The 54,070-nt window shown below is 68.2% G+C and carries 58 protein-coding genes and 5 pseudogenes; 20 read left to right on the plus strand and 43 right to left on the minus strand.

Annotation, left to right across the window (positions count from 1 at the left end; all coding sequences use genetic code 11):
• Positions 1-616: 616 nt before the first annotated feature.
• Positions 617-1,075, plus strand: coding sequence for a hypothetical protein (locus tag AC0KTA_RS25940; protein WP_481050620.1), 459 nt, complete (start codon positions 617-619; stop codon positions 1,073-1,075).
• A 29-nt stretch (positions 1,076-1,104) separates the two neighbouring features.
• On the opposite strand, the gene AC0KTA_RS25945 is transcribed toward AC0KTA_RS25940, so the two are convergent.
• From AC0KTA_RS25945 to AC0KTA_RS25995, 11 genes are all read right to left on the minus strand, one after another.
• Positions 1,105-1,353, minus strand: a complete 249-nt coding sequence (locus AC0KTA_RS25945) for an NUDIX hydrolase (protein ID WP_481050621.1) — start codon at positions 1,351-1,353, stop codon at positions 1,105-1,107.
• Complete coding sequence (locus AC0KTA_RS25950; protein WP_481050622.1) at positions 1,350-1,598, minus strand: hypothetical protein; 249 nt, start codon at positions 1,596-1,598, stop codon at positions 1,350-1,352. The genes AC0KTA_RS25945 and AC0KTA_RS25950 overlap by 4 nt, the downstream gene beginning before the upstream one ends.
• Positions 1,595-2,197 carry a 3'-5' exonuclease gene (locus tag AC0KTA_RS25955; RefSeq protein ID WP_481050623.1) on the minus strand — a complete coding sequence of 201 codons (603 nt, stop codon included), beginning with the start codon at positions 2,195-2,197 and terminating at the stop codon, positions 1,595-1,597. The genes AC0KTA_RS25950 and AC0KTA_RS25955 overlap by 4 nt, the downstream gene beginning before the upstream one ends.
• A complete protein-coding gene (locus tag AC0KTA_RS25960) occupies positions 2,194-3,372 on the minus strand; it encodes a radical SAM protein (protein ID WP_481050624.1) in 1,179 nt (392 codons plus the stop codon). Before AC0KTA_RS25960 ends, AC0KTA_RS25955 begins: the two co-directional genes overlap by 4 nt.
• Positions 3,373-3,402: 30 nt before the next feature.
• Positions 3,403-4,437, minus strand: a complete 1,035-nt coding sequence (locus tag AC0KTA_RS25965) for a nucleoside-diphosphate kinase (RefSeq protein WP_481050625.1) — start codon at positions 4,435-4,437, stop codon at positions 3,403-3,405.
• A complete protein-coding gene (locus tag AC0KTA_RS25970) occupies positions 4,434-5,450 on the minus strand; it encodes a thymidylate synthase (protein WP_481050626.1) in 1,017 nt (338 codons plus the stop codon). The genes AC0KTA_RS25965 and AC0KTA_RS25970 overlap by 4 nt, the downstream gene beginning before the upstream one ends.
• Before the next feature lie 300 nt (positions 5,451-5,750).
• Positions 5,751-6,635: a zinc-dependent metalloprotease gene (locus tag AC0KTA_RS25975; RefSeq protein ID WP_481050627.1), complete on the minus strand. Its 885-nt coding sequence runs from the start codon at positions 6,633-6,635 to the stop codon at positions 5,751-5,753.
• Positions 6,636-6,921: 286 nt separating this feature from the next.
• Positions 6,922-7,317, minus strand: coding sequence for a hypothetical protein (locus AC0KTA_RS25980; RefSeq protein ID WP_481050628.1), 396 nt, complete (start codon positions 7,315-7,317; stop codon positions 6,922-6,924).
• A complete protein-coding gene (locus AC0KTA_RS25985) occupies positions 7,301-7,648 on the minus strand; it encodes a hypothetical protein (protein WP_481050629.1) in 348 nt (115 codons plus the stop codon). Before AC0KTA_RS25985 ends, AC0KTA_RS25980 begins: the two co-directional genes overlap by 17 nt.
• Positions 7,649-7,659: 11 nt before the next feature.
• Positions 7,660-8,226 carry a hypothetical protein gene (locus tag AC0KTA_RS25990; RefSeq protein ID WP_481050630.1) on the minus strand — a complete coding sequence of 189 codons (567 nt, stop codon included), beginning with the start codon at positions 8,224-8,226 and terminating at the stop codon, positions 7,660-7,662.
• On the minus strand, positions 8,223-8,777 hold the full coding sequence (locus tag AC0KTA_RS25995) for an ATP-binding protein (protein WP_481050631.1): 555 nt from the start codon (positions 8,775-8,777) through the stop codon (positions 8,223-8,225). Before AC0KTA_RS25995 ends, AC0KTA_RS25990 begins: the two co-directional genes overlap by 4 nt.
• Positions 8,778-9,039: 262 nt before the next feature.
• Between AC0KTA_RS25995 and AC0KTA_RS26000 the strand changes: the two genes are divergently transcribed.
• The 3 genes from AC0KTA_RS26000 to AC0KTA_RS26010 all read left to right on the plus strand — a co-directional run bounded on the left by AC0KTA_RS26000 (position 9,040) and on the right by AC0KTA_RS26010 (position 12,462).
• Complete coding sequence (locus AC0KTA_RS26000) at positions 9,040-10,392, plus strand: NsdA family TPR-like regulatory protein (RefSeq protein ID WP_481050632.1); 1,353 nt, start codon at positions 9,040-9,042, stop codon at positions 10,390-10,392.
• Positions 10,393-10,828: 436 nt separating this feature from the next.
• Entirely contained in the window at positions 10,829-11,986 is a 1,158-nt protein-coding gene (locus AC0KTA_RS26005) for an amidase domain-containing protein (protein WP_481050633.1), read from the plus strand.
• A 44-nt stretch (positions 11,987-12,030) separates the two neighbouring features.
• A complete protein-coding gene (locus AC0KTA_RS26010) occupies positions 12,031-12,462 on the plus strand; it encodes a DUF4878 domain-containing protein (protein WP_481050634.1) in 432 nt (143 codons plus the stop codon).
• Positions 12,463-12,615: 153 nt separating this feature from the next.
• On the opposite strand, the gene AC0KTA_RS26015 is transcribed toward AC0KTA_RS26010, so the two are convergent.
• The 13 genes from AC0KTA_RS26015 to AC0KTA_RS26075 all read right to left on the minus strand — a co-directional run bounded on the left by AC0KTA_RS26015 (position 12,616) and on the right by AC0KTA_RS26075 (position 25,563).
• Complete coding sequence (locus AC0KTA_RS26015; RefSeq protein WP_481050635.1) at positions 12,616-13,077, minus strand: hypothetical protein; 462 nt, start codon at positions 13,075-13,077, stop codon at positions 12,616-12,618.
• The gene (locus AC0KTA_RS26020) at positions 13,074-14,519 is read right to left on the minus strand and encodes a type IV secretory system conjugative DNA transfer family protein (protein ID WP_481050636.1); all 1,446 of its coding nucleotides are present in this window, start codon (positions 14,517-14,519) and stop codon (positions 13,074-13,076) included. Before AC0KTA_RS26020 ends, AC0KTA_RS26015 begins: the two co-directional genes overlap by 4 nt.
• A gap of 40 nt (positions 14,520-14,559) precedes the next feature.
• Positions 14,560-14,826: a hypothetical protein gene (locus AC0KTA_RS26025; protein ID WP_481050637.1), complete on the minus strand. Its 267-nt coding sequence runs from the start codon at positions 14,824-14,826 to the stop codon at positions 14,560-14,562.
• Positions 14,826-15,167, minus strand: a complete 342-nt coding sequence (locus AC0KTA_RS26030; protein WP_481050638.1) for a DUF6238 family protein — start codon at positions 15,165-15,167, stop codon at positions 14,826-14,828. The genes AC0KTA_RS26025 and AC0KTA_RS26030 overlap by 1 nt, the downstream gene beginning before the upstream one ends.
• A 44-nt stretch (positions 15,168-15,211) precedes the next feature.
• Complete coding sequence (locus AC0KTA_RS26035) at positions 15,212-16,642, minus strand: ATP/GTP-binding protein (protein ID WP_481050639.1); 1,431 nt, start codon at positions 16,640-16,642, stop codon at positions 15,212-15,214.
• A complete protein-coding gene (locus AC0KTA_RS26040) occupies positions 16,639-18,168 on the minus strand; it encodes an SCO6880 family protein (RefSeq protein ID WP_481050640.1) in 1,530 nt (509 codons plus the stop codon). The genes AC0KTA_RS26035 and AC0KTA_RS26040 overlap by 4 nt, the downstream gene beginning before the upstream one ends.
• 3 nt (positions 18,169-18,171) lie before the next feature.
• Positions 18,172-19,896, minus strand: a complete 1,725-nt coding sequence (locus tag AC0KTA_RS26045) for a hypothetical protein (RefSeq protein ID WP_481050641.1) — start codon at positions 19,894-19,896, stop codon at positions 18,172-18,174.
• A complete protein-coding gene (locus AC0KTA_RS26050) occupies positions 19,877-21,064 on the minus strand; it encodes a hypothetical protein (protein ID WP_481050642.1) in 1,188 nt (395 codons plus the stop codon). Before AC0KTA_RS26050 ends, AC0KTA_RS26045 begins: the two co-directional genes overlap by 20 nt.
• Positions 21,065-21,192: 128 nt before the next feature.
• Positions 21,193-21,402: a hypothetical protein gene (locus AC0KTA_RS26055; RefSeq protein ID WP_481050643.1), complete on the minus strand. Its 210-nt coding sequence runs from the start codon at positions 21,400-21,402 to the stop codon at positions 21,193-21,195.
• 180 nt (positions 21,403-21,582) lie between these two features.
• Positions 21,583-22,560 carry a bifunctional lytic transglycosylase/C40 family peptidase gene (locus AC0KTA_RS26060; protein WP_481050644.1) on the minus strand — a complete coding sequence of 326 codons (978 nt, stop codon included), beginning with the start codon at positions 22,558-22,560 and terminating at the stop codon, positions 21,583-21,585.
• Positions 22,561-22,569: 9 nt separating this feature from the next.
• Entirely contained in the window at positions 22,570-23,139 is a 570-nt protein-coding gene (locus tag AC0KTA_RS26065; protein ID WP_481050645.1) for a hypothetical protein, read from the minus strand.
• 995 nt (positions 23,140-24,134) lie between these two features.
• Positions 24,135-24,943, minus strand: a protein-coding gene (locus AC0KTA_RS26070) for an IS5 family transposase (RefSeq protein ID WP_481050646.1) whose coding sequence is annotated in 2 segments (ribosomal slippage) — positions 24,135-24,623 and positions 24,626-24,943 — 807 coding nt in all. Because the reading frame shifts where the segments join, the coding sequence is not laid out codon by codon here.
• Between the two features lie 185 nt (positions 24,944-25,128).
• Positions 25,129-25,563: an Rrf2 family transcriptional regulator gene (locus AC0KTA_RS26075; protein ID WP_121785998.1), complete on the minus strand. Its 435-nt coding sequence runs from the start codon at positions 25,561-25,563 to the stop codon at positions 25,129-25,131.
• 123 nt (positions 25,564-25,686) lie between these two features.
• Between AC0KTA_RS26075 and AC0KTA_RS26080 the strand changes: the two genes are divergently transcribed.
• The gene (locus AC0KTA_RS26080; RefSeq protein WP_481050647.1) at positions 25,687-26,442 is read left to right on the plus strand and encodes an SDR family NAD(P)-dependent oxidoreductase; all 756 of its coding nucleotides are present in this window, start codon (positions 25,687-25,689) and stop codon (positions 26,440-26,442) included.
• 117 nt (positions 26,443-26,559) lie between these two features.
• On the opposite strand, the gene AC0KTA_RS26085 is transcribed toward AC0KTA_RS26080, so the two are convergent.
• From AC0KTA_RS26085 to AC0KTA_RS26120, 8 genes and pseudogenes are all read right to left on the minus strand, one after another.
• The gene (locus tag AC0KTA_RS26085) at positions 26,560-26,952 is read right to left on the minus strand and encodes a nuclear transport factor 2 family protein (RefSeq protein WP_481050648.1); all 393 of its coding nucleotides are present in this window, start codon (positions 26,950-26,952) and stop codon (positions 26,560-26,562) included.
• Between the two features lie 261 nt (positions 26,953-27,213).
• Positions 27,214-27,681, minus strand: a complete 468-nt coding sequence (locus AC0KTA_RS26090) for a Pepco domain-containing protein (protein WP_481050649.1) — start codon at positions 27,679-27,681, stop codon at positions 27,214-27,216.
• Entirely contained in the window at positions 27,659-28,927 is a 1,269-nt protein-coding gene (locus tag AC0KTA_RS26095; protein WP_481050650.1) for a CHAT domain-containing protein, read from the minus strand. Before AC0KTA_RS26095 ends, AC0KTA_RS26090 begins: the two co-directional genes overlap by 23 nt.
• Positions 28,924-30,606: a hypothetical protein gene (locus AC0KTA_RS26100; protein ID WP_481050651.1), complete on the minus strand. Its 1,683-nt coding sequence runs from the start codon at positions 30,604-30,606 to the stop codon at positions 28,924-28,926. Before AC0KTA_RS26100 ends, AC0KTA_RS26095 begins: the two co-directional genes overlap by 4 nt.
• A gap of 115 nt (positions 30,607-30,721) precedes the next feature.
• On the minus strand, positions 30,722-31,018 hold the full coding sequence (locus AC0KTA_RS26105) for a hypothetical protein (RefSeq protein ID WP_481050652.1): 297 nt from the start codon (positions 31,016-31,018) through the stop codon (positions 30,722-30,724).
• Between the two features lie 322 nt (positions 31,019-31,340).
• Positions 31,341-31,616, minus strand: a pseudogene (locus AC0KTA_RS26110) (bifunctional serine/threonine-protein kinase/ABC transporter substrate-binding protein); the annotation flags it as partial.
• Complete coding sequence (locus tag AC0KTA_RS26115; protein ID WP_481050653.1) at positions 31,613-32,167, minus strand: hypothetical protein; 555 nt, start codon at positions 32,165-32,167, stop codon at positions 31,613-31,615. The pseudogene AC0KTA_RS26110 and the gene AC0KTA_RS26115, both read right to left, overlap by 4 nt.
• A 521-nt stretch (positions 32,168-32,688) precedes the next feature.
• Entirely contained in the window at positions 32,689-32,889 is a 201-nt protein-coding gene (locus AC0KTA_RS26120; protein WP_481050654.1) for a hypothetical protein, read from the minus strand.
• A gap of 118 nt (positions 32,890-33,007) precedes the next feature.
• Here AC0KTA_RS26120 and AC0KTA_RS26125 point away from each other — a divergent pair, with 118 nt between their 5' ends.
• The 4 genes from AC0KTA_RS26125 (at position 33,008) to AC0KTA_RS26140 (ending at position 37,839) form a co-directional block, all read left to right on the plus strand.
• The gene (locus AC0KTA_RS26125; RefSeq protein ID WP_481050655.1) at positions 33,008-35,455 is read left to right on the plus strand and encodes a tetratricopeptide repeat protein; all 2,448 of its coding nucleotides are present in this window, start codon (positions 33,008-33,010) and stop codon (positions 35,453-35,455) included.
• Between the two features lie 172 nt (positions 35,456-35,627).
• Positions 35,628-35,771 (plus strand): hypothetical protein, encoded by a 144-nt coding sequence (locus AC0KTA_RS26130; protein WP_481050656.1) that lies wholly within the window; start codon positions 35,628-35,630, stop codon positions 35,769-35,771.
• 465 nt (positions 35,772-36,236) lie between these two features.
• Positions 36,237-36,869, plus strand: coding sequence for an RNA polymerase sigma factor (locus AC0KTA_RS26135; RefSeq protein ID WP_481050657.1), 633 nt, complete (start codon positions 36,237-36,239; stop codon positions 36,867-36,869).
• Positions 36,862-37,839, plus strand: a complete 978-nt coding sequence (locus tag AC0KTA_RS26140) for a CU044_5270 family protein (protein ID WP_481050658.1) — start codon at positions 36,862-36,864, stop codon at positions 37,837-37,839. The genes AC0KTA_RS26135 and AC0KTA_RS26140 overlap by 8 nt, the downstream gene beginning before the upstream one ends.
• On the opposite strand, the pseudogene AC0KTA_RS26145 reads toward AC0KTA_RS26140, so the two are convergent.
• Positions 37,823-37,998 (minus strand): annotated as a pseudogene (locus tag AC0KTA_RS26145) (endonuclease/exonuclease/phosphatase family protein); the annotation flags it as partial. The gene AC0KTA_RS26140 and the pseudogene AC0KTA_RS26145 overlap by 17 nt on opposite strands.
• 321 nt (positions 37,999-38,319) lie before the next feature.
• Between AC0KTA_RS26145 and AC0KTA_RS26150 the strand changes: the two are divergent.
• Positions 38,320-38,457 (plus strand): hypothetical protein, encoded by a 138-nt coding sequence (locus tag AC0KTA_RS26150; protein WP_481050659.1) that lies wholly within the window; start codon positions 38,320-38,322, stop codon positions 38,455-38,457.
• A 52-nt stretch (positions 38,458-38,509) separates the two neighbouring features.
• On the opposite strand, the gene AC0KTA_RS26155 is transcribed toward AC0KTA_RS26150, so the two are convergent.
• From AC0KTA_RS26155 to AC0KTA_RS26165, 3 genes are read right to left on the minus strand one after another with little or no spacing between them, the layout of a single operon-like run.
• Positions 38,510-39,112, minus strand: a complete 603-nt coding sequence (locus tag AC0KTA_RS26155) for a DJ-1/PfpI family protein (protein WP_481050660.1) — start codon at positions 39,110-39,112, stop codon at positions 38,510-38,512.
• A gap of 14 nt (positions 39,113-39,126) precedes the next feature.
• Positions 39,127-39,279, minus strand: coding sequence for a hypothetical protein (locus AC0KTA_RS26160; protein WP_481056738.1), 153 nt, complete (start codon positions 39,277-39,279; stop codon positions 39,127-39,129).
• A complete protein-coding gene (locus AC0KTA_RS26165; protein WP_481050661.1) occupies positions 39,276-39,908 on the minus strand; it encodes an HD domain-containing protein in 633 nt (210 codons plus the stop codon). Before AC0KTA_RS26165 ends, AC0KTA_RS26160 begins: the two co-directional genes overlap by 4 nt.
• A 70-nt stretch (positions 39,909-39,978) precedes the next feature.
• Between AC0KTA_RS26165 and AC0KTA_RS26170 the strand changes: the two genes are divergently transcribed.
• The gene (locus AC0KTA_RS26170) at positions 39,979-40,950 is read left to right on the plus strand and encodes a GlxA family transcriptional regulator (protein WP_481050662.1); all 972 of its coding nucleotides are present in this window, start codon (positions 39,979-39,981) and stop codon (positions 40,948-40,950) included.
• Positions 40,951-40,955: 5 nt separating this feature from the next.
• Here AC0KTA_RS26170 and AC0KTA_RS26175 read toward each other — a convergent pair.
• Positions 40,956-41,198: pseudogene (locus AC0KTA_RS26175) on the minus strand (tetratricopeptide repeat protein); the annotation flags it as partial.
• A 479-nt stretch (positions 41,199-41,677) separates the two neighbouring features.
• Here AC0KTA_RS26175 and AC0KTA_RS26180 point away from each other — a divergent pair.
• The 7 genes from AC0KTA_RS26180 to AC0KTA_RS26210 all read left to right on the plus strand — a co-directional run bounded on the left by AC0KTA_RS26180 (position 41,678) and on the right by AC0KTA_RS26210 (position 49,397).
• Entirely contained in the window at positions 41,678-42,169 is a 492-nt protein-coding gene (locus AC0KTA_RS26180) for an N-acetyltransferase family protein (protein WP_481050663.1), read from the plus strand.
• A gap of 53 nt (positions 42,170-42,222) precedes the next feature.
• Complete coding sequence (locus AC0KTA_RS26185) at positions 42,223-43,422, plus strand: IS701 family transposase (protein ID WP_481050664.1); 1,200 nt, start codon at positions 42,223-42,225, stop codon at positions 43,420-43,422.
• Positions 43,423-43,989: 567 nt separating this feature from the next.
• Entirely contained in the window at positions 43,990-44,559 is a 570-nt protein-coding gene (locus tag AC0KTA_RS26190) for a hypothetical protein (protein WP_481050665.1), read from the plus strand.
• A gap of 65 nt (positions 44,560-44,624) precedes the next feature.
• Positions 44,625-45,677 carry a terpene synthase family protein gene (locus AC0KTA_RS26195; RefSeq protein ID WP_481050666.1) on the plus strand — a complete coding sequence of 351 codons (1,053 nt, stop codon included), beginning with the start codon at positions 44,625-44,627 and terminating at the stop codon, positions 45,675-45,677.
• Between the two features lie 402 nt (positions 45,678-46,079).
• On the plus strand, positions 46,080-47,168 hold the full coding sequence (locus AC0KTA_RS26200) for a polyprenyl synthetase family protein (RefSeq protein ID WP_481050667.1): 1,089 nt from the start codon (positions 46,080-46,082) through the stop codon (positions 47,166-47,168).
• A gap of 34 nt (positions 47,169-47,202) precedes the next feature.
• The gene (locus AC0KTA_RS26205) at positions 47,203-48,267 is read left to right on the plus strand and encodes a terpene synthase family protein (RefSeq protein ID WP_481050668.1); all 1,065 of its coding nucleotides are present in this window, start codon (positions 47,203-47,205) and stop codon (positions 48,265-48,267) included.
• A gap of 89 nt (positions 48,268-48,356) precedes the next feature.
• A complete protein-coding gene (locus AC0KTA_RS26210; protein WP_481050669.1) occupies positions 48,357-49,397 on the plus strand; it encodes a terpene synthase family protein in 1,041 nt (346 codons plus the stop codon).
• Here AC0KTA_RS26210 and AC0KTA_RS26215 read toward each other — a convergent pair.
• From AC0KTA_RS26215 to AC0KTA_RS26230, 4 genes and pseudogenes are all read right to left on the minus strand, one after another.
• Positions 49,397-49,489 (minus strand): annotated as a pseudogene (locus tag AC0KTA_RS26215) (IS5/IS1182 family transposase); the annotation flags it as partial. The gene AC0KTA_RS26210 and the pseudogene AC0KTA_RS26215 overlap by 1 nt on opposite strands.
• A gap of 666 nt (positions 49,490-50,155) precedes the next feature.
• The gene (locus AC0KTA_RS26220) at positions 50,156-50,299 is read right to left on the minus strand and encodes a hypothetical protein (RefSeq protein WP_481050670.1); all 144 of its coding nucleotides are present in this window, start codon (positions 50,297-50,299) and stop codon (positions 50,156-50,158) included.
• A 70-nt stretch (positions 50,300-50,369) separates the two neighbouring features.
• Positions 50,370-50,777 (minus strand): chaplin family protein, encoded by a 408-nt coding sequence (locus AC0KTA_RS26225; RefSeq protein WP_481050671.1) that lies wholly within the window; start codon positions 50,775-50,777, stop codon positions 50,370-50,372.
• A gap of 219 nt (positions 50,778-50,996) precedes the next feature.
• Complete coding sequence (locus AC0KTA_RS26230; RefSeq protein ID WP_481050672.1) at positions 50,997-51,473, minus strand: transposase; 477 nt, start codon at positions 51,471-51,473, stop codon at positions 50,997-50,999.
• Between AC0KTA_RS26230 and AC0KTA_RS26235 the strand changes: the two genes are divergently transcribed.
• On the plus strand, positions 51,450-51,908 hold the full coding sequence (locus tag AC0KTA_RS26235; RefSeq protein WP_481050673.1) for a GNAT family N-acetyltransferase: 459 nt from the start codon (positions 51,450-51,452) through the stop codon (positions 51,906-51,908). The genes AC0KTA_RS26230 and AC0KTA_RS26235 overlap by 24 nt on opposite strands.
• Before the next feature lie 12 nt (positions 51,909-51,920).
• Here the strand turns inward: AC0KTA_RS26235 and AC0KTA_RS26240 are convergent.
• Positions 51,921-52,675: pseudogene (locus AC0KTA_RS26240) on the minus strand (IS5 family transposase).
• On the opposite strand from AC0KTA_RS26240, the gene AC0KTA_RS26245 reads away from it, so the two are divergent.
• Positions 52,556-52,885, plus strand: a complete 330-nt coding sequence (locus tag AC0KTA_RS26245; RefSeq protein ID WP_481050674.1) for a TfoX/Sxy family protein — start codon at positions 52,556-52,558, stop codon at positions 52,883-52,885. The pseudogene AC0KTA_RS26240 and the gene AC0KTA_RS26245 overlap by 120 nt on opposite strands.
• Positions 52,886-52,920: 35 nt before the next feature.
• Here the strand turns inward: AC0KTA_RS26245 and AC0KTA_RS26250 are convergent, their stop codons facing one another.
• On the minus strand, positions 52,921-53,952 hold the full coding sequence (locus AC0KTA_RS26250; RefSeq protein WP_481050675.1) for a helix-turn-helix transcriptional regulator: 1,032 nt from the start codon (positions 53,950-53,952) through the stop codon (positions 52,921-52,923).
• Positions 53,953-54,070: the final 118 nt, after the last annotated feature.

Raw genomic sequence — 54,070 nt, forward strand, 5'->3', positions numbered from 1 at the left:
ACGCATCTCGTCAACCAGACCAGGGAGCACCATGAACATTCGACGCATACTCACGGGTGCCGCCGTGACCGCAGTGCTCGTAGCCGGCCTGCCCACGGCCACCGCGCAGGCCATCCACGTGGCAGGCTCCAAGGCCTCTCCCTGCAACTACGGCACACCGACGAATGACGAATTCTGGTTTGACGAGACAAAGGACAGCACCCCTGTCCGCTCGGGTCCGTACGAAGTCTGCGACAAGGTGTCGGCCAACCTTCCCGCCGGAGCCCACCCTCGACTGGCGTGCTTCGTCGTTAACGCTCACGGGAACACCTGGTCCTACTCGACCGGTACCCGAGGATGGATCTACGACGGGCATTTCGAGAATGGTGGGGCCCAAACACGCTGCAGCTTCTAGGCCCACTCTGGCGTAAGACTTCTTCATGGCAGCTTGCTTGGCCCTGCAACACGCTTTAGGTGGCGGCGAATCCCCCTGACGCCATGGCCAGCAGCCAGCACGCGAAACTTCACTGCTTGGCGGCCTCAACTCACCGATTTGCACTCAGCGGAAACAGTCGCAGGCTGAGGGGATGGCCGATCCACTCCCCAGAAGAAGCTCCACCACTCCAGGAGAATTGACATGCTTCGATCAAGCAAGGCGGCCATAGCCATCAGTGCCCTCAGTTCCGGTGTCGCCCTGGCCCTGCTCCCGTCGTCGGCTTCTGCTGTAGTAGCCGCGTCACAACTCTCGGGATCGTCCTACAAGAACTGCTGGATAGCCAGAGGCTGGTACGAGTATCAGCAGGATGGAAACGGCGGTGCCTACCCGAAGTACGACACCGCAGGCGATGCCTTTATTGCAACGGAAGCCGACTGCGACAGCTGGATTGACGACGGTATCCTGCAGTACTCAGGCTTGAAATACCGGTCAGGGTCCTGGCAGCAGATCCCGTGGACGAGTCTCCCCGAGGACGATGGCCCGCACCACTACGGTTACGACCTCGAATTCAATGACGTGCGTGACATCCGCCTGCGTGTCTGCAACATCCAAGACCGCAGTCAGCCCTCGAAGGTGTCCGGCTGCGGATCGGTGAGCTGACGATTCTTAGCTTGACTCGCCCGGGATGCCTATTCACACTCCCTGGTCGCTCTCCGGCCGCCGCCCCGCAGTGCCCGCTGGGCGGCGGTCTCAGGGGATTCCCCGGCCTCAACGGAGCCGGTCGGAAGGGTGATGTCACCGTGGCCGGTGGCGTCGGCGACGAGCAGGGCATCGGCGCCGACGGGCACGAGGAGTATCACCCCGACGACCGGGGGCCGCCAGTTCTCGTACGGGGCCCGCGGGCGGACAGTGCCGCGGGCGGGCGCGGCCGCGGTCACGAGCGTCCACCTTCACCGGCGGCGTTGACGATGTCCGCGAGGTGCCGGTGGTTGCTGGTGCTGGGCATGTGCTGGTGCATCTTCGACAGCGGAACGAGCGCGGTGCGGCGGTCCCCGAGCCTGTCGGTTCGGGCCACAAAGGCGCCGTGGGCGCGCAGTTGGCTCTCGATGACCTTGAGGAGATGGGTCTCGCCGGTGGAGTGCGTGCCCATCACGCCGATGCGTAGGGCCTGAGTCGAGGTCACCACAGCATGGGGTCCGTTTCTGGTTCGGGGACTCCCGGCAGGCCGGGCGGCACGGCCGCGGCGACGAGCCGGTCCCAGGTGTCGTAGTGGTCGGCCATGGCGATCAGGAGCTGCGCCGCGGCGTAGGCGTCGAACGTGGCGCGGTGGCGCTGGGCGGGAGCTGCGCTCAGGTCCGGCTGGACGTGCGTGATCAGGGCGTCGAGGGAGTACTTGGCGAGGCCCGGGTAGGTGGCCTTGGCCAGCCGGAGTGTGTCGAGCACTCCGGCCGGTTGCCACTGCGGCAGGTGCGCGGTGAGCACCTTGTAGTCCACGTGCGCGTTGTGGGCGCAGATCCACGCGGTGCCCAGGAAGGCGTGGACCTTTTCGGCGATCTCCTCCCAGCCCGGCTCCTGCTCCAGCCGCTCGTTGGTCAGGCCGTGGACGCCCGCGGCGAAGGATGTGACCGGGCGGTGCGGCCGGGTGAGCCACCAGCCCGCCGTGCTCGTGTCCGGGTGTCCGCCGTGTACGGGGAGGGCGGCGGCCTCGACCAGGTCGGGCGGATTGCATCCGTTGCCCTCGATGTCGACGACGAGCAGCGGGGGCCAGGAGGAGAAGTTCATGCGGCGGTGGTTCCGTTCCCCGCCTTCCAGCCGATCGGGGCGCGGCCGTGCTGGCGGTAGCGGTGGGGCTTGTCGCGGTCGTGGCACTGGTATCCGAAGCCGTGTTGGAGGTAGTACCGCGGCGGCTCGTCCAGTCCCTCGACGACGATGGCACGGTCGGTGATCTCGATCGGGCCGGTCGCGCCCAGACCACGTGCTTCTTGGGTGACGGCCGTCAGGTCGGGCTTGACCCACGCGGCCTGGCACTTGGCGAGCTGCTGGGGCGGGCAGATGTCGCACAGTTCCCGGATGCCGTAGTGCCCGTTGTAGTCGGCCTCCTGGTGGGCGTAGGCCACGCCGCAGGAGGTCTTGCGGAACAAGGCGTCCCAGGAGCCGTCCTGTTCGAAGGCGTCGAGTATGCGCTGCTCGGTGGCCTCCGGCCGGATCTTCCGTCGGGCGGTTTCCTCGTAGGGCATCGGAAGGCCATGAGCCTGGTAGTACGCGGCGATCTCCTCGCGGAAGAACAAACCGGTGAACACCGTGGCGTGCGCGTGCTGCGACAGCTCCCGGGCCCGCGCGATGTCGGCGTCGGCGTCATTCAGACCGGGCACGATCGGCCGCCAGTACAGGATGGTGCGGTACCGCTCGGCGTGCTCGTACAGGGTGCGCAGACTCGTCGCGGCGATGCGGGAGTCCACGGGCTCGATGGCCGGATCGGCGATGTGGGAGTGCGTGACCAGGACGGTCAGGCGCAGGTGCTGGAAGCTGTTGAGGACGGCGCAGTCCTCGGGGGTCACCCTCCAGCGGGTGATGATCAGAACGTGGTTGGTCAGGCCCCGCTCGTCCAACTGCCGCAGCACGTTGAACAGGTGCGGCTTCACGGTGGGCAGCATCGGGTCGGTGGCACGGTTCAGGAGCTGGAGGGGCGTTTTGTGGGCCCGGAAGTACGGGTTCCCCAGGAGCCGGATGACTGCCTCCTCATCGCTCATGAGTCGGCGGGGAACCTTCATCTCGAAGTTGTCGAAGAGGTGCCGGACGCAGTACCCGCACTCCAGCGGGCAGCCGACAATCCAGTTCAGCGACAGCCCCGACTTGCGGTACTCGATCACGTCGGCGAGCGCCGGCTGGAGGCCACCGACCGCTTCGGGGGACAGGATCGGCAGGGCACGGCGGGGCGCTGTGACGGGGACGGTCATGGAGTCCTCCACAGAGACGGGTGAGGGGAGTTACGCGTCGGCGGGCAGGGGCGGGAGCGGGACGGGAGGCGTCAGGAGTTCGCTGTGCCGGGCCCCGAACCACGTTCCGAAGTCGCGGCGCGTGGCGGCCGGATCGTCCGAGGTGTGCACCAGGTTCCATACGAGGCGCTTCTGGGCGAGGGCCGCCTCGAGGCTGTCGTCGCCCAGGTCGCGGCGGATCGTGCCGGGCGCGGCGTGGAGGGGGTCGAAGTGCCCGAGGAGCTGCCGCAGGCGGTCGTGGAAACCGGGCTCGCCGTGCGCGAGCGCCACCGCAACAGGCCGGTCGGCGAAGACCGCGTCGAGGCAGGCGGGGATGTCCCGGTCGGGGAAATGGTCGGCGTCCACGAGCAGGTCCCAGTAGTGGACGTGGGCCTGCCATGCCTCGGCGGTGATGGCGCGGCGGTCGGTGACGGTGAAGCCCGCGGCGATGATCCGTTCCAGGACGGCGTCCACCAGGCCGCGCTCGACAGCGTCGGGCTTGCACAGGATGACGGAGCACCGCTCGAAGTCGGGGGTCGGCGGGAGCACGGCGCCGAACCAGGTGCCGAAGTCGCGGCGCGCGGCGTCCGGGTCGTCTGAGGTGTGCGCCAAGTTCCGCACCAGTCGGCCCTCCGCGCGCGCGGCAGCCAGGCTGTCGTCACCGAGGTCGCGGCGGATCGTGCCGGGGACGGCGCGGGTGGGATCGGTGTGGCCGAGGAGCTGCCGCAGGCGTGCGTGGATCCCCGGCTTGCCGTGTGCGAGCGCCACTACGACAAGCCGGTCGGCGAACGCAGCATCCAGGTGCGGGGCACGCATCTGTGGGGTGCCGCCGGTGCCCGCGAGGAGATCCCGGTAGGCGACATGGGCCTGCCACGGCTGCGCGATCAGATCGCGGCGGTCGGTGACGGTGAAGCCCGCGGCGGTGATCCGTCGAAGGATGGCGTCCACCAGGCCGCGCTCGACTGCGTCGGGCTTGCACAGGACGACCGCCCGGCGGGCGAAGTCGACCCCGTCCACGACGGCCCCGCTGCGCGGTTTCCCGCTCACTGTTCGGCTCCGGGAATTGCGCAGGTCGGCCAGCGGTGTCCGAGGAGCCAGCGTAGGCCCGGGTCCAGCGCCTCCAGCACGTCCCGGCGGGCGGCTCTGCTCTTGTCGTGCACGATCTGCCGGTAGGCCTCGAAGAGCAGCAGGACTTGCTGCCAGTACGCGTCGATGTCGAGCTCGGCGATGTCCGCTGCGCTGTACTGCACCTTGTTCGTGCGGAGCAGTTCTTCGTGGTCGAGGACCCGCGTGATGGAGGCGTGAGTGGTCCTCGTCGGCATCGCGGGGAACGGGAAGTACTTCGGGCCGGGACGCAGGTCCGCTTCGCGAAGAACCTTCTTGACGCGTGCGGCATTTCGATCGTTGACGTGCGCGGAGCCGATGAAGTGGGTGTACGTCCCCAGCTCCACGCCGAGCTGCACGGCCGCGTACTCCTGGATCATCGTGAAGCTGAAGACGTCGGACAGCAGGCCGCAGTCGAGGTCGTTGGCGCGCATGTGGCACACCATGTGCAGGCGCCCGTCGCGCGCGAGCAGGTGCAGTCCGGACAGGCACGCCATGTCGGGGTTGTCCTTGATGGCGAGCTCGGCGGTGGAGGAGACCTGGAGGTAACCGCGCTTACTGTCCTTCTCGGTGCGCAGCAGCTCCAGGACCCGGTCGAACGGGGACCGGTGGTCGCCTGCGGCCGGCTTGAACAGCGTGTGACCGTAGGCGGATCCGCCGAGGTTGACGCCGTCGGGGGAGTTGAAGCGCATGGACGGCGCGTAGTAGCCGATCATCTCCAGGTCGCGGCGGCCGGCCAGGTACCAGAGTGCCTCGGCGAACTGAAAGACCGGGTTGGCCTTGCGACACGCCAGATAGGGGAGCCTCTGGCGGGGGTCGGCCAGTCGGAAGCCGATGCCGATCACCTCGCGGGCTTTGTTGCCGCGCGCTTCAATGTGGTGCCCGGCGTCGAAGACCAGGTGCAGCAGGGCTAAGTAGGCCTCTTCCACGCTGCGGTACGACGGTGCAGTGAGCATGGCTCTCTCCGATCGGCGAAGCCGCTGTTGCGGCTGGAGAACAGGGACTTGGTGCTCTGCCCGATCCCGGCGCGGCCTTGGCCGCGCCGGGAGGGCACTGTGCTGGCGGTGACTGATCCTGGGCGCCGCGCCTACGAGGGGAAGCGCGGCACCCAGGGGGCGCTCCTGAGCCCTGGCCTCAGGTGCGCGACCGTGCGCTCGCTCTGACCCCCCAGCGGCGAGTGCTCGGCGGGCCCGTTCTGGTGAAGTGCCCCCTGACCAGAACGGGAGGCCTGAGGTGTAGCCCCAAGAACCACCAGGTCACGTGTTCTCCCCGGACATGCTCAGAGCGCGGGCATCATGAGCGAGGCGCCGGATCCACCCGTCGGGGTCCTTGATCTCCCGGTGGGTCGGCCCGAGCCGGGTGTGGCCCCAGACGCGGTTGAAGCTCTCGACGCCCAGCCGGTCGATGACCGCCGTGACCCAGCGCAGGCCCTCCTCGCAGACGTCGACCGAGGGGGCGGGGTGCGCGGGCGCGGTCTCGGAGTCCCGCATGCGCTCGGCGAACTCCCGCCTCATAGCCAGGTATTCGGGCGTCTCCCGGCCGGTGGGACGACCCAGCTCGACTTCGTAGCCGAGCAACACCCGGGTGACCTGCCGGTCGGCCCACTCGGCGTGCCCGTGCAACAGATGACCCACCGCAAGATCACTGAAACCCCGCAGATCGGGACGGCCCGTGTTGTAGGCGATGACGACCTGACCGCCGCTCGCTCGGTGCTGCGCGACATGAGCGAACTCCTGCGCGAGTCCCTTGATGAGCACCTCGGGCCCGAACCCGGCGTGGTGGAAACTCTCCGGCGCGACGAGAACCTGCGGTTCGCCCGCGGCGTCGGTGACGGTGGCGACGCCAGCACCCATCCAGGACCGGCGCAGCTCCTCATCCTCGGTCTCCAGGCGGTCGTGGAGTGCGCGGGTGGCCCCGATGGTCAGGGCGAAGTCTTTCGCGTCGCGGGCGTAGACGCGCCGCCGCTCCTCCATCGTGCCGGTGATGAATTCCTCGTGATCGACGATGCGGATGAGCAGGCGGCCGAGCGGGAGCCCGGTCACCTCCTGCAGGGCCGGAGCCACCTTTTCGGCTATGGGCCCGACCTGCTCGGCGAGTTCCGGATGCAGGTCGGTCTCCTGGCGGATGTCGCAGCTGGTCACGTGGTCGTGTCCTTCGGATAGTTGGGATCTGCGTAGATCGCGATCGGCGGCACCAGGGCCGCGGGCGCGACGAAGGAGGAGTTGCTGACAGGACTGTGCGTCGCCGGTGCAAGGGGGCGCGCACGGCCCCCGTGGCGCCGGCGCACAGTCCGTAGGCGTCGGGCACCGCCCGCTCTCTGTCGGATGTGGAGCGAGAGATCAGCGGCCGGTTCTCAAGGTGGCGGCCGGGGCGGCAGCGCCGGTCAGAACGGTGATGACCACCCGACGCGGACGACCGCGCAGTGGATCACCGGCCTGTGTAGACGAGGACTGTGACGGCTCTGGTGTCCCGGGCGAGCTGCTGGAGGTAGGCGTGGGCCTGCTCGGCGTTCGGGGCGAACGGCCGCCGCACGATGAGCGCGTGGCCGTCCTGGATCATCCGGAGCACCATCTGCTTCGGCTCGGGCTCCCACACCTCGACGACGGCCTGGCAGGCAGTCAGCAGCGGAGGAAGCCCGGCGAGGAGCCTCTTCGTCTGGTCCGCCACGCTGGGCCCGGGACAGTCGCCTTCGCTGAAGAGGATGTCGTTCCGGGGCGGTGGCGGCGTCGCGAGTGCGCGTTCTACCTCGCGCCAGGTCGCGGCAAGGTCGATGGCATCGTCGGCCTGGTGCGGCGTCGCGTGCTGCTCAGTGTTGGGAGTCATGGGGTGCTGCTTCCTGCTGGGCCACGTCGAGCAGGTCCTGGACGGCGTGGGCGAGGATGAGGGAGTACTGCCACAGCTCGTAGTGATTCGTCTGCGCGCACGGTCGGGCTCGGGGCAGGACGAGGCCCTGGGCGCACTGATACGCGGGGTGATCTCGCGAGACCGCGGGCAGCAGCGTCTTCACGTCGGCGGTGAGCGCGGTGACGTGCATGGCGAGCGTGGCTCGCGGCGGCATCGCCACCCCGGGCCGGGTCGCCTCGGTGATCGTCCGCTCGATCGAAGCGACGTTCCCACGGTCGGCCAGGAGCGGGGCCTCATCGGAAATGGTCACGACCGCTCGCGTCACGATGCCCTCAGTTCGGCCGGGAGGAGCGCCTCGTGCGGCACCGGCGAGGGCTGGAAGGAGTCGAGGAATTCCCGCAGCGGCGCCAGGGGCACCAGGCGGTCGCTCTTGAACGGCCTGAGCCAGTACGCGCCGGGCGGCTCTGTCCGGTCGATCGGTGGCAGGCCGATCTGGTACGGCCGACCGAGGCAGGTGCCGTACTGATGCGGTGCCCACCGCGTGCTGGAGCCAGGTGGCACGAGCCAGTACAGCCATGACCTCACGGGATCCTCGATGACGGGCCCGCAGCCGTCGATCTGCACCTCGTCCATGAGCTGGACGATGGCCCGAGCGGCTTCGCCACCCGCGGTGGCCACGACGTCGAACAGGTTCCCGCCCAACGGGAGGTGGGCTGACCGACCGCCCTGGAGCTCCATCAAGTTCCGGACGCGGGTAGCGAGGTCGCCCATGTCGGAAGCGACGTCCTCGCGGCTGATGTTCACAGGGAGAGGACTGAAGACGGCTTCGCCAGCAGGCGGGATCTGTCGGGCCGGGTCGACCACACGTTGGGGCAGTGCGGCGGTCATGACGACACCTCCGTCGGTGTCAGCACGGCCTGCACCGTCTTTCTGGTGCCGTCCCGGTTCGCCACGTGCGCGAGCACCGCGCCGAAGTGGCGGGCCTGCCACAGGCCGGGTCTACGGCGCTCGAGCTCGGCCGGCTCCCACGTCAAGGCGTCGAGGAATCCCGGGAACTCCGGTCGGCAGTCGGTGACTTCGATGAGGAGCTCGCCCGTACCGATCAGCGCGAGACGCATCGGAACCCGCACGGCGCCGCCGTGGCGGACCGCGTTGTCGACGAGCACGGCGGCCACCCGGGCGGCCCTTTCCACGTCCCCGGGCCAGTGGACCACGGTGAGGCGCGATCGGCTGTACACCCGGGCGCTTCCGGCAGCTATCCCGGCGAGCTGGCTGGTGGTCCATCCCTCCGGGTCGGCCATCCCCACGGTCGTGGCCGACTCCCATGTCGGGGCGTCGGTCACGGGGAGGCGCACAGCGGCGTGCAGGGTGGCGGTCGCGCCATTTGACTGCATTCCGGGCCCAAGGCTTTTGACGTTGCCGCCGGGGGAGGAGTTCATGTGGGTGCTCCCGCTCGTCGTGTGCTGGCATACAAGAGCGAACCGCGGAGCCGGGGTGATGGGCTGGGGCCAAGGGCTGCGGGATGGTCAAGGTGGTCAAAGATCACCCGCAGGCGCCCAATCCGACGAGGGCACCCCGCCCGATCACTTCCGGCTGGTTCTGCCACATACGTAATCGCCCGGTGACGGTGCGCGGGTACCGTGATGAGCAGGCGGTCGCGTAAACGCCGTAAAAGCTGTCGGAGCTGTCGGGAGATACGCCATGTCGTCCAGCTCGCGTGCACCAAATAGCAAGCTCGCCACGCTTCTTGACCAGGCAGAATGCCAGAGGCAGGAACTCGCGCGAGGCGTGAACCGTATGGGGAAGCTCGCTGGGGTCCCGCTCAACTACTCGGGCAACACCGTCTCCATGTGGCTCCGCGGTCATCAGCCAAAAGCCCAGGTCAGGCCCCTTGTTCTGGCCGCGCTCTCAGAGAAGTGCGGGCGCCCCATCACGCACGAGGAGGCCGGCCTGGTCCCGCCGTTGTCCGCCGACGGGGAGCAACTCTTCGACACTGTCGAGGAGTTGCTCAATCTCGGAAGGGCAGACATGGATCCATCCCGACGCGGTGTCCTCGCCGCAGGAGCGTTCTCCGCGGCGCTTGCGGTGCCGGTGTTCGGTACCGCAGCCGAAGCACACGCCGGCGAAGCCGTCTCACCCGGTAAAGCCACCACCCGGATCGGCGTCTCCCAGGTCGCCAGCGTGCGCCGCACCACTACCCGCATCGCCGACATCCTCGACGAAGACGGCGCAGGCCACGCGCGCCCCATGGCGGCCGCCTACCTCGTCAACACCGTCGCCCCCTGGCTCCGAGCCCAAGCGGCCGGGCCCGTCGCGGCCGACATGAAGGCCGCTGCGAGCGATCTGACGTACCTGACGGGCTGGATGGCGATGTACGAGAAGGACCACGCCGCCGCCCAGCGTTGGTATTTCAAAGCCCTCGCCTTGGCCGACGAGGCCGGAGATCACGTCACCTATTGCCGCACTCTCCGTGGCATGTCGTTGCAGATGACGAGCCTGCGCCACGGCCGTAAGGGCCTGGAGTTCGCGAACTCGGCTGCCGAGGCCGCACCCAGGAGTGGGCCCCGGCTCGTCGCGTTCCTCCGAGGGCAGCAAGCTCATGCTGCGTCCATGGTCAAAGACCGACGACAGGCCCACGTACGGCTGCGCGAGGCCGAGGACGCCCTCTCCAAGGCGGACAACCGGCGCGACGCCATCGGCGGGTACGACCGCACAGCGTGGCTGTTTCACCTCTCGCACGTCTTGCTTGAGGAAAACGATCTACCCGGCTCGATCAAAGCACTCAAGGACTCCATCGCGGTGCAGCCTGCCCAGGAGCGCCAGGGGCGGGTGCACTCCTATGCGCTACTGGCGCAACGGCAGTTGGCATTTGGGCACGTGGATGCCGCCTGTGCGTCGTGGGGACGCTTCCTCGACGAGTACGAGCAGGTGTCGTCTGCGCGCGGCGACGATCACTTCCGGACCATGCGAAAGGACATGCGCCCGTACCAAAGGTCCAACTCGGTCAGGGAGTTGGCCGAGCGGGCGCGCGAGGTCGCCGTGCTCAAGTCCTAGAGATGTTGCGGTCCGACCTCTCGCCCGGCAGTTCGAGTCCGTCCTGCTATCTGATCGTCTCGAATCCCAGGTCCAGACCGGTTTTGAGAAGACGGCATCGGTCTTACTCGGAAGCAGATTTACGGACGAGCTCTTACGCACCCTGCACTCCTGGTTCACCCCGGCCATCACCCTGCGCCGCCGACGGCGGGCTGGATGGACAGGGTCCCACCGGCCAAACTCCAGGCCACGCTCGACGCAGTCGCCACCGCCCACAGCCTTGATCTCTACCACCCGGTTTAACGAACAACCGGTATCTGGTCTCGCTGGCGGCGTTCGGCATAGGAACCAGCCATTCCAAGCTTCAAACTGGCCTTGTCGCGACTAAGCGGGTGGTGTGCCGCCTGCCGACGGATACAACTGATGCGCAACGTCACATTCGAGCGAGGGGAACCAAATGAAGCGCATTCGCACGAGGCAGGCTGCCATAGGACTCGCCGTCGCGACATTGAGTGGCCTGTTAGGTACTCAGGCATCAGCTCAGGGCGACCCCGAATCAAGAGCTCTTTCCGCAGACCAGGTAGAGGAGTTATCGAATCTCTCAGAGAGCTATCTCCAGAAGCGCGCCAGCATGGTGACAATCAACCCTCTGGCCCAGCGTCAGGTACGCGTGAGCGCCACTCCGCCCATGGCAGATCGCCTTGAGGGGGAATTCGCGAAACTTGAGGACAAAGGCAGGATGTACGAGGATGTCGACGGCGGCTACACAAAGGCTTCCGTCGACATCACTGTCACGGATTCATCGCTTGAAGGAAGTATTGCCACCCTTCAGATCATTGAGGACGGCCGCCTCTATATGCCGTTCACGCCTGAGGAGGTAGCCGCCGGAGCGCCTGAGTATGAAGAGTACTCCCTGCCACACACAGTGGCGTTCGCAAAGCAACCCGATGGTGCATGGCTGCTTTCATCGGACAAGGCTGATTCAGGCTCTGGCCCAACCCCCAGCACTCAGCTGACAGAACCAGACACAGTGGACGACGGGGGCGGAGCGCCAGACGAGGATGAGGGCAACAAGGAGGCGCCGTCCTCCGTAGCCGCGCTGCCGGATGACGGTGCTGGCAACAAAGCTCCGATGGGCTACGACTATGGCCCTATGATCGCCTACGCAAACAGGCACTGGAAGAACTACAACAACGACTATCGCAAGTATCGAAACGACTGCACAAACTTCATTTCTCAGATCATGAAAGCTGGCGGCTGGAGGATAGTCGGCCCGGCCGAAGCGGCGTGGCGACGAAACAACAAGAAGTGGTTCTACACCATCTTCCTTCACAAGACGAGCTTCACCTGGGCAGGGGCAGAGAATTGGTACTGGTTCGCAAAGAAGCACTCGAAGCGAACCAAGTTTCTCGATAATGTGTACAAGATGACGCCCTCGGATGTCCTTCAGGCGGACTGGGACCGCAACGGAAACATAAATCACACGATGTTCGTGACAGAGAAGTGGAGAGGTGTTCCATACCTCACCTATCACTCTTCGAACACTCGCAACAAGAGCATGAAAAAGCTCGTCGCTGAAAACAGGGGAACCTGGTGGTATGCGCACCGCACCTGAATAGCGGCGTCACAGGGGCGTTGATTTATGTCCCGGGAGGCAGAATGCATCGACGGAAAGCTCTGATTGTCGCCCTGGGGGCCTCTCTATTGGCTGGATGTGGCTCTGGGGAAGAAAGCCCCGAGGATTCCAGAAAGAATGTCCGAAACGCGGTCGAGTCCTACGTGAAGGCATTGAATTCACGTGACGCGGACCGGCTGATCGAAGTGGGAGGGGTCCCTGACGACTCTCGCTCCCGTCGCGAAGCCGGGCGGATCCTCGCCAAGAAGGGCGGCCGAGACATGTCGGTCACCGACATTCAAGTCGACTTGGACATGGGGCCTTCTGCTGCCTTAGCTAAGCTGGAAGCAAGGGAAAAGTCCGGTAGGGAAATAAGGGATACCTTCCGGGTGGTCAAGGAAGACGGATCATGGAACGTAGTCGTCTTCCTCGACCGACCAGCTCCGGCTGGCAAGCAAACAGCTTCAACGGAATAGGCTTACCAGGTGCGTCACGCCAAAAGCCGATTTGTATGGGCAGAGAGCAGAAGAGCTCTCTGCCCATTATCGAAGTGGTAGTTCGGTTACCAGTGGTTCATTGCACCGAGCGGCCTTCAAACGGCTCGGCGCCTACGGACCCATCCGTCTCCGTCATGCTTCGGACCGCGGGGGCCAGGCGCCAAGCGCGAAGCGGCTTGGCCGGGCGTCGTGCTTGCCTACGCGGCAGTCGTCGCCGGCCTTGCCGAGCGATCTGTTCATCCGGGTGAGAAAGCGCTCGTACTGCTCGTGCCAGGTGATCACTGACCCCGCGTCGTCGTACGCGTCGATCCGGGCGAAGGCGAACGCGGCGATCTCGTAAGGAAGATGCTCGTGCTCCTTCCAGCACGGCGGGATGACGTCTTGCGGCTGCCAGGCGTACGTCTGGTTCAGCCAGCGGCACACCTCGTCGAGCCAGGCAGGCAACGGCTCGAGCAGCTCGGCGGTCAACGCGCCGATGTCCCACGGTGACGGGCCGTCCAGGACCCCCTCCGCGCTCCTCTTCGCGATGTAGTCGGCGATCAACGAGGGTGGCTCGGGGAAGGGCACGAAGCGGGTGAACGGGTTCGTGGTCACGCTGCCTCCCGACGGCGGGCCCACGCAGCAGCGTGTGCTTCGGTCCTGCGCTCCTTCTCCGCCTTCTGCCGGGCGCGCTCAACCTCGTTCGCGCTGCGCAGGTCGCGCATGCGCCCCTGGATCTCGTCCCAGGAGTCCCACGTCCACATGCCGTCGAGCCGGGTGATGACCGGGGGGAGGTTGTCTGCCAGAACGAGGGCGTGGCCGTCGGCGAGCCCCTTGATCTCATCGCTTCGCAGGACCGCTTCGAGGGCCGTATGCGTGGCGGTCGACTCACCCCCGCGGTCCCCGCCTGTGGTGGTCCGTGTCGTGTGGAGGCGTTCGACCTGCCCGCAGAGTTCGGACATGTCCTTGAGGAAGGCAGGGTCCTTGGCCCCGCCGAAGACGACGACGTGGTTGGTGAAGGCGGCCAGCTCGTTCGCGGTGTCCTCGCCGAAGCGGGCGCGGGCACTGGCCCAGCCCTGGAGGCCGTAGACGATCGTGATGCCGCGACCGCGGCCGTCGGCCACGCGTTGGCGAAGCGACGGGATGGGCGCGATGTTCGGTGCCTCATCGAGAGCGCCCAGGAGCGGTGGGTCCAGCCGCCCGGCCGGGGCTGTGACGGCGTGGGCTTCTGCGATGTCCAGCAGGTCTTCCGTCACCGCCGTGGTCAGCGGGGCGATGGGGTTGGCCTCCGAGTCCTTGCCGAGGAGGTAGAGGGTGCCGCCCGCGTCGAGGAACTCATCGAAGTCGGTGGGCTTCTCGCCCTTCTGGCCCTGGAGGGCCTCCACCACTGAATCGTGCATGAGCGGCTCAAGGGCAGCCTCCAGGGTCACCGCCGTGTTGCCCACCGTCCGGCTGTCACCCGTGGTCGACGTACGGAGCATGTCCGCCCAACCGGGACCGGCGCCGGGGTGCGCGGTGAGGATGCCGAGCGGTGCGGGGTCGGTGAACTTCCGGGCCCACTTCAGGAACTGGCCGAGGCCGGCACTGTCGAGGGCCGCGGCGTGCAGGAGGGCGGCCAGGACTTTGGCTGCCTGCCCCTTGTAGAAGGCGCTGCCCTCGGAGGACTGGGCTGCGGAGCCGGGGGTGCGTGATCCGGCGACGAGGGCCTTGGCCCGCATCATCGCGGTCTCGGTGTCGTCCGCGCCGGTGATCGGCAGCCAGCGGAACCGGGGCAGCGAGGGAGCGATGTTCTGGGGGTCGAAGACCAGGACCGGGCGGCCGTCGCTCCGCCGCGCGTCAAGGGTCAGTTCCACCAGGTCCGGCTTGGTCGAGGTGGCCAGGACCGGACCCGGCCACTGCCGGATGAGCGGAGCGAAGAAGCGCAGGGTCTTTCCGCTGCCCATGGGACCGATGACCCGGCACGCCTTGTCGGCCCGTGACCACAGGGGTACGCCCTTCGGACGCTGGGAGACCCCCAGCGAATAGCCGAAATCGAGGGGGCTGTGCGCGTGGTGCATGTGGTGCTCCGGAACGAGTCGGAAGGGGTAGTGATGGGTGTCAAGAAGGCCGTGGCTGCTGCGGACGCTTGCCGCGGGACGCGGCCGCTCTCCGGCGCGGACCGCTTCCGTCCGCCAGAGAAGGCCGGATCTCGGAGGCGCGCAGGACGGCCTTGGCCGACAACTGCCGCTTGAGGTGCGCCCTTGAGGCGAACCCGGCGTTGCGCCGGTCGCGGTTCGAGACGGCCCACAGCGTCAGCAGAGCAACGCCGCAGATGGCGACGATGGCGTACAGGACGAGGGACAGGCCGCTGGGCAGGTAGTCCACTACTCGGCCCTCCGGGCGACGCGGGCTGCGAGGTAGCGCATCCTGCGGCCACAGAGGCGGGTGAGCGACGCGTTCGGTCCGGCACAACGCGGCGGGGCGGTGTGGAAGGCGTCGTGCAGGTCCTCCGCTGCCCGCCAGGCATTGCTGACGGCGGCGCGGACGCGTCCGCCGGCCGAGCAGTAGTCGCCGCGGTCGAGCACGGCGGCGAGCCGGGCAGTCCGTTGCGCCAGGTCGAGGAAGTCGGCGTGCAGCTGGTCGATGTCGTCCCGCACGGCGTGTCCGTACGTCGGGAGTTCGGCGGAGTTGAGGGTGAGCGCGGTCATGGTGGGTGCTGAATCCATCTCGGAGTGATCGGTGGGGTTGAGGTCGGAGGACGGGGCCGTGTTCATTCCAGGTCCGGGGCGGTGTTGGTCAGATCCGACATGGAGCCCGATGAGAAGCAGAGGTGCGTCTCCGCCTCGGTGAGGAGGTGTTGAACGCCGGGGTAGATGACTTCGCCGACCTTCCAGAGGGCGACGCCGCGGCGGAGGCGCATGATGTGCTCGGCCGTCCAGGCGGGCAATCCCAACCGTCCGACTGTGTCTTCGGCTTCGGATTTCTTCATCGAGTAGATGACCACGGTGTCCGCCATCTTCAGCGCGGCCTGGGTCTCTGGGGAGTCGTCGATGTCCGAGAGGTGATGGACGATGAAGATGCAGCTCAGGCCGTAACCGCGGGCGAATTTGAGGAACTTCTCCAGGAGCGCGGCGAGTTGGGGGGTGCCGAAAATGTGCCACGCTTCCTCGCACACGAGGATGCGCTTGCGCTGGGTGTACCGGCGACAGCCGGAGGCGGGGTTCGCGCCGAGCTCCCAGGCGCCGGACTTCGTGTCCACCACCTTGCGCTCGTGCTGGCTCGGTCCGGTCCCGCACTCGCACTTCGGACGCAGCCAGACCTCCTCAAGGAATACGGAGATCACCGCGACGAGGATGGTCATGGCGACGCCGCCGGAGGGAACCTTAGTCAGGTCGAAGACGACCATGTCGGCATCGAGGTCGACGCCCAGACTGGTGGGGCCGTCGAGCATGCCGATCAAGTCCCCGGTCGCGTCCTGATCGGTGCCGCACAGCCGGTCCAGGACGTAGGAGGCTTCCAGGCCGTCACTCAGGAGTTCCTGGTGGGTGCGCTTCTTGGCCACGGCGTCCGCCTCGTCCGGGGACCGCAGGGCGCTGGCGACATCCGCCAGGACAGGGGTGAGCCCGTCGGCCGTGGCGCGCTGGTGGGCTCGGCGGATCGCGAGCCGGAGGGCGGAGCCGGCGAACTCGTCCAGGGGCTTGCCCAGACCGAGTTCCACGATCGTGCGGACGAGCTCCACCTGGCGCTTGCCCGCGATGGCGGGGTCCATGGGGTTGATGCACGAGGCATCCCGGCCGCCGCCCGGCGCGAACTTCACCGGGGCCTTTCCGGTGAGGGACCGGCCCAGGGCTGCCCACTCGCCCTCCTCCCGCTCCTTCTGTTCCTTGGTGTCCAGGACGACGACCTGACGGCCGAGGCGGATTTGCCGGGCAGCGTAGGTCTTGGTGAGCGCGCTCTTGCCCCGCCCCGTGTCACCCATGACGATCATGTTTCCGCCGGGCAGGCCGTCGCCGAACGCCGAGAACGGGCAGTAGATGAACGCCTTCCCGCTGTACAGCTCCCGGCCGATGACGGCGCCCGCGGTGCCCAGGGTGGGCGGTGCGATGGGCAGGTAAAGGGCCTGACTGGTCGTGGTCTCGGTGTACAGCGGGCGCCGCACCGTTTCGTACATCGGGGCCAACGGCTGGAGCAGGGCGGTCACTTGAGGCCTCCCGCGAACGGAAGTGTCGTGGCGAAGGCGCGAGCGTGTTCGAGGTCGAGCCACTCGATCCGCAGATGGGCGTTGCGGGCTCGGGACGCCGTCGTGCGCTTGGTCTTCTCCAGCTCCGCGGCGCTCCGCGTGGAGACGGTGATGTAGCCGACGACCGCGGATCCGGCTGCCCCGGAGGAGGCCAGAGCCATGCCACGCGAGCCGGTGGCGTCAGCGGAGATCAAGTCCCTCGGGTCCACGTTCTTGCCCCGCTGACGGTCCCGGTGCAGCTCAGCCTGGTTGTTGGTGTCCTCGGCGAGCATCCGCTCCACGGCCTGGTCGTTCGGTTCGAGGTCCTGCGTGATGGCCACCGTCCGGATCACGTCCGGCATGCCGATGAGCAGAGGCGAGAGGAAGTCCGGCCCCACCGGCGTCGTGGGCCAGGCGACGACGGCCGCCGTCGCGTGGAACCAGCTCGCCGTAGACCCGGCGGCCCGGGTGGCTACGAAAGCGCCGTCGCGGACGTCCACGTTCCGAGGGAACGCGTGGGCCCGCGGGAGATCGGTGTCCCAGATGGCGTGATCGGGGTCGTAGCTGTTGCGGATGAACGCGGTCATCCGGCCCTCGTCGAGGGGAGCGATCACCGACAGGTCGGCGTCCTCGCAGCGTGCCCACAGCTCCTCGAGGTACGCGGCCATCGCGGCGGCGACGCCCTCGTCCCCCGTGCCCCGGGCCGCTCCGTCCGCCGCCAGGTCGCGGGTGAACTTCGCGTGGGCGGTGATGTAGTACCGGTGCTCCTCCGCCGAGGTGGACACGGCATTCGCCAGCTCGTTGTACGAATCCTTGAGCCACTGGGGCGCTTCGGTGGTCGCCGCCGACTCGTCGCGCTGGGCGATGAACCGCTGATGGGCGTGCGGGTCGCTCTTCATCTGCCGTGCCAGCACCTGAACGCGCTTGACCGGGTGCTCCTCGGTGTTGCCGAAAGCGTCGAGCAGCTCTCCCCACCGCTCAAGGGCGACGACCTGTTCCCCGACTTCTTTGCCCCCCAGGCCGGGTGAGGCAACTTCCAGCGTCGCCGTGACGCATCGCGCCTCAGGCTGAAGGATCACGACCGCCTGCTGACCGCGCACCGTCACCGGTACCCAGGTCATCCCGGCGACACCCTCCGGCTCCGCGAGCGCGGCGTCGGGCGGAGTCCCGTCACGGCGCACGCCGGCCTCCACGGCAGGGGAGACCCACACACCACCGGTACGGGCCAGGGCCTTGCGGTGGTACCGCTTGATCCGCCACCACCGGTAGATCGTGCGTCGCTGCGACGTCCCCCTCGGACGGTACGGCGCGTACACCACGATGAGCGCCAGCACGATCGGCAGGGCCATGGCCAAGGCGGCCAGCGCCGCCGAAGCACCGCTGAGAAGGAAACCGAGCAGGATGCCGCCACCGGCACCGCCACCGAGGACGACCTGTTCGCCGAGGTCCCGACGGCCCACCAGACCCGTCGGGCGGTGCTTTCCGAACTGATACGTACGAGCAGACATGGATCACTGGTCCTTGCTGGTGGGCGGCTTGATGGGCGCCTTGCCACCAGACGGCGTTGCTGGCGGGCTGGGAGGGGTCGAAGGGCCGGACCCGGCTGTGGTCCCGGAGGGGTACGACGAGGGAGGTGCCGCGGGACGGGACGAAGCAGGCGGGGGTGAAGGCGCGGGCCCGGTGCCCTGCGGGGCGGGGCCCACGACCGGTCCGGATCCGGATGCCTGGCTGCGCGCGGAGGCGGGGGCCCCGCTGGACGACGGGCCGTTTCCGGGTGTGGGGGCCTGGCTGCCCGAGCTGGAACCGATGACCGATTCGGACCCCGTCCCGCGGGAGCGCGCAGCAGCAGGAGTGCCGGAGGCGTCGCCGGTAGGGCCCTGCTCGTTGCCGCTATTCGCGGTATCCGCCCCCTGCATGCCGGGGGAATCCGTCGCCTTCTTCTTCGCGACGTCGACACCCGCCTTGGCAGCGGCAGCCGCTGCGCCGACGGGGCCAGCAGCGCTAGATGCACCCAACCCGCCACCTGAACCGGACAGGGCCTTCGCGCTTGCGGTACCGGCCTGGCCTCCGACGGTCGAGGACGCGGCACCCTTGCCACCCGCCGCCGGCGCAGCCCCCTTGCCACCCGCGGAACCCCCGCCGACCAGGGAGTCCTGGATGTGGGTGTTGAGGGCGCGGTTGGTGTGCTGAGCCGGGCCATCAATCGCGGCCGCCGGGCCAGACGACTGCAATGCCTTTCGGTCGTGGTGCAACTGCGCCATCTCGTCGCCGAAGGCGGGGATCCACTTGTAGAGCGTGCCGGAGGCGAACACCGCGAGCAGGAGGACCAGTGCGCCGACCAACGTCTTGGAGACCGCGTCGGACATGCTGCCGGTCGAGTCGCTGAGGATCGAGCCGCCCAGGCCGAGCAAGGCGAACAGGACCGGTTTTGAGAGGCCGAGGGCGAAGATCGCGCCGATCCACTTCTTGCTCTTGCCCCACAGGTCGCGGTCCACGAGCCCGGCGTTGACGATGGGGCCAAGGGCCACGGCGACGTAGATGGCCGCGCTGCGGATGAGCATCTCGATCCACATCAGCAGAGCGCCGCACATCATGATCAGGTTCACGACCAGGAGCTGGCCCACCCCTTCACTGGGCTTCGCCGCCATGATCTTGAGGATGTTCTCCAGGAACGGTTTGAAGTTGTTCGTGGCGTACGGCGTGAACACGGCCGTGACCTCGTCGATCGCCTTCATCAGCAGCGCGATGGACGCGGGCGTCAGGGCGTTCACGACGAACTGGAGCATCAGGAAGCCGATCGCCTCCCCGACGGCTGTCCCCAGGGAGGCACCGCGGACAGCACGCTTGGCCACGGCGATGAGCCAGAGAGCCACCGTGATCAAGGACGACGCCGCGAAGATGATGGCGTACTGCTTGAGGAAGCTCGGGCTGGTCAGGTCGATCTTCGTTGTGTTCTGGATCAGCTCCAGCATCTTGCGCAGGAACCAGATGTTCGCCTCGGTGAGTTTCTGCAGCAGGAAGCCCAAAGGGTCCTTGACGAAGTCGATCGCCGCCTTGGCCTCGCAGACCATGGGGATGTAGCAAAAGGGATTCGCCACCGCCGACGGCACGAAGATGAACCCGATGACGACGTTGACCACAGCGATCGTCTGGAGGCGACGCGTCCAGCCCCGGCCCGTTCCCGTTCGCTCGATGGCCAGGAGCCCCGGCGCGTCCTCACGCACGCGAAGGCGCATCGCTCGCACCTCCCACGGCCGCGAAGCTACTGGCCGGCGCGGCCTCGTCAGAAGGGGGCGGCGACGGCACGAGTGGCTCCGACGGCGTGACCGCCGTCGTCTTCCAAGTCCCGTCAGCCCATGTGAGATCGACCGTCATGCGCAGGTAGCCGATCTGGGGGCGCTGCGTCTCGTCGTTTCCGGCGATCCCGCCGGCGGACGCGGTCCACAGCTCGATGCTCGCGGTCTGATCCGAGTAGGCCACGGTCCGGGCACCGAGGACAGCCGTCCTCGCGATGAGCAGCCCGCCGTCCACCGTCCTGCCGTCGTCGCCGAGCCCTCGGTTCTCGGTGACCATCCGAGCTGTCGAGTCCGTATCGGCTTTGACCGTGCTCAGGACGCTCGGGGCCGCTGTGGCAGTCAGCATCCTGTGACGCCAACCCGTGTTGGTGAAGAACCGCGGGTCGCCGTAGAGCATGACTGCGCTCGTCGCGGCAGCACGGGCACCCCGCTTGCTCCGCTCGTACGCTGAGGGGAACCCGTCGGGCCCCGTAGCGCCGCTGAAGACGGGGTCGGCGGCACGGGTCTTGGTGTAGTCGCTGAAGTCGCCCGTGACGTTCGTCGTCTGCCGGTTGTCGATGGGTGCCACCAGGCCAGGGACGTTCGAACTACCCGAGATCTTCCAGTCGTTCTTCTCCCAGACGAGGCAGACCGTCACTGAGCGGAATGCCGCCTTTGGTGGCGCGTGGCCGACAGCACTGCCTCTTACGGTCGTCGTCCACAGTCGAACCGTGGCCTTGTGGATATCGAATCCGAGGCTGTGGGCGGATAGAACTCCGGTACGAGCGATGACCTTCTTCGAGTCGAGCTTTGCGTTGTCCCCCTTCAGGTCAGCTATCGCTCCTGCGGCCACGTGGTCAGCTACTTTGACGGCAGTCGGAGCCGCACTGCGAGCAGCCATGATCTCTGCCGCACGATGCCGGACGCGCTTGCTTGTGAAGAAGCGTGAACTGCCCCTCACTGTCACGTAGTTGGCTGCCGCGGCTTTGGCGCCGGCTTCGGTCCGTGGGAGCCCGACAGGAACGCGGTCGTCGACCCGGCCGCGTGCTTCGTCCTTCTTCGGAATCGAGTTCACCGGAGCGGAGGAGGGCGGTGCGGCAGGGGAGCCGCTGCCGGTCACGAGGGTCACGACGAGCCCGGTGATGGTGACGGCTGCCACTACCCCGGCGGCGATGCCCAGAGCTTTGCCCCGCTCTGGCCCTGTGTGCGGCCGGGCGGCAAGGATTCGTTCCTGCGTCGAGTTCGGACGAACACGGCTCACACACCCATGCCGTACGTGATGCCGACGATCGTTCCGAGGGGGGCGACGAGGAAGATGCAGACCAGGCCGCCGACCATCATGCCCTTGCCGCGGGAACTGTCCATGGTGGAGTGGCCTTCGCCGAACCACCCCTTCGACTTGCCGACTCCGACGAGAAAGGCTCCGACGCCGGCCGCGAGGACGACTGCAGCCACAATGCCGAGCACGACCTTCGTCGTATTGCCCAGTTTCCCAAAGGGTCCCCAGTCGGGTTTCACGCCAGTGACGACATCGGCGCCAGCAGCGAGGGTCGAGTGGAGCGATGGGTCGGAAGCAGCAGAAAGAAAGAAAGGTGTGCACAATATTCCTCTAGGGAAGAGTCATTTGGTTGAGTCGATCTGGCGGGTTCAGTCGACGTGGCGCATTGCGACGATCTGGGATTCCCAGATCCGAAGTGACTGGATGCGGACGGTGGCACCGGTGTGCGGTGCGTCGATCACCTGTGAATTGCCGAGGTACATTCCGACGTGTTCGGGCCCGGAAGCACCGGGCTCGGTGAACAGAAGGTCTCCAGGCCGCAGTTGAGAGATGCTCTTGACGGGCGTGCCGGAGCGGGCCTGTTCGTATGTGACGCGAGGCAGGTTCACCCCGGCTGAGGCCCATGCCATCTTGGTGAGGGAGGAGCAGTCGCAGCCCTTCTGCCCCTTGTACGGTGCAACGCACTCGCCGCCCCACTGGTACCAGGTGCCCAAAGCGGTTTTCGCGGCGGAGACGGCGCGTGCGGCCCCCTTGCCTGCGGGCGCGTCCGGCTTGACGGCTGCGGCCCATTTCGCGGCCAAATCACGGATGGTCTTTACGTAGTTGCGAGTCTCGGTGTACGGCGGGACGCCGCCGTACTTGATCACGGGGCCGCCGCCCGCGTTGTACGCGGCAAGCATGTTGTCCGTGGAGTCGCCGGGGACGCCCGCAACTTCCTTGGCCAAGACACAGTCGTAATTGGCCTGCGCTGCGATAGCGTCTTTCGGGTTGAAGATTTCCTTGTCCCCGTCGCCGTCTCCGTCCTTGCCGTACTGGCTCCATGTGCCGGGCATGAACTGAGCGATCCCCAAAGCGCCGACGGGCGATTTCGCCTTGGGGTTGAAACCACTCTCGGTGTAAAGCTGGGCGGCGAGCAGGGACGCTGTGACCTGAGGACAAGTACCGGCGTGCTTCTCGATGATCTCGCGGACCCAACCAGGAACATCGGAGTCCGCCGTGAGGCCACCCCCCGGTCCGGTCTGCTCCGAGGATGCGCTGTCAGCCCCGCCGAACATCGTCAACAGCGTCAGGCCGGTGATGACCATGGCTGCGATCAGGCCCAGCGTGATCTGTACGGCCTTCTTCATGCCGTCCCGTCACGCCCAGGGCAGCGCGGCGACGCGCCAGCCGACGGCGGTGTGCTCCAGGCGAAGGGCGATCTGTTCGCTGCTGTGACTTGAGCGCCCGGACTTCGGCGTCGTGGTGAGGGTGTAGCCGACTCGTACGAGGGCCGACGACGGGGTCACGGCGGGGGCACCGTCCGGAACCACCACGGTTGTGATCTTGGCTGTCTGCTTGGCCCGTTCAGCCCGGAGTGCCCTCCACGGAGCGTCCTGACCAGGGCGCTTCTGGGCCAGGACCTCCACCAGCTCCCCGGTTGTCCACTTCGCAGCGCGGGCGCCCGCGTCCGAGTACGCCCGGTCGCCGCCGTCGCTCGCGTCATGCTGCGCGTAGGCGATGGTGAAGGCCCGCGCCGACTTCTCCACGTCGGTGGGCAGAGCCTTGCTCGGGGCAGAGTTGGAGGAGTTCGAGGGACCGGTGGGCGGGGTGACTGTCGCGGTGATGCCCGCGGAGACGGAGTCGGGGCGGGAGTCCGCGTCCGTCGACGTCGGGCGGTCGCCAGCCGAGCTGGAGCAGCCGGACACGAGTACTGCGAGCGAAGCCATAGCGCCTATAGCGGTGGATATGGGTATGAAGCGTTCTGAACGAGGCATGCGAGGGATACGACCTTGGTGCAGGAGGATCAAGTGAGGGAGCGGGCGTTGCGACCCGAGGGGCATGGGGCCGCAACTCCCCTTTGCAGGAGGGGGAGGTGCTCCTGCGGCTGTTACCGGCTTTGCCCCGGGTTTGCTGGAGACGGCGGATCAGCCACGCCGACTGGCGATGAGGTTAAGGAAAGCTCGTACACCGTCGGAACCCTGACCGCAGCAACTTCGCCTTGCGGATTTGCCTGCGGATTCGGATGAGTTCACGTCGGCCGTCCCACTTCATGTCAAGGCGCATCAACCCCTCCCGGAAGACGGCAGTTTCCGGGTATACGGAAACTGCAAGGCCGGTGCATCGCACTAGGCGTGCTGGCCATGCAGAAACCCTGGCAGGAGGTTGGGAAGAAATCACATGAGGAGTGAAGAGAGAAATCTCTTCAGGGAATTTGCTTCCATCGGTGCATAAGCCGATCAGGCATCAGCCCAATGAGGCTGGCTGGAGAGGGAGTTCATAGCGAACAGGCATGCGTACGTGCGCGGCTTCGGCATCGCCGATGAGGTAGCGCGGCGGTGTTCCTGCTGCGGGCGGAGCGAACCGATGCTTCGGGCGACCGGTGCCGGCCCGAGGGCTTTCCCAAGATCACGGGTCTGAAGCTCCAGTGCGGACGTCCCGGTCCTCGCGGAGCGGGCCCGGGCTCGGCGCGGCGAAGTTCCGCCAGGAACTGCGCGGGCTGAAGCAGTACGTGCGGCGGTGGGGCGCGGGAGCGAAGCTGTACCGTCCGGGCCGCGCCCTGCGGCGCGGCGAACTGCGGGACGCCGACCACTGGGGCCCACCAAGCCCTCATCCTCGGCGCCACAGTCCATCTTTCCCCGCGATCCCGCTGCTGCCCTCATCTGGACAGCAACACGAAAGCCAAGGCCGGATGAGCGCCAGACGCTTAGAGCTCGTAACACGATCATGGGCGGGCCTTCTTGAGGCGTCTCCAGCAGATGAGGCTACAGGCCAACGAGACGAAGGCATCGTGGAGTTCGCTTCGGCGTTCCCAACGGACGGCAAGGCGTTTGAACTGGTGGAGCAGGGCGAAGGTCTGCTCGACGACGTAGCGGAGCTTGCCCAAGCCCTTGATGTTCGGGGCGCCCTTGCGGGAGTTGACCGGCAAGATCCGCCGCTTGCGCAGCTCTCGGCGGTTGGGGTTGGAGTCGTAGCCCTTGTCACCGAGGAGCGAGTCGGGGCGGCGGCGCGGGCGCCCGCGCCGTCCGGCCACGGGCGGGATGCCGTCGACCAGGGCGAGGGTCTGGGTGACGTCGTTGACGTCGGCCGCGGTGGTGATGACCTTGAGCGGGGTGCCGCGTCCGTCGCAGATCAGGTGGTGCTTGCTACCCGCCTTCCGTCGGTCGACCGGCGACGGGCCAGTGTCGGCGCCCCCTTTTTCGCGCGGATGCGGGAGCCGTCCACGCACGCGCGGGACCAGTCGAGTTCGCCGGCCGCGTTCAGCTCGGCGAGCAGGATGCGGTGCAGTTGGTCGAAGACCCCGGCCTGCTGCCACCGCTCCAGGCGCCGCCAACAGGTCTGCCCGGATCCGAATCCCAGCTCCAGCGGCAGGAGTTGCCAGGCTATGTCGTTGTGCAGGACGTACAGGCTGCCCTGCAGACACGGCCGGTCCGCCACCGGCCGTGGGCCCGGCGACTTCTCCGGCCAGGGCGGCAGCAGCGGCTCGATCAGCGCCCACAAGTCGTCGTCCACGATCCATGGCCGGGTGTTCACATCCTCCCGAACGGCGGAATCGTCACATCGGTCACGCCGGATCAGGGCACTGCAACAAGATCAAGTTACGAGTTCGTAGGGCACGGTCCGATACCGCAACGGTCGTCGGCGTAACTGGTTGCCAGGCTGTTCGCCGGCCTGGGCTGAGATGGGGATCTTGGTGATGTCAGGGCGTAACGGAGAGGCTAGCGAGGTGCCGCGAGTACGTCCCGGAGTACGTTCGCGAGCGTGACGCGGGCCAGCTCGTGTCTCACGGTCTCCTCGATGCCCTCGTAGATGCTCTGCATTGCCGGCTGGATGCCGTGACCCACCACGCATCCCTGGTCCGGGGTGGTGCGGTGCATTGCGAACAGCGGGCCGGGTTCCACTGCCTCGTACACGTCGAGCAGGGTCATCGACTCCAGCTCGCGTGCCAGCGACCAGCCCGCGCCCACGCCCCGCCGGGACTCCACGAGCCCGGCCCTGCGCAGCTCGCCGAGCAGCCGTCTGATCACCACGGGGTTGGTGTTCGCGCTGGTCGCGATCTGCTCGGAGGTGGCGACCTCATGGCCCTGGCGCTGGTAGAGGCCGATCCAGGCCAGCGCGTGGGCGGCGATGGTCAGCCTGCTGTTGGCGCTCATGGACTCCTCCTCTCGGCCACAAGGCTTCATGCTACGGCAGTCGTAACAGTGAAGGTTGCAACATTCTGTCGTAACAATTAACGTTGCGACTGCCGGGAAGGGTCAACCAACGAGGTGAGAAGAATGAGCAAGCCACTCACGGGCAAGGTCGCCCTGGTCACCGGGGGGTCGCGCGGACTGGGAGCCGCGACCGTACGGCTGCTGGCCGAGCAGGGCGCCGACGTCGCCTTCACCTACGTCAGCTCCGAGAAGCAGGCGCAGGCCGTCGTCGACGAGGTGCACGGCAAGGGAGCCAAGGCCGTCGCCTTCAAGTCCGACCAGGCGGACACGAGCCGGGCGCTGGCGCTGATCGACGACGTGGTCGCGCACTTCGGCGGCCTGGACATCCTCGTCAACAACGCGGCGATCTCGGTGGAGCAGGGCCGCACGGTGGACGACCCGGACGCCGACACCGCCACACTGGACCGGATGCACGCCACCAACTACCTCGGCGTGATCGCCGTCATCCGGGCCGCCTCCCGAGTGCTGCGCACGGGCGGCCGCATCATCACGGTGAGTTCCGGACTGGGCTCCCGGGTCGGCATCCCGGGCGTTGCCGACTACTCGGCGACCAAGTCAGGCATCGAGAGGTACACCATGGGGGTCGCACGCGACCTCGGGCCCCGCGACATCACGGCCAACGTCGTGGAAGCCGGACTGATGGACAGCGGCATGCAACCGCCGGACCCCGACACCCTCAAGGCCCTGCTCAGCTCGCTGTCCCTGCAACGCATGGGCCACCCCGACGAAATCGGCGCAGCGATCGCCTTCCTGGCAAGCCCCGCCGCGTCCTACGTCACGGGCGCGGTGCTGGACGCCCACGGCGGCTACAACGCCTGAACCCGAACCCCTGCCGCGCCCCGAAGGACATCGCGTCTTCGGGGCGCGCACCGCCAACGACCCGCGTGTGCGTGGACACGCCTCAAGAAGCCCGGATCGTGATCGCGTTACGAGCTCTTAGGGATCTTGAACCACGGTTCCTTGGTGGTAGAGAACCGTCCAGCCGTCAGCAGACTGCTGCCAGATCGTTGCCCGACGTGTTCTCCGTCCGTTGAGCACCAAGGTGTACGTCAGCAGATAGACAGCCGCAGCCAGTTCCAGGCAGTGAAAGTCGGAGGTCTCCCACTCCTCGGCTGGCGGAGAGTTATAGCGCTCCTCCAAGACATCGAGAACGTACTCACGACTGTAGCGCCGTCCTGACGCCCCGGTCTCCCAGAAATCCGGGGCTGTCATAGCCTCAAAATCAGCCCTTGTCGTTCCGAACGCGGTTCGGTGGAAGAGCGGTTCCCTGCGGACAAGCTCGTCGAGAACACCACGCAGTCGATCGTCGGTCACGAGGTCGGGTTCCATCTTCACTGCGTAACACGACCGAACCCAGCCGGGCATCCCAATTGGTACCCCACCCCGGGTGGCGACCTGCTCGACGTTCAAAGGCGCTGCCCCTGCCGCTATCTGCTTCGACGGCCAGCCACCCTGACGGGCGACTGGCCGTTCCGCGTTCGAGGCCGTGTCAGTGCCGTCATTTCTGCTCAACATTCATGAGTCAGTTGATCACTGACTGCCTCCGAAACCCGTCGACAAACGCTGTTCCTAGAGTTGAACGAAGCCACGTCAGCTCACTCCGGCCGGACCGGGGGCGTTCCCCCTGGGCCCCTCGGGGGAGTCCGGTGGTGACGGGCTCTTGCGTGTGAAGGTGAACGTCATGCTGGAAGTGCCCGTCAGCTCGCCGCCCGCGCCGAGCAGGGAGAGCTGGCCCTTGGCGCTGACCTCCGCGCTGACGGTGACGTCGTTCAGCTCGAAGGCGCCGTAGTCCTCCGGCAGGGAGGCGAGGACGGGGCTCAGGGTGTCGAGGAAGTCGGTGACACGCTGCCGGAACACGTCGGCGGGCACCTGGGACCGCCCCAGGCGCCACTCCTGCGAGCGCCGGAACAGGGCCCGCTCGTCGTTGTCTTCCAGGCCCAGGATGCGGACGATGCCGGACCCGGACTGCTCGGCGCTCGACTGCTCGGTGCCAGGCCGCTCGGGCTCGGACGGGCTGGGGGCGGGGCGGTCCGGGTCAGACTGTGCGTGCTGTGTCATAGGCGTCCTTCATGATCTTGGGGCAGAGCCGCAACTGGGGGTCCGCGTAGGCGGAGTAGACGATGCCGAGCGGGTTGTTGAACGAGTGCAGCAGGCTGTTGCGGGCCTCCATCAGGCTGCGGCCCAAGGGGAGTCCCCGGAGCAGGAACGGGTCGTAGAACGCCCGGGAGAACGCCGCCGCTACGTCGTCGGGCACCTCGACCTCGCTGCCGACGAACCCCCGGTTGCGGTTCTTCAGGAAGAGGAACGGGAACGAGAGGGAGCTGGTCGCGTGCATACGGGCCGCTCCGCAGGCGTTCATGACGACGAGTGGCATCCGTTCCTCGGCATCGCGATCGGTCCGGGCGGCGGCCATCAGATCCTCGCCGAGTTCGCCGAGCGTGACGCGCAGGGCCCGGCCTTCGCCGCTCAGCTCGATCTCGTTCTCCAGCGGGTCGTCGGCGCTGGCGTAGCAGTGGCAGGCGAAGTGCTGCACCTGGTCAGGGGTCTTGCGGCGGCCGTGGTCGCTGCCCTGGCGCCCGGCGAGCAGCAGCGTGGGGTCGTAGATCTGCTCCGCGAGGGAGGGCACCTCCGGGTCGGCCACCGGGTAGGGTCCCTCGACCTCCACCCGGTGGGCTGCGGCTGAGGAGAACCAGGAGAGCTCCTCCTGGGCGCCGGCCAGGTGCTCGTAGTGGAGGAATCGGACCGGCACCTTGCCCTCCGGTGTGGTGACGAGGTCCAGGCCGTGCGGCTGCGGCAGTGGCATGGTGCGCTTGACCATGCAGGAGAACCCGACCAGCGACCGGCAGGCCCTTGCGAAGCTCTCGCGGTCGGTGACCTCGTCGGGAGCGAGCCGGAAGAGCGGCAGCATCTCCAGCGGGAGGAAGGCGTCCCTGCCGCCCACGCACTCGATCAAGGGCGGGGGCAGGCTCGGATTGCGCGCGAAGGGGAGCGCCCTGGCCCAGAAGCGCTCCAGCTCGTTGGAGACGTTTATGTCGAACAGCAGGAAGAGCAGACGCAGCCCGACACGACGCAGGCCGTTGAACACGGCGCCCAGTTCCTCCTCGGGCACGTGCAGCTCCGGCACGGTGTCCTTGAGGCGTGTCAGCCCGGTGTCGAGCTGCCGGCGTGCTTCGTCCAGCACGCCCTTGCCCGGCAGGGAGATCTTCAGGGACGGGGTGTTGTTGCGAGCGTGGAACTCTATCCTCGTCCGCGCGCGGCCCTCGCGCACGCGCACCGTGACGTCCGCGGGCAGGCTCCCGGTCACTCGGCGACCTCCGTCTCCCCGGTCCCCTCGTGCGCCTGCGGCTGCCCGGTCTCCTTCGCCGTCTCCGGCGCACATGGTCGCGCGTGGACCGTGAGGGCGAGAGCCTGGATCAGACGCCCGGCCTGGTAGAGCTGGAACCACACCTCGTGCTGCCCCTCCTGGTCGGGCAGTTGGAACGCGAACGAGCGCTGCTGCTCCTCGCCCGAGGCGACCTGCAGCGTGCGGCGCTGGGGCAGTGGCGTGAGCGAGGGGCTGTCCACCACCGCCTCGAACTCGACGGTCGGCACCGCCCGCCCGCCCTGCACGTGCACGGGCTCGAAGACGTAGAAGTCCCGGTCGGACGCCGTCTCCTGCGAGGCCGGAACGTCCCGGGCCCGGCTGTCCTGCGCCACGGCCAGGACCAGCCGGACACGGCTCCCGGCGCGGGCTAGGACCATGCCGTCCCGGTGCCCCGCGGCGCCGTTCTCGCCATCCCCGTCGCCGAGACGCACGGACAGGAACCCGGTGAAATTGGCCAGCGGTGGCCCGACCACCATCTCCTCGACGCTCGCGCGGATCGAGCGCTGAAGGTCGGTGCGGAGCGTCCCCAGGCCGTGTGCCAACTGGCGCCATACGCCGCTGCTGATGCTGTCGGATGCCGCACGCGCGACCTGCCCCGCGAGCTGCTCCGTCACGCGGCCGGCCACGCTGCTCTCGATCTTGTCCGCCACCTGCGATGCGAGCGCGTCCAACTCGCGAGAGCTCAGCCGGTCCGGGCCTCTCGGGGGCGGGTACAGCGTGGGGTACCCCCCTCCCGTGCGATAGCTGGCCTCATACAGCGCGTCCCTCACCACATGGTGGAGATCCCGCATCCACCGGTCGTCCCGTCGCCCGCGCTCGATCCGCTCGTGCGCCCAGGCCCCGACCCACCAACGGGCTGCGAGCACGAGGAGCAGCGCGGGCAGGCCTGTCAGCACGGCTGTGCCGACCTGTCCGTCCACGGCCGTACGGGCTGTCACGCCGCCCAGCCCGGCGGCCGGGGCCAGCAGCAGCACCGTGACGGCACGCGCGCCACGGTCGCTGGTGGGCGTGAGATCGTCCTCATCGACCGCACGCAGCGCGAGGGCGCCCTGCAGGATCAGCGGCAAGGCGCAGCCGAGGGCCACAGCGGGCCCGTACCGCTCGTCCACCGCGAACCTCACGGCGAGCCAGCCCGCGCTCCCGGCCGCCACTGTGAGCGCCGCGACAGCCGCGAGCCCCGCCGCGCCCGCGTTCCTCGCCAGGTCCCCGCACAGCCGGTACAGCCACACTGGCGCCAGCGCGAGCGCCACGCCGCCCGCCAGCCAGGCGGCTCCCGTGTGCTCGTCGGAGCCCAGCACGACCGTCAGCCACAACAGACTGACTTCCGCGGGCAGAGCGACCACGCTGACGACGACGTCCCAGCGGAACGCGGTGTCGCTCGACGTGCGCACCGAACCCGGCGCGTCGGCGAGCGCGCGCCACAGCAGCCAGAGGAGCGCGCCGGTCGCCGCCGCTGCGAGGGCGCATAGCCCAAGTCCCAGGGATAGTCGGCCGACACTTCCGTCCTCCAGCGACCGGTCCATGAACCCGTAACCGGCGACAGCTGCCGCCGAACCGCCGACCGCGACGAGGAGCGCCTGCACGGTCGGCACGAGTCGGTTCGTGGACTGTTTGGCCATCGATTCCCCGCTCCGTCCCGCTTCCGAGTGCCAACTCGCCCGGCCAGTATGGCTGTTGTAGGTCACGCTGAGGGCGGCCCGGTTCAAGGAAGCGCGTACGGGACGCCCAAGCGTTTCAGGCGATGCTGGAGCGTGGCGGAGATGATCGGGCGGTCGCGGGCGGAGCCCAAGGGAAGAGGTAGGGCGTCTCGCAGGTCCGCAGCAAGGCGGCGAGCGAGCGGCGCTGGTCGATCAGCGCTCGGAGGAGAGCCGAGAGCCGCGGGCGTAGCCAGAGAGGGGCACGGCCGAGCTGGAGGCCGAGGACGCCGTTCTCGACTGAGTGCGCCTGGACGTCGTCGGTGGTGAGGTTGACGACGCGGTCGGTGCGTCGGCCGTATTGGAGGACCAGGCAGCCGGCGGCACGGTCGGCCAAGGGGAGGGCGTCCTCGGCTACCCACCCGGCTTTGCCAGCGGTAGCCACACCAGGCAGATCCGTCACCTACGCGAGTAGTTGCCCGGCTACCCCGGCCTCCACCAGCGCAGGCACGACCAACTCACCTGTCCTGAGCAGGGCTTCTCAGCCACCCGCTAAGAGACGCTGACCGTCGGCGCGACATTCCTGATGGCTACCGGAAGCCAGGGAACAGCCGAGCCCGACAGCAGGAGAGGGGCGCAGACGCTGTACGCAAGCACCAGCTCGTGACGGCCGGGAGCAATCGTGAGGTGGGTGAGGAGTACGTGGTCGAACGGCAACCGGTGGCCAGCCACGGCGCGGCCGCCTCGGTGTCGGCGTCCAGGACGGGGGTGACCCACCGGGAGGTGACGTTCCGGGCGAGGGCGACCTCGCGGCCGAACCGCTGCCGGAAGTCCTCGTCATCGGCGTGCTGGGCATGGATGGTCTTGATCGCCACGTGGCGCCCGCCCGGCGAGCGCCCCAGATACACCACGCCCATGCCGCCGGCGCCGAGCCGGCCGAGGAGCCGGTACGGCCCGATCCGGGCCGGATCGGAGTCGCACAGCCGTCCGCTCACCGACCACCCGTCTCGCCCGCCAGCCGGACCAGCATCGCCGCGGCCGTGCGGGCCTCGGTCGAGCTCAGCTCCTCTTTGCCGCGCCCAGGACCGCCGCTGGCCGTGACCGTCACGGTCACCGGCCCCTTACGCATCATCCACCAGTGGTAGTAGAACGGCCCGGAGCCGTCCGCCGCGTGGTACCGGCCCATCTCCTGCAGCGTCTCGTCAGTGTTGGGCACCGGCTGAGGCGGGATCGCCGACAGCAGTCCAGTCAGCTTCTCACCGCCGCCCAGCTGCTGTTCCGGGCAGTCCAGGGTCTCCTTGAGCATGGAGTCGAGCTCGCGTTTGGCCCCCTTGGGTGTGCGGTGCACGGTGACGATCGCCGTCATCCGCGCCGGGCCCTTGCCGTCCGCGGCGGGCAGTTCGCTGTGGCGGGACAGGCTCGCCAGGACATCCGTCGGCAGCGGAACGCGCCGCCAGGAACAGGATCCGTCCAGCTTCGCCCAGGTCGCCGGGTCGCTCTCGAACGGTGACTTCCTGACGTACCCCGGCCCCCAGTCCTCCGGCATGGCCGCGACCTCACGCGCCAACGCCAGCGCCCCGCCCTGGTTCTTCGGGTACCGAGCGGGCTTCGACGGGGCCGTGGTCGTGCTGCTCGGGGACTCCGACGGACTCGGACCCGCGCGCGGCACGCTCCCACTGCTCGACGCCGTGGAGCTGCGCGGCGCAGCCGCTCCTTCGTTGTCCGACGAGCAACCTGCGGCCATCATCGTCACCGTCGCGGCGCACGCGCCAACGACCGTCGCTCGTCTTCTCGTTAAGTCTGCTCTCTCGGACATCGGCCCCCCGTACTCCGTCGTCGCCACGGGGGATCGGCTCCCGGCCAGTCGCTGTCGGAAGGCCCCCCGCATCACGGGGCACACCGTGCCCGCACCAGCCGAGCGCGGCAAGAGCGCACGTCGCCAACTCCAGACGCAGATCCGGCCATCGCGCCCCCATGGGCCCGCGGCTGGGTCCGACGAGGGCTCGTAGACAGCTACGGATCACGGTGTGCACCGCGGGGCGTCGGGCAGGCCTGTCGCTTTCCCTCCTACGTGAGGACTGCGTCGAGCGCGGTGGTGACTGCGGCGGCGAGGGTGAGGACTGCGGCGAATGTGGCGGCGGCCCGTACGAGAGCGGCGGGGTAGCCGGCGCCGTCGAGGCGGGCGAGTTTGCCCGCGCCGGCCGCAGCCAGGAGGGCGACGATGACCACGAGGGCGGCAGTGATCAGAACGACGGCGAGACCGGGCACGAAGGGGCTCCCTGTGGCTGACGGGGACAGTGACATGACCGAGGATGGTGAGGGAGCTGTTTGCCGGGGTTCGGCTGAACGAAGGCGGCCACAGGTGAACACATCAGCCGGAGGATGAGTGCACGACGGGCAGGAAGAGCGTGAGGCGGCCTTTGCCGAGTTGCGCCGCAGACTGAGTGCGGGACTGGCGTCCGCTCGACTGAACAAGACACAACTGGCCGCCCAAGCCGGGCTGGGTCGTACGACCGTGCAGCAGGCGTTTCAGAGCGACGCCGCTCTCCCGCCGTCAGCCGAGACGGTGGCGGCCTTGGCCCGCGTGCTGCGGCTGCCCACTCGGGAATTGTTGGACCTTCGCCGGCAAGCCGCCGGCGATGATCCTGCTCCTCGGCAAGGTCCAGGCAAGCCCATCAGTGAGTGGGACCCCTACGACCTGGAGGTTCACCCCGCCGGGCCCGTCCTGCACGGAAGGGGTACCAGCCGTCCGCAGCCGATGCTCTCCGGATACGTCGCGCGGGAACATGACCAGGTCCTGGCCGGTGCGGTACGTGACGTGGCTCAAGGTCACAGCCGCATGGTGGTGTTGGTGGGGACATCCTCGACCGGTAAGACCCGAGCCTGCTGGGAAGCCGTTCAACCGCTGGCGGACGAGGGGTGGAGGTTGTGGCACCCTTTCGACCCCACACGGTCAGAGGCCCTGCTGGATGGCCTCGCGCATGTGCGCCCGCGCACGGTGGTGTGGCTCAACGAGGCGCAGCACTACTTCGGTGAACCGCGGACAGGTGAGCGCGTCGCCGCCGCGCTGCACAGCCTGCTCACCAAGCCCGAATGCGGGCCGAACCTGATCCTGGGCACCTTGTGGCCCGAGTACGCCGACGCCTACACCGCCGTGCCCCCGCCGCGGGCCGAGGACCCGCACAGCCGTGTGCGCGAGCTGCTCGCCGGACGTACGGTCACTGTTCCGGAGTCGTTCGACGACGAGGCACTCCGCCGCGCGGCAGCGCTCGCGGGGGACGGTGACGTCCTGCTGCGCAGCGCGCTCACTCGAACCCGCGGTGATGGGCGGGTCACCCAGGACCTGGCCGGGGCCCCCGAACTTCTGCGCCGCTACCAGCAGGGCACGCCGGGCGTAAGGGCCGTGCTGGAGGCAGCCATGGATGCCCGGCGCCTGGGCGTCGGCCTGCACGTCCCGTACGCCTTCCTTGTTGACGCCGCGACCGATTACTTCAGCGACCACGACTTCGATCATCTGGAGGAGGACTGGGCGGAAGCCGCCTTCGCCGACCTCGCCCGCCCGGTCCACGGCAAGCAGGCGCCCCTGCGCCGCACCGCACCACGACCCAAGCGTCACCCGCCTGGTGATCCATCGTTCACCGACCCGCCAGAGCCGACCTCGGGGCCGGTGTTCCGGTTGGCCGACTACCTCGAGCAGCACGGCCGCTCCACCCGCCGAAAGGTGTGCCCACCCGCCTCTTTCTGGCACGCCGCCCATACCCATCTGCGCCACCCTGAGGAGCTCTGTGCGCTGGGCCGCGCAGCCAGGGCGCGGCACCGGCTCCAGTGGGCCTACCACTTGTTCCGCCGAGCTGTTGCCGCCGGCAACACGCGCGCTGTCTACTCCCTGGGCTTGATGTGCCGGGAGTTCGGTGATCTGGCCGCCGCTGAGTCCTTCTTCCGGAAGGCCGACGCAGCGGGGGAACGCGAGAGCTTGCCCGCTCTGGCCCGGATGAGGCAGAGGGCCGGAGACTACGCCGATGCCGAAGCCGTGTACCAAGAGCTCGCCTACCTAGGCGATTCCGATGCCCAGATCTCCCTCGGGCTCATCCGCAGGAGGATGAAGGACTACGACGGTGCCGAAGTCATCCTTCGAGAGCTCACCGCGTCAGGTAATCACCGAGCCGCCTACTACCTGGCACGGATGCTGGCCGGGTCCGGGGACGTTGTCGGTGCCGAAACCGTTGTCTCGAAGACCATCGACGAGGGCAACCAGCTCGGCCTGATCCAACTCGCCCGAATCCGAGCCGAGTCCGGGGACCTTGCCGGCGCCGAAGACTCGCTCCGCAAAGCTGTCGCAGACGGCGCGACGGACGCGCTGACTGATCTGACGCGGGTCCTGGAGAAGTCTGGAGACCATGCCGGTGCCGAAGAGATCGCCCGGCAAGCGATCGACGCGGGGAACCGGCGCGCGCAGATCTCTCTGGCGCGGATGCGCGAAAGGGCCGGGGACCTGGTCGGCGCCGAAGAGCTTCTCCAGCGAATCGCCGGAGAAGGAGGGGTGGATGCGCTGATCGCTCTGGCGGAGATGTGGAGGAGGGCTGGAGACACGGCTCGGGCTGAGGCGACCCTTCGACCCGCCATCAACTCGGGCAGGTCAGCGGTGTTGCTTCCCTTGGCGCGCATCCATGAGGCATCCGGGGATGTCGCCAGTGCCGATGCCCTCCTCCGACAAGCCGCCGACGCAGGCAGACTGATGCCCCTCGTCCTTCAGCGTCGGTGGCCGCATGGGCTGGACCCCGATGGCACGCCGACGCTTGCTTGGTATGCGGGGTCAGGCGAGGGACGTGCCTGAGCTGGCGGGGGCCGCGGCCGAGGGCGGCGAGGCTGTCCAGCATGGCGCCGCCGTTGAGGATGCGAATGGGTTCTCCGGGGCCCCATCCTGGAGGCCGACGCCGGCGCGTTGCCACGCCGTCCGGGACGTAGGTCAGCTCCTGCTCTTCGCCACGTTGAGCCGATCTGACGCAGTGCACGAGTTCGATGCGGCGCTTGCCGAGATTCCCGAAGTCGTCGAGGCGCAGCGACTGTTCGGCGAACTGCGCCCCTATGAGACCGTTCTCATCCGCCTCGTACGCGGCCTGGGCTCGACTAACGGCCTCGGGGGAAATTGAGATCTGGGAGTGCCGGCCTGAGGTTCGGCTGATGGGTGATCAGCACGTGGTGTCGCGGACGAGCTCGGTGCTCGTCTGTCGGCGGGTGGCCCGCTGGCGGATCTGTCGGAGACGAGACCGGCGATCGCGAGGTGGGTCTCGGCGTAGGTGTCGCGCCGTCCGGTGAACCTGCGCAGGGGTGCCCACTGGCGGAGCTCGGCGTTGGTGTGCCCGACACAGATCCGGGCCGAGGACTGCCGACGCCTGGCCTCCTGCCAGGCGTACTTGTCGCCGTCGGGGCAGGCCGATGCTGCCGGGGTGATCACGAGCCGGCCGTGGGCGAGGCGGACGAAAGGCATGTGGGCGTGGCCGCAGACCACGGTGTCGCCGAGGGGGGGGGCTGAGGGAACCGCTTCGGCGCGATGGGCGAAGGACAGGTGAAAGCCCAAGTATTCGAGCATCGTCCCTTGGACGAGAGGAGCCCCGATGACCGTCGGACCAGGCGTCCGCATCGGCACCGCGCGTGCCGATGCGGAGAGCGACGCCTCAGTGATCGCGCGGTCCCGGGATGAGCCCGAGGCGTTCGCCGCGCTCTTCGACCGGCACGCCGACGCCGTGCACCGCTATGCGGCCCGCCGCCTCGGCGGCGAGGTCGCCGATGACCTCGTGGCGGAGACCTTCACCACCGCATTCCAGCAGCGGCATCGCTACGACCCGGCCCGCGGCGCGGGCGCCGACGCCCGGCCCTGGCTGTTTGGCATAGCGACCAACTTGGTCGGCCGGCATCGGCGGGCTGAGGCCCGCCGGTTCAAGGCCATGGCCCGGGTCCCGGCCCTCGCCGACCACGACGAGCCGCTGGCCGACCGGGCCGCGGACCGGGTGGTGGCGCGGGCCGTACGCCGCGAGTTGGCGGCGGCGCTGGCCGCACTGCCCGCTCGGCACCGGGACGTGCTGCTGCTGGTGGCCTGGGGGGATCTCAGCTACGAGGAGGCGGCCCAGGCCCTCAGTATCCCCGTGGGCACGGTCAGATCACGGCTGCATCGGGCTCGCAGCAAGCTGCGCGAAGCATTGGGCGGATCCAATCCGACGGCACTGCGAGAGGTATCCGACCATGCATGACGAACTCGAACTCTTGAGGGAGTGGGACGCGGACGCGGCCCCGCTCACCGGTCCGGCCCGGGACCGGGCCCGGCACCAGCTGCTCAACGCCATGGCCCACACGGACCAGCGCACCGGCACCGGCCCCAGTCGCCGCCATGCGCTACGCCTCGCGGCGGCCGCGGTGGTCGCCACGGCGGTTACGGGGACGGCGGTACTGATCGGCACGGACGGCTCCGACGAGGGCGGCGCACCGGGCACGAGCACCCCGCGGGTGGAGAACGCCGCCGCGACGGTGCTGAACGGGGCGGCGGAGTGGGAGCGCGAGCAGGAGAAGGAGCCGGTGGCGCCGCGCGACGACCAGTTCATCTACTCGAAGCGGATCATCAAGGAGACGGAGCAGAAGACCGGCAAGGTCAAGACCTACACCGACGAGATGTGGGACTCGGTGGACGTCTCCAAGCGCTCCTTGTCCATGGAACTGGGCCGCGAGATGTGGGAGGAGCCCGCGGGGAAGGGCGGCGGGGTGTGGCCACCCCGGAAGTGGAGCGAGCTGAAGAAGCTGCCCCAAGACCCGGAGAAGCTCATCTGGGCCATCATCTCCCTCGGCTCCCGCGGCGGGTCCGACGACCGGTCGATCAGCGATCTCGACAAGCTCGATCGGTTCGAGGCCTACTTCCTGCTCGGCGAGCTCCTGAAGAACCCGGTGCTGCCCCAGGGACTGCGCCCCGCGGCGTACGAGGCGCTGGCCCTTGTGCCCGGCGTCAAGACGATCCCGGGAGTGAAGGACTCCGCCGGGCGGGCCGGGGTGGGGATCGCCTCTACCGAGCGCGGGTCCTACAAAAGCAAGTACCTGATCTTCGACCCGGCGTCGTATGAATTCCTGGGCTTCCGCGACGAGCGGATCTCGGCTTCCGGGAAGAAGAAGTACATCCAGCTGTCGCACGTAGTGGACTGGGGGATCGTCGACCGGGTCAAGCAGCGCCCGTAGGCCGCTGTCCCGCGGCCGGGACCCGCAGGGCCGCCGGCACCGGCAGATGGTCGCCGGTGCCGGCGGCCCTGAGGGTGCCTCCGGGAGGTCAGTGGGGATGCCGCAGCCGAGGACCTCGCCGCCCGGCGTCGCGAACGCCACGTCGATACGGCGGTCCGGGGTTGATACGGCACGTCGCTGGCTGTCAGGGACAAAGAGCCCCAGCCCAGCACGGCAAAAGAACACGAGAGGTCCAGATAGCGGCCTGCTCGTGAGTCAGGAATTCCACCGGCACGCGGTGACCGTAGCCACGCCACGAGCCCGTTCAGCAGGCTTGCCCAAACTGTCCCACGACCGCCGGTCGCTGTGCCAGCCGACCAAGATCAATCTCACTGTTAGGCGCAGTACCGCTGCCACTCGCGACCGGACGAGCTGGCAGATGGCCGAGGTGCGGCCCTTTCTCGGCCTGGACGCCGAGTTCCCGCAGCGCGTCTTGAGAACGTGATCAAGGGCGCAGCCGTAGGCGCGGCGGGCATCGTTGCCGCGAAGGCCACGCCGAACGTCAAGAAGAGGTTCAACGACCTCAAGTCGAAGCTGAACCGCAAGTCGGAGGACACCGTCGAGGCAACCGCGCAATAAGTCAGCGGCGCGTTTCGCCTAGTGGTCCAGGACTCCTCCACACATGGATCGGCTAGACGGGCTCGTCGGCGAGGTACGGGGGAGCCGGGTCGTATTGGATGGCACGGCTTACAGTGCGGGCGTGGTCGCGTCCATGCAGGCGGCCGACGAGCCACAGCGCGCTGTCGATTCCGGCGGAGGCTCCCTGGCTGGTGAGGAGGTTTCCGTCGACGACATAGCGGGCGTCTCGCACGATCGTGACGTCGCCGCGTGCTTTGAGTTCGTCCTCGTGCCTCCAGTGTGTGGCGACGCGGCGCCCGCGTGCCGGACCCGCCGCGTGCAGCAGGAACGCGCCGGTGCACACGCCGTGCACCCAGTCGGCTCGTGTCGCGTTTTTGGCGATCCAGTCGGTGACTATGGGGTTGTGCACTTCGACCTCGCGCGCGCCCCGCCCGCCCGGTACCAACAGGACGTCCAGCGGGGGATGGGCGTCCAGGGTGTGGTCGGGAAGAACCCGCAGACCCTTGTCGCACCGCACGGGGCCAGGGCGCTCGGCGACGAGGAGTACGGTGTCGGCGCCGTCGCGCAGCAGGGCGGACTGGTTGAAGACTTCCCAGGGTCCTGCGATGTCCAGCTCATCGGCCTCGTCGAAGACGAGCAGCCCGTAGACGGTCATGCGATCTTCCTTACTCAGATGGCTTGTTGGATATCTGCGGTGAGTTCTTGGGCGGAGCGGAACCGGGCCCGGTAGCCGGACGGGGCGACACCGAGCCTGCGGTGGAAGGTGTGGAAGGTGCGGCGCAGGGTCTCGGCCTTGGCGAAGCCGTAGCGCGTTGGTTTCACTCCCCCCAGGGGCAGGACGCGGCGCCGAGTTCCAAGGCGGTGATGCCGTCGGCCCGTCGCTCACGCAGGAGTTCGCCTCCGAGCGAGTACCGGGGTGCCGCGGCGTCGGACCGGGCGGCCCGCTCCACGATCGCGTCCGTCAGCGACCGGACCATGGCGAGCCGTGGATAGGCGGCGTGAATCTCCTGCTCCCAGGCGGAGACGATCTCTGCGTTACGCCCGAAATCGATGCCTATGCCGCCGCGGGTCAGCCAGGCCAGCAGGCCGCGGCGCTCGGCGATGCCGGGAGAGGTATGCAGAGCGATCGCTTCCCAGACGCGGTCGACGTCCACCTCGGCGACACCGTGGTCCCGCAGTACCGCAGCCGCGAGATCCGCGCCCTCCACCTCGAATCGGGCCTCGCCGTGCGCGAGGGCGCCGGCGCCGAGATCGTGCATGACGGTCGCGGCGAAGAGCAGGTCACGGTCGTAGGCGGCATCGTCCAGACACCCCTCGTGTACGGCGAGGAGCTGCGCGAAGTAGAAGCTGCGCACGCTGTGGTTCGCGATCGAGGGACTCTCCGAGGTCCGCACGGCTGAAAGGACGGCATCAGCCAAGGGGCCGGTGGGGAGAGCGAGTGAGAACGTCATACCCGCACGCTACGAACCGGGTCGGCACACCAACAGTGGCCCGAGAGCCCATCGTCGCTAGGATCGTGCCATGTCGGCAGGGAACGTCCACCGCGTCGCAGTGCTGGTGGTTCCGGGGGTCCTCCCGCTCGACCTGGGCATTCCGGTCCAGGCGTTCGGGCCCGATCCCCACTACAACGTCACCGTCTGCTCCGCCGCGTCGGCCGGGCCGGTGCGCAGCGGCGGTTTCACGGTGACCCCGTCCTGCGGCCTGGAGGCACTGGAGGACGCCGAGACCGTAATCGTCCCGGGCTACGAAGACCCGGACGCACTGCTGCCCGCGGCAGCCCTGTCCGCGATCCGCTCCGCCCACGAGCGGGGAGCACGGCTGGTCTCGATCTGTACGGGCGCGTTTGCACTGGCCGCCGCAGGCGTGCTGGATGGCCGCCCCGCGACGACCCACTGGCAGGACACCGGGCGCCTGCAACGCCTGTATCCACGGATCGACGTTCTGCCGAACCGGCTCTACGTCGACGACGGCGACGTCCTCACTTCTGCCGGAGTGACCGCCGGCGTCGACCTGTGCCTGCACATCATCCGCAAGGACCACGGTGCCGCGGCCGCCAACGCTCGCGCGCGACGTCTCGTGGCCCCACCACGACGCGCCGGTGGTCAGGCGCAGTTCGTCGAGCGCTTCCGTCCGGCCGCGCAAGGTGACGACCTCGCGGCGATCAGGAGCTGGATGCTCGAGAACCTCGACCACCGTCAGACCCTCGACGCGCTGGCACACCGTGCGTCCATGTCCCGCCGCACGTTCATCCGACGCTTCCAGCAGGAAACAGGTACCTCGCCGATGGCCTGGCTCACCAGCGCCCGCATCGACTGGGCGCGCGAACTCCTGGAGACGACAGGTGTGCCTGTCGAACAGATCGGCCGGCTCACCGGACTCGGCAGCCCCGCCGCGCTCCGGGCAGCCTTCCACCGGCATGTCGGCACCTCACCCCAGGAGTACCGCACCCTCTTCCAGCACACACGAGCCGAGGGTCGAGCCGCCCGCCACTGACCCCGTCTGGACTCCTTGTTTCCTTCCATCAGCGTCAGGGCCTGGGACCAGGTCGGCGACGGCTTCGACGGCTCGCGCCTGGGCGGCGAGGCCGTCACCGAGGTCGGCGTACGTCAACGCGTGACCCGCTTGTACTTCACGGGGTCCCAGCGGCTCAGCGCGTCGCGGTGCTGCTGCTCGGTACCGATATGGTCGGACCGGCCGGTGAGCGTGCGCGCGGTGTGGCTGGCGACTGTGCCTGGGCCGGACCACTCACCTTTCGATCGGGGTCGGTGAACAGCTCGCCCGTGAATTTGTCACAGGCGTATCCGTCGCCTTCGACCTGGCGTCGAGCCTGGTCGTGCACGGACTTGGGCTTGGGGGGTACGGCGCGCAGCTTGGTGACGGTGCCCACTCCTCGTACGAAGGCGGGCAGCTCGGGCAGCAGGTGGTGATCAGGAACGCTGGGCGCTCGGCCGGGGTAAAGCGGGACCTCCTTTGGCATCGCCCTGGCGACTCAGGCCGCGGGTCTGCCCCAACAAGCGCCGGTGCTGCGGCTCGTCGAGCGTTCCTTCGTCCGGAAGACCGCCGTTCGGGCAGGCTGCCATCCGGGCCTCCGCCGCCCTCGAAGAGCCCTGGAGTGCTGGCTCGGACCCCGACCGGCTGCTTCCAGGGCCTGTCTGAAGTTGCGATCAGGCGGCGGGGGCTGGTTGACAGCTTCGCGCGAGGGGCCGGTTAGGGTCTGCGCATGTCTGCTGAGCCCGTTTCCGCCCCCGTTCTTACGTTGCGTCCCGCGACCCGCGCCGACCTGCCCGTGGTGCTCGCTCTGCTTGCCGATGAGGAGCGGGTGGTGGACCCGGCGGCTGTCACGGTCACGGAGGCGCACGAGTACGCCTTCGCGGCGATCGACGCGGACCCGCGCAACGAGATGCTGGTCCTGGTCGAGGGCACCGACGGGCAAGTTGGCGGGGCGGTTGTGGGCTGTCTGCAGGCGACGTACATCCCCGGGCTCGGCAAGGGAGGCGCCGAGCGGGCCCTGATCGAGGCCGTGCGGATTCGTGCGGACCGGCGAGGCGGCGGGATGGGCCGGATCTTGATGGAACGAGCGATCTCACGGGCACGCGCGCGTGGCTGCGGACTGGTCCAGCTGACGAGCAACAAGCAGCGCGAGCGTGCGCACCGCTTCTATGCCGGGCTCGGCTTCATCCGCAGCCACGACGGGTTCAAGCTCGGGCTCTAGTACTGCAGCGGTGCTTGCCGCGACTGCTGGCCAGATCGGTCGTTGGTGTGGTTATGGGTGGGGAACTTGCTGATGCCAGGTTGTGGGCGGGTGAACTGGACGCGTTGCACGAGCGGTTCGTGCACCGGTTCAGCCGGGCGGAGCCGCGTCAGTCGGCGCTGGCGTACATGCGAGGACTGATCGCTCCGCTGGAGCGGAAGAACGGCTGGACTGTGGCAGAGGAGGCCGGGCACGCCAGTCCCGATCGCATCCACCGTCTACTGAACCGGATCGAGTGGGATGCCGACGCGGTCCTGGACGACGTGCGCGGCTACATCGTCGAACAGCTCGGTGACCGGGACGCTGTCCTTATCGTCGACGACACCGGTTTCCTGAAGAAGGGAATCCGGTCGGCAGGGGTGCAACGGCAGTACTCCGGCACCGCCGGGCGGACGGAGAACTGCCAGATCGGTGTGTTCCTGGCCTACGCCACCGACCGCGGACGCACGCTGATCGACCGCCGTCTGTATCTGCCCACCTCCTGGACGGACGACCGGGAGCGATGCCGTCGGGCCGGCATCGAGGACGCCATCACCTTCGAGACGAAGGTGGCCATGGCCAAGGCGATGGTCCGACGGGCGATCGCCGACCGGATCCCGTTTGGGTGGGTGACCGCGGATGCCGCCTACGGCTTCAGCAAGGTCTGGCGCTTCGAGCTTGAGCAAGCCGATGTCTTCCACGTCATGGCCACCACCCGGCACGACACCGTCGTCACCCGCTGGTCCATCGAGCACCCCATCCACGAGATGTTTCCCAATCTGCCGCGGCAGAAGTGGAAACGCCGTTCCTGCGGCGCCGGGGCTCAGGGCCTGCGGTCCTTCGACTGGGCCCGCGTCGAGGTGTGGCCCTTTCGCCGCGAGGACCGTCGGCACTGGGTTCTGGCCCGCCGCAGCGTCAGCAGGCCCGACGAGATCTGCTACTACATCGCCTACTGCCCGGCCGACACCACGTTGGACGAGTTGATCCGCATCGCGGGCAGCCGATGGGCTGTTGAGGAATGCTTCCAGACGGCCAAGCAGGAGTGCGGCCTGGACGACTACCAGGTCCGCCGCTACTCGGGCTGGCACCGCCACATGACCCTGGCCATGGCCGCACACGCTTGTTTGACCGTCCTGCGAGCCCGCGAGTTCGACGCTGGCAAGGCAGAAACGGATCCTCCCACCTCATCCAACACTGCCTCGCGCTTTCGAAGGCACCGCGCTGGGGGGTCGTAGCGGTTGACGGCGCGGCCTTTGCGACCTGGCCTATCGGACAGGCCCTAACGCAGCCCGAGCTTCTTCTTGGAGCCCGGGCAGCCCGGAGCCGACCGTCGTGCAACTGGCGGAACTCACCGGCCTGACTGCTGGCGGACGGATGCCGGGGCATGGGAATTCGCTCCTCGGCCATGTCTACGCGGTGTACGGAACATCGCGGCGCGGCCATCGTGCGCCCCCTGACAGAGGGCCCGCGCGAGCTGGCGATGCCGCTCCGCGAACGCGCACAAGCCGAAGGAAGAGCCCACTGGCGACTGAGTTGGTCACGCTCCTGTGGGCAACGGCTGGACGAGGATGAGGCGACAGCCTGCCCGGAAGGTCGTCAAAAGGGGTGCACAGCACGCAACTTGATAGGACGTCGGCCTTCTCGCGCACTTGCCCATCCACGGCAGCTTCGGAAGGGCAGCGACGGCCTTGGCCGTTCTGGCAACGCCGCGTGGTTCAGAGGTCGTTGTACCGGGGCGGCGCGCCACGTCCGGGTGGTTGCGGCGGGAGCGCGGCGCGTCGGCGAGCCGATGGGGGTATGGCTTGGTCGGATGGCTGGCACTGGCCCAGAGGAAGGTGCCCTCGATGGTGTTGTCGAAGCCTCGCGTACTGCCCATCAAGCAAGCCGTCGTGAACCTGGGTCTGTCCGCCCAGGCTCAGTCGGCGTTCACCGCGTCCGGTCTCACGCTGGAGGCGATCGCTCCGGCGACGCTCACGAGTTTGCCGGATGGCCGTGCCTGCGTCCGTTCCACCCCCCAGGGCAGCATCAGCCTCGACCTCCGTGCTGGGTTCGTCACGATCGACGGGGGGTTCACCCTCACGAACGCGAACGGAACACGGCTGCGGTTCACCGAGCTGACCGCGCAAGCGGGAACCCCCATCACGATCGCGGCGAAGATCGACGATCAGCCGACGCCCGTGACCGTGCTGACCGCTCTCTACGCCGAGGTGCGCATCAAGCCCCAGTTGTTGCCACCCGGCATGGACGCCTCGGCGCCCCTGCGGATCACCGCCGACGCGGAATCGGCCCTGCACGACGCCTTCGGCGCCGGTGCGCTCGCGGCCGAGACCGTGCTGTTCGATGCGGACGGCCACGCAGACCTGGTCGGCTAGCGCTTTCGCCGGTCCGGAACCCAACGGCCGACGACGGCGGCCCTGTTCGTTCCCGAGGAGGCACCATGCTCCAGACCGAGAACCCCTTCGAACTCCCGCCCTTCTACTGCCCCCTGCCGAACGCGATGAGCCCCTTCGCGGACCGGGCCAAGCAGCCCATGCTGGACTGGCTTGATTCGACCGACCTCGAACGTGAACACCCCGGCTCCCGCGACATCGCGGTCAACACCAACATGCACCGGGAGTGGGGTTTCTGCGCCAGCGCCGCGGTCGACGAAGAGGTCTTCCGCCTCGTGACGAACTTCGGTGCCTGGTACTTCGTCATCGATGACGTGCACTTTTCCCCTGAGGCGGATATGCGGCACTCCGCGGAGGTGGTGGGTCAGGTCATGCGTGCCTTCAGCGCTCCCGGCTACCGACCGCCCGAGCGCGACGATGTCTGCGTGTCGGCTCTGCACGGGGTGCTCGAACAGCTACGGGCGAGCGTCCACCCCACCCTCTATGCCCGGTTCATCCACGACATGCGCCGCTTCTTTCTCGGCACGCTGCGCAAGCAGGCCGCTCGCCAGGCGGCCAGTCCCCTGACCGAAGATCACTATCTGGCGATCAGGGTTGATGATGTGGGCGCCTACACCACATGGCCGTGCCTCGAAATGTCCTCACGCGTGGTGGTCCCTGACGAGGAGATCTACGCCCCGGCTGCCCAGGCCTTCCTGGAGAGCGCCAATCTGGTCATCGCCCTCGACAACGACGTGTACTCCTACCGCAAGGAACTCGACGACCCCACCGAGGTCAACTTCGTCAAGGCGATCCGCCACAACCGCAAGCTCTCCCTGGAGGACGCCGTCGCCGAAACCGTCATCGTGCGCGACCGGATCTACCTGCTTTTCCTGCGCTTGTACGAGAAGCTCCGCGCCACCGCCAGCGCACCCATGCGCGGCTTGCTCGACCAAATCGCCTACACCCATCGCGGACATGTCGTGGAGGCCCTTTCGGGTATTCCCCGCTACCTGCACAACCTCGCCCCGGCGGACATCCCCTGGGCCTCCGAACCGGCCACCAATGACACCAGCCCGCTCCCTTACCCCAATATCGCCTGGTGGTGGAACCACGCCTAGTGCTGCGTTCCTCACAGGACGTACACATAGCGACGCCTGCGTGTGCGGGTCGAAGGCGTTGGGAGGCCCCAGATACAGGGCCCGGCACGGGCGTTGAGCTGGGCGGTCGCCAACTCGGTGGCCTGGCCTGGGCGACGTGGTGGGCTTCAGAAGGAACGGCCAGCCAGGGCGGTCTTGCGGAACAGCTGCCACCAGCCTTCTTGCAGGTTGAGCCAGCATGCGCCGACCGGAATGAACGCGTGGTGGATACGCGGGTGATGGGGAAGGGCCCACGTTTGTACGCCGGAATGCTTCCTGTGCGCCCCTGCACGCCGGATTTCTGTTTGTGCCCTGCGGTAAGGAGCCGATCAGAAGGTTGTTCCGCCGGGATGGACCGCCACGTCGGAAGGAGGCGGTTTCGAGGTGACACTCGCACCAGCGCACGCGCTCCCGTCCGCGCTGGACTGGGCCCGGACCGAGGTCGACGCCGTCCTGCACGACTTCCTGGCCGAAAAGGCGCACGCCGTGGCCTCGTTGGGGGTGCCCCAGGAGGCGGTCGAAGAACTGCGGGCACTCCTCCTCCCCGGAGGGAAGCGGATCCGGCCGTTGCTGTGTGTGCTGGGCTGGCAGGCGGTCGGCGGCCAGGGCGCGCCGCCGGTGGTGGTGCGGGTGGCCGCGTCGTTGGAAATGTTCCATGCCTTCGTGCTCATCCATGACGATGTCATGGACGACAGCACGTGGCGCCGCGGACGGCCCACCGTGCACTGCGCGCTCACCGCCCGGCACCGCGACAGGTCCAGGAACGCCCACAGCCTGGGGGCTCACCTCGCGGTGCTGGTCGGGGACCTGGCTCTGGCATGGACGGATGAGCTGCTGCACACCGCAGAGCTGACACCCCGCCAGCACGCGGCGGTGTGGCCGGTGCTGCACAGCATGCGCACCGAGGTGATGGCCGGGCAGTACCAGGATCTGCTCGCCGCGGCCCGGATCGACACCGAGGAAGCCGGGATCGAACAGGCGCTGCGTATCGCCCGCTACAAAACCGCGGGCTACACCACCCAGCGCCCCCTGCACGTGGGTGCCGCACTCGCCGGTGCCGACGAGGAGATCACAGCCGTCCTCAGCCGCTTCGCACTGCCGCTGGGCGAAGCCTTCCAGCTGCGCGACGACCTGCTGGGCGTCTTCGGCGACCCCCGGCAGACCGGCAAGTCCACCCTCGATGACCTCCGCGAGGGCAAGCACACCGTGCTGCTCGCCCTCGCCTTCCAGCGCGCAGACCCCGCCGAGTACGAAGTCCTGTGCCGCCTGGTCGGCGACCCCGCCCTGGACGAGGAGGGAGCCGAGCGGCTGCGCGGCATTCTCACCCGCACCGGCGCCCGCGCCGAGGCCGAGCGGCTGGTCCACGTCCGCCTCATACGGGCACGCACCGCGCTCGCCGACACCGGGCTGCCCCCGAAGGTGGCAGCAGCACTTGACTGCGTGGCCCGCTCCACCGCGTACCGCACTTCCTGATTGAACGCGCTCTCTTCGCTCCCGGGAGTCCTCCATGCCGCCGGTCCCGCCCGCGATCGACCTTCCGCCGTTCTACTGCCCCCTGCCGACCCCGGTGACCCCGTTCGCGGACCGGGCGGAGCAGTACGTGCTGGAGTGGCTGCACTCCTCCGGGCTGGCCGACGTGCCCGGCCTGTACACCGAGGCGGTCAACACCCGCATCCACCAGGCGACGGGCGTATGCGCCAACGACGCACTGGACGAGGACGTCTTCCGCGTCGTGGCCACCTTCGTCGCCTGGTACTTCCTGGTGGACGACGTGCACTTCGACCCCTGCCCCAAGGTGAGCGCAGGAGGCGGGCTCGCGGAATCAGTGGAGATGGCTGGCCGACTGATGCGAGCCGTCACTGCCCCCGGCTACCGCCCAGCCACAGCCGAGGATGTGTTCGTCACCTCGGTCCACGGGCTGGCCGAACAACTGCGCGCACGCTGCCACCCCCTCCACTACACCCGATTCACCAACGAACTCCGCCACTTCTTCAGCGGAGCACTTCGCATGCGCGCCGCCCGGCAGACAGGCCGGCTCCCCAGCGTGGACCAGTACCTGTCCATGCGGCTGGAGGACAGCGCGGCGATGCACATCTGGATCATGATCGAGATCTGCGGGCGGGAAGTGATCCCGGAAGAGGAAATCACCCGCCCCGTGGTCCAAGCCGCCCTGGAGAGCGCGGCGTTGGTCATGATCCTCGACAACGACCTGTACTCCTACCGGAAGGAGCTCATCGAACCGGACAAGATCAATCTCGTGAAGCTGCTCCGCGACACCCGTAGGATGCCACTCCAGGAAGCCGTCACCGAGACTGTCCGGATACGCGACCGCATGATGCTCTTCTTCATGCACCGGTACCGGGAGCTGCTGCCGACAGCGAGCACCCCCATGCGGCGCCTGCTGCACCAGATGGCCCACCTCCACCGCGGACACATCGAATGGGCCCTGATCAGCCCCCGCTACCAGCACCTCCCCGCCCCCGACGAGGTCTCCTGGCCGTCCGCTCCGTCCACCTCCGACGCGAGCCGTCTGCCCTACCCCAGCGTCTCCTGGTGGTGGGACCACGTCTGACCGGCTACGGAGCCGCCCGCAGCACACCGCCGCCTTCCCGTAAAGCGCGTCCCGTACGTCGGCGCATCGTCGCTCCCTGCGAGGTACTGATGCCACATACCGAGAACACCTTCGACCTCCCGTCCTTCTACTGTCCCCATCAGGTCGAGGCCAGCCCCTTCACCGAGGCAGCCGAGCAGTACGTGATGGAGTGGCTGGAGTCCGTCGGGCTGGGCGAGCTGCCAGGCCTGCGCGGCGAGGCACTCAAGATCCAGGCGCACCGGTTGACCGGCGTCGGCGCCAGCAGCGCCGTCGACGAGGAGGCCTTCCGCATCAGCTGCAGCTTCCTCGTCTGGCTCTTCCTCCTGGACGATGCACGCATCGAATCCCAGCAGGTGGGCGGGGCGGTGGAGGCCGCGGCGAAGGTGATGCGGGTCCTGACCGCCCCCGACTACCAGCTGTCCGAGGACGAGGACCCCTTCATCACCGGCGCGTACCGACTGGCCGAGCAACTGCGCGCCCGCTGCCACCCCACCCTCTACCAGCGGTTCCTCTACGGCATGCGCTGCTATTTCGAAGGTGCGTTACGCATGCGCGCCGCCCGCGACAGCAACATTCCGCCCAGCGAGGACCAATACCTTTCCATGCGCCTCGGAGACGGCGCCGGACTCGCCTGCTGGGCACTGCTCGAGTTGTGCGCAGGGGAACTGATCCCTGATGAGGAGATCCTTGCCCCTGCGGTTCAGGCCGCCCTGGAAAGCGCCGACTTGCTCCTGGCCCTCGACAACGACCTCTATTCCTACCGCAAGGAGCTCGGTGACCCGGCCCACGCCAACCTCGTCAAGGTAATCCGCGACAACCGCGGAATCTCCCTGGGGGAAGCTCTCGCCGAGGCCGTCGCGGTCCGCGACCGCACGCTGCTGCTCTTCCTGCGCCTGAACGAAAAGCTTTGGCCCACGGCCGGAAGCGGCCTGCGGCAGGTACTCCTGCAGCTCGTCCGCGTCCCCCGCGGTCACATCACGTGGGGTCTGAACTCGCCCCGCTACCAGCATCCTGCCGGCGAAGAAGTCCGCTGGGCCTCCCTGCCCTCTATCACCGACGCCAACCCTCTGCCCTACCCCAGTATTTCCTGGTGGTGGAACCACACCTGAGCGCTCGACTTCGAGGCCCCGAAACACGGCGGCAAGGAACACCAGGCACAGCCGGACACCAGCACGTAGACGATCGCGGCGAACACCGGTTCATGGTCGATACTCGCTATGCCGGGCCGTCGAATGGCTCGCTAGAGGTCGCCCCGCCCCTCTCCCGCGCTGTCCTCCTCGTCGGCCCCGGCCTCGCCGCGGCCCGGACGGGTCGGGGATCACGTGCCAGACAGGGCGGAAGGAGTACACGCTCTCGGCTCCGGCTTCCCGGGCGAGCCGGGCGAAGCGCTCGCGGCTTACGGCTCGCCCTCGTTCGTTCGCGACGAGCGGCCCCTCTGTGCGGTCGCCGTTGGCGTCGCGCACGAGATCCGCAGTCTGCTCGCTGATCGGGATGGTTCGCTCGTCCGACTCCAGCTTGGGATGATTCCGGTTGACCTCGCCCTTGTTGAGGTCGACGTCACGCACGTCCAGAGACAGGACGTCCCCCACTTGCAGCCCACCTTCCTACATCAGCTGCCAAGCCGCGCGGTGGGCAGCGGGGATGGAGTCATCGGCCATGAGGTGCTGGACGTCCTCGGCGGACATGGCGGGCGCTCTGAGGTCTGAGCGACTACTGCGTCCGGGACGGCTGCCTCTGGCCGCGTCGGCCTCAACCTGCTCGTACAACATGGCTCCGGTCTCCGTGTCGCGGTCGGCGGGTGCGAGGGGGGCGAGAACGGTCGTGGCAGATATCCCCGATGAGCTGATCAAGCTGCGGCCGTAGCCCCCTACTCAGCCGGGTCCTCATCGCCGTGCCGCACAAGCTTCTTCACGACCTGCTCCACCTCGTGCCGCGACATGGTCACGTCGTCGCGCGCGGCGTACGCGGTGACCGCAGCCTGGAACCTCTCGGCGGCCGAGCCGCCAAGCACATCATGCCGACCATTTGTTTCGCCGCCCGGACGAGCGCGCCGAGCGCGCCACCGGGCGATGGCCGACGCCTTAGATGCCGTAGGAAATTGAGAACAAAGCGCGGCTTACGAGGTCGATCTTCTCGTTGGGGTACGGAAGAGGGGCGTCGCCGAGGTGGGTTGCATCGCCGAGTTCATCAAAAAGCCCGTCTCGCTCGGACAGGAGGCGGTCCAATTGCGCCGGAGCATCAGCTCCGCCGCATTGGTTGAGGGGGCTGCCGACTGGCAGTTTGGCAAGGTTGCCAGTGACCGATCCAGGACCGACCGTGGTGGCTCCGTCGGCACGTGCTCCGGTGTGGTGGTTGGCGCAACTGGTGCCGAACGCGGGTGACAGGAAGTCCCCGATACCGCCCGCTGACGCGGGTGTGGCTGTGCCCAACGCCGTTCCTGCCGCTACTGCCGTAAGGCCCAGTGCTCTGACTGCGATGCGAGTGGTCATGACCGGCGAACGATGACCGGTCATGTCAGGTCACTAGGCTCGGTGAAGACGCCGCCCGGCGGCTCCTTCTGCAGTTCACCCCATCTCCGGTGCCCCGGCCGCGTGCTGATGGGCGCGGCACACCGTGGAATCGACGCTCGGGTCCCGCGTGATCGCACCCTTCGCAGCGGCGAGGCGCTGGAGCCGAGTGAGGACCCGATGTCAGGTGCCGTCCCGCTGTCATCGGCGGAACGGGTCGTAGATCCGGCCCCACGGCCCGTACTCGACGGGTACGTCCCTCCACGGAACCCCCGTCCGAACCCGGAACCGTATGCCGTCGATCAGCTGCCGCCGAGGCCAGAAGGGCGGCCGTCCCGCCTTCGTCCCTTCGAGTCCCACCCGCCCCACCAAAGGCCCCAAGCAGAAACGTTCTGACCTGCGAAAACGCGGTTGGGTAGGGGTTCTGCGTGAGGCATTTGCCTCGCGTCGGTGAGGCAAATGCGCGCCTGTGTGCCCAGCCGGGCCCCCGAGCCCCTTGCCGCCTGGGGCCCTAGGGCCTGTATCGAAAGTGTCTGGTTGTGACTCTGTGGCCTGTGTTTCTATGCCGGAGTGAACATCGAGAGCTCCGGGGTGCCGGATGAGAGGCCGAGCCGCTGGGTCCGGCAGAGGGCTGATGGCGATGTTGAGGAGTGCGTGCGGGTCCTCGCGGAGGTCCATGCGCGCGACGGCTATCCGGTGAACTGGCCGGATCAGCCCGGCGAGTGGCTGTCATGCGGTCCCCTGCTGGGCTCCTGGGTTGCCGAACTCGAAGGCCGCCTGATCGGGCATGTCAGTTTGTCGCAAGGCGGCGAAGGCGATCTGGCCCCGAAGTTGTGGAGCGAGCGGACTGGGGCGACGCGGGGTATGACCGCCGTGGTCAGCAGGCTGTTCGTTGCTCCGCAGGCGAGGGGACATCGGATCGGTGCACTGCTGATCGGTCAGGCAGTGGAGGAAGCGCGGCGTCGTGGCCTGCATCCGGTGCTCGACGTCGTCGCATCTGATGCCGCGGCGGCAGCCCTGTATGAGCGGCTGGGCTGGGAGCTGATGGCCACAGTCGAGCAGCAGTGGAGTCCGCACCAGACGGTGGCCATCCGCTGTTACGCAGCGCCATAGTGACGTGGTCAGTCATAGCCACTCGTTGATGGCCGCGACGAGGACGGTCGCCTTGTAGCGGACCGCGAGCTTGTCGTACCGGGTGGCCACGGCCCGGTGCCCTTTGAGGCGATTGATGCCGTACTCGACTGCGTGCCGAGCTTTGTAGTCCTGTGGGTCGAACTTCGGTGGCCGGCCGCCGTGCGAACGGCGTTTCTTGCGGTTGCGGGCCTGGTCGGCCTTGTCCGGGATGGTGCAGCGGATCCCGCGTCGCCGCAGGTGAGCGCGGTTCTTCCGGGAGGCGTACGCCTTGTCGGCCCGCACGCGATCGGGCCGGGTGCGCGGCCTGCCGGTCCAAGACGCGGGACACGGATCGTGTTCAGGACGGGCTCGAACTGCGGGGAATCGCCCCGCTGCCCGGCCGTGATCACGATGGACGTGGGCTTCTGGCCCTGTTCGACGGCCAGGTGCAACTTGGTGGTCAGGCCGCCGCGCCCTGCTCTTGGCCCCCACTTGATTGCTCGATTAACGATCGGGATATTTGGGTGCCTCCCGAGGTCTGAGCGTCGTGGAAGGCGCGGGCTGACCGGTACCGCGGCGTAGCCAACGGGCTGGGTGATCGAGAATCGCGGCGCGCGGATGCCGGGGTGCGCGATTAGCGTGGCGTCATGGCATACGACGACGTACTCGCGGCGCGGATCAAGGAACGCCTTGAGCCCGAGGGAGTGACCGCGAAGAAGATGTTCGGCGGGATCACGTTCCTTCTGCAGGGCAACGCGCTGGCCAATCTGTACGACGAGGGCCTGATGGTGCGGGTTGGGCCGGACGGGATGGACGAGGCCCTGGCCCGGCCTGGCACCAAGCAGCTCGTGTTCCGCGGTACGGAGCAGAACGGCTGGGTGGTCATCGCGGAGGACACCCTCGACGATGACGTCCTGGACGACTGGCTGAAGTGGGGCATGGAGGTCACCGCGGAGCTCCCGCCCAAGAAGAAGTAGCCCTGCCTGACCGCCTGCGGCGCCGGGGCCAGTGCTCACTGGTCCCCGGCGCCGTTCTTGTTGAAGTCGTTGCCGTGGTTCTCGTCCTGCTTGATGAGGGCATGGGCGGCGCGGAGTATCCGGTTGCCCAACTGCTCCAGGTGCGGGGCGAGTTCAGGGGTGCCGTGGATGGTGTGGTCGGGGCCGAGGTCGATGGTGAGGAGTTGTTCGGCGATGTGGTGGGGGTTGTCGGCGGCCAGGTCGAGGGTGCTGGTGTGGTCGTCGACGGGGTGGACGCGGCCGGGCAGGGACCAGGTGCGGGCCCGCACGGTGGCGGCGTCGGCGGGGACGGTGGCGTGGAAGGTGTAGCGGGCGGGGGCGGCGGCCAGGCGTGCGGCGACGTACGCGGCCGCGTTGGGAGCGGGCAGTTCGCGGGAGGTGACGCGGTGGCCGGTGGGGGTGGGATCGGAGAGCCGGTCGACGCGGAACAGGCGCCATTCGTCGTGGTCGGTGTCGTAGGCGACGAGGTACCAGACCGGGTCGGCGGCGACCAGGGCGTGCGGCTCGGCGCGGCGCGGCCCCGTCTCGCCTGCGCTGGTGCGGTAGGTGAAGGTGACGAGTTCGTGGTCGCGGCAGGCGGCGGCCAGGGTGGCCAGGGCGGAGGGGTCGGCGGTGGGGCCGGTGCTCCAGGGCACCGGGAGCGGTGAGGTGGCGGCCTGGATGGTGGCGACCTGGTGGCGCAGCCGGATGGGCAGCACCTGCTCCAGCTTGGCCAGGGCGCGCACGGCGGTCTCCTCGATCCCGGCGACGCCACCGGCGGCGGTGCGCAGGGCGACCGCGACGGCCACGGCCTCGTCGTCGTTCAGGAGCAGCGGCGGCAGATCGGCGCCGGCGGCCAGCCGGTAGCCGCCCGCGGTGCCGGTGGTGCCCTGGACCGGGTAGCCGAGCGCGCGCAGCCGGTCGATGTCGCGGCGGATGGTGCGCAGGGTGACGCCGAGGCGGTCGGCGAGTTCGTTGCCGGTCCAGGTGCGGCGCGTCTGGAGCAGGGAGAGCAGGCGCAGCATGCGGGCGGGCAGGTCCTGGGTCATGTGTTCCAGGCTGCCAGGCATTAGTGACGTGAGGTGTCCTAAAGGGGCTCTACCGTCGGAAACGTCCAAGCGTCGGGGAGCCGTCTCGGCGGGCGGCAGCAGCCTCTCCCACCGGGGG

Source organism: Streptomyces sp. Y309 (assembly GCF_056712025.1).

Coding starts and splice junctions, on each gene's coding strand:
- AC0KTA_RS26030 (WP_481050638.1), bottom strand. CDS start 15,167: ATGGATTCAGCACCCACCATGACCGCGCTCACCCTCAACTCCGCCGAA.
- AC0KTA_RS26040 (WP_481050640.1), bottom strand. CDS start 18,168: ATGTCTGCTCGTACGTATCAGTTCGGAAAGCACCGCCCGACGGGTCTG.
- AC0KTA_RS26020 (WP_481050636.1), bottom strand. CDS start 14,519: ATGCACCACGCGCACAGCCCCCTCGATTTCGGCTATTCGCTGGGGGTC.
- AC0KTA_RS26225 (WP_481050671.1), bottom strand. CDS start 50,777: ATGACCACTCGCATCGCAGTCAGAGCACTGGGCCTTACGGCAGTAGCG.
- AC0KTA_RS26010 (WP_481050634.1), top strand. CDS start 12,031: ATGCATCGACGGAAAGCTCTGATTGTCGCCCTGGGGGCCTCTCTATTG.
- AC0KTA_RS26065 (WP_481050645.1), bottom strand. CDS start 23,139: ATGGCTTCGCTCGCAGTACTCGTGTCCGGCTGCTCCAGCTCGGCTGGC.
- AC0KTA_RS25940 (WP_481050620.1), top strand. CDS start 617: ATGCTTCGATCAAGCAAGGCGGCCATAGCCATCAGTGCCCTCAGTTCC.
- AC0KTA_RS26100 (WP_481050651.1), bottom strand. CDS start 30,606: ATGGCCAAACAGTCCACGAACCGACTCGTGCCGACCGTGCAGGCGCTC.
- AC0KTA_RS25995 (WP_481050631.1), bottom strand. CDS start 8,777: ATGAACTCCTCCCCCGGCGGCAACGTCAAAAGCCTTGGGCCCGGAATG.
- AC0KTA_RS26000 (WP_481050632.1), top strand. CDS start 9,040: ATGTCGTCCAGCTCGCGTGCACCAAATAGCAAGCTCGCCACGCTTCTT.
- AC0KTA_RS26180 (WP_481050663.1), top strand. CDS start 41,678: ATGTCTGCTGAGCCCGTTTCCGCCCCCGTTCTTACGTTGCGTCCCGCG.
- AC0KTA_RS26230 (WP_481050672.1), bottom strand. CDS start 51,473: ATGGACCTCCGCGAGGACCCGCACGCACTCCTCAACATCGCCATCAGC.
- AC0KTA_RS26210 (WP_481050669.1), top strand. CDS start 48,357: ATGCCACATACCGAGAACACCTTCGACCTCCCGTCCTTCTACTGTCCC.
- AC0KTA_RS26165 (WP_481050661.1), bottom strand. CDS start 39,908: ATGACGTTCTCACTCGCTCTCCCCACCGGCCCCTTGGCTGATGCCGTC.
- AC0KTA_RS26140 (WP_481050658.1), top strand. CDS start 36,862: ATGCATGACGAACTCGAACTCTTGAGGGAGTGGGACGCGGACGCGGCC.
- AC0KTA_RS26185 (WP_481050664.1), top strand. CDS start 42,223: ATGGGTGGGGAACTTGCTGATGCCAGGTTGTGGGCGGGTGAACTGGAC.
- AC0KTA_RS26090 (WP_481050649.1), bottom strand. CDS start 27,681: ATGACACAGCACGCACAGTCTGACCCGGACCGCCCCGCCCCCAGCCCG.
- AC0KTA_RS26250 (WP_481050675.1), bottom strand. CDS start 53,952: ATGACCCAGGACCTGCCCGCCCGCATGCTGCGCCTGCTCTCCCTGCTC.
- AC0KTA_RS26005 (WP_481050633.1), top strand. CDS start 10,829: ATGAAGCGCATTCGCACGAGGCAGGCTGCCATAGGACTCGCCGTCGCG.
- AC0KTA_RS26135 (WP_481050657.1), top strand. CDS start 36,237: ATGACCGTCGGACCAGGCGTCCGCATCGGCACCGCGCGTGCCGATGCG.
- AC0KTA_RS26170 (WP_481050662.1), top strand. CDS start 39,979: ATGTCGGCAGGGAACGTCCACCGCGTCGCAGTGCTGGTGGTTCCGGGG.
- AC0KTA_RS26085 (WP_481050648.1), bottom strand. CDS start 26,952: ATGGAACCCGACCTCGTGACCGACGATCGACTGCGTGGTGTTCTCGAC.
- AC0KTA_RS26060 (WP_481050644.1), bottom strand. CDS start 22,560: ATGAAGAAGGCCGTACAGATCACGCTGGGCCTGATCGCAGCCATGGTC.
- AC0KTA_RS26195 (WP_481050666.1), top strand. CDS start 44,625: ATGCTCCAGACCGAGAACCCCTTCGAACTCCCGCCCTTCTACTGCCCC.
- AC0KTA_RS26045 (WP_481050641.1), bottom strand. CDS start 19,896: ATGCGCCTTCGCGTGCGTGAGGACGCGCCGGGGCTCCTGGCCATCGAG.
- AC0KTA_RS26080 (WP_481050647.1), top strand. CDS start 25,687: ATGAGCAAGCCACTCACGGGCAAGGTCGCCCTGGTCACCGGGGGGTCG.
- AC0KTA_RS25980 (WP_481050628.1), bottom strand. CDS start 7,317: ATGACTCCCAACACTGAGCAGCACGCGACGCCGCACCAGGCCGACGAT.
- AC0KTA_RS25970 (WP_481050626.1), bottom strand. CDS start 5,450: ATGCTCACTGCACCGTCGTACCGCAGCGTGGAAGAGGCCTACTTAGCC.
- AC0KTA_RS26205 (WP_481050668.1), top strand. CDS start 47,203: ATGCCGCCGGTCCCGCCCGCGATCGACCTTCCGCCGTTCTACTGCCCC.
- AC0KTA_RS26075 (WP_121785998.1), bottom strand. CDS start 25,563: ATGAGCGCCAACAGCAGGCTGACCATCGCCGCCCACGCGCTGGCCTGG.
- AC0KTA_RS26115 (WP_481050653.1), bottom strand. CDS start 32,167: ATGCCGGAGGACTGGGGGCCGGGGTACGTCAGGAAGTCACCGTTCGAG.
- AC0KTA_RS26155 (WP_481050660.1), bottom strand. CDS start 39,112: ATGACCGTCTACGGGCTGCTCGTCTTCGACGAGGCCGATGAGCTGGAC.
- AC0KTA_RS26245 (WP_481050674.1), top strand. CDS start 52,556: ATGGCATACGACGACGTACTCGCGGCGCGGATCAAGGAACGCCTTGAG.
- AC0KTA_RS25960 (WP_481050624.1), bottom strand. CDS start 3,372: ATGACCGTCCCCGTCACAGCGCCCCGCCGTGCCCTGCCGATCCTGTCC.
- AC0KTA_RS25955 (WP_481050623.1), bottom strand. CDS start 2,197: ATGAACTTCTCCTCCTGGCCCCCGCTGCTCGTCGTCGACATCGAGGGC.
- AC0KTA_RS25990 (WP_481050630.1), bottom strand. CDS start 8,226: ATGACCGCCGCACTGCCCCAACGTGTGGTCGACCCGGCCCGACAGATC.